Source organism: Nocardioides lijunqiniae (assembly GCF_015024225.1).
Taxonomy (GTDB): domain Bacteria; phylum Actinomycetota; class Actinomycetes; order Propionibacteriales; family Nocardioidaceae; genus Nocardioides; species Nocardioides lijunqiniae.
Genome location: NZ_JACJGM010000039.1, coordinates 1 through 43,959, shown reverse-complemented (window position 1 = coordinate 43,959; position 43,959 = coordinate 1). Strand labels below are relative to the sequence as shown.

The following is a 43,959-nucleotide window of genomic DNA, read 5'->3' as shown; positions in this document are numbered from 1 at the left end:
AGCCCTTGTGGACAAGGCCTTCTGAGGCCCTTCACTGTCGGTGGCGAGTGCTTGAGTAGACCCATGACCAGCTCCGCCGCCGACCTCCTCGAGGTCATGCGCACCACCACCCGGACCGCCACCGCGGCCGAGGTGGAGCGCCTGGGCGCGGTCATCGACTGGTGCACCCTGCACGCCACCACCGACGAGGGCGAGGCCTCCTTCGGCGACCACGGCATCCCCCTCGCCGGGGACGGCGCACCCTGGGTGTCCGAGTTCGCGGTCATGGAGCTCGGGGCGGTGCTGGGCATGTCGACCGACGCCGCGAAGCGCTACGTCGGCGCGACCCTCGAGACCCGCTACCGCCTCCCGCGCATCTGGGCAAAGGTCGAGGCGATGGAGCTGCCGTTCTACAAGGCGCGCTGGATCGCCGAGCACACCATGAGCCTGTCTCCGCAGGCTGCGGCCTACGTCGATCAGGCGGTGGGTTTCTGTGCGCACTCGGTGTCCTACGCCGAGATCGAGCGACAGATCACCGCTGCCCAGGCCCGGTTCGACCCCGAGGCCGCGGAGAAGGCCCGCCGGCTCGCCGCCGACGGGCGGCGGCTCGAGGTCCACAAGGGTCAGGTCTCCATCAACGGGACCGTCGAGGTCACCGGGACCCTGGACTACGTCGACGCCCTCGACTTCGACACCGCACTCTCCCGGCGCGCCGCTGAGATCAAGGCCGCCGGCTCCGAGGAGTCCCTCGACGTACGGCGCTCCATCGCGGCGGGGGACCTCGCGCGCGGGTATGACTCGCTGCCCTTCGAGGACGACGGGGATGCTGCGGAGGGTGGTTTCGAGGCTCGCTCCGCTCGCACCTCAACCACCGGGGGCACCGAGGTGGTGGTCCACGTGCACGAGGACCTCGACGGGGTCGGACGACTCGGGAACACCCGGAGCCCGGTGCTGGCCGAGACGATCCGGACCTGGTGCGGCAACCATGGCACCCGCGTCATCGTCAAGCCCGTGCGCGACCTGGCCGACCACGTCCACGTCGCGGCCTACGAGGTCCCCGACCGGCTGCGCGAGCAGGGCGATCTCGTCGACCACACCTGTGTGTTCCCGTGGTGCACACGCCGTGCGGCCAGGTGCGACATCGACCACGCTATCCCCCACGCCGAGGGCGGGCCGACCTGCTCGTGCAACACCGCACCACTGTGCCGTGGGCACCACCGCCTCAAGACCCACGGCAGATGGACCTACGACGTGCTGGACCGCGGCACCTACCTGTGGCACTCGCCCTTCGGGCACGCCTACCGCCGCGACCACACCGGCACCACCCCACTCGAGCCCGAACGACGACCCTGACCGCCCCACACCCCGCCACCATCACCCCGGCGGGGACATCGGCACGTCCGACGACAGGACGCTGGCGACCGGCGACCGGCGAGAGGTCAGGTGGTCTCCCAGCGGAAGAGGCGCGCCGCGACGAAGGTGACGACGACGGCGAAGCCGCCGAGGATCGCGATCGGGAGGAGGGCCGCGGTCCAGCTCTCCCCGCGGACCATCACGTCGAGCATGCCGTCGTTGAGGTGCCGGAGCGGCAGCACGCTGCTCACCGCGCGCAGCCAGGCAGGGGCGGAGTCCAGGGGGAAGAAGGAGCCGCTGAGGAAGGCCATGGGGAGCACGAAGAAGTTGGCCATGTTGACCGCACCCTCGGTCGTCTTGGCGATCGCGCCGGCGAGCAGGCCGATCGACATGAAGCACAGGGTGCCCACGACGACGACGGGCACGGCCATCCACCACGCGCCCGTGAGGCTGAGGCCGAAGGCCGCGGAGCCCAGTCCCAGGAAGATCGCCATCTGCGTCAGCGCCACGATGACCGTGACCGCGATGCGGGCCGCGACCAGCGTGCCGGTGCGCACCGGCGACAGCTGCAGGCGTCGCAGCAGCTTCGACTGGCGCCAGCCCTGCAGGGTGGCGGCCGCACCGAAGCTGGCGCTCATCGCGACCGCCCACCCGAGCAGCCCCGGCGTGACGAACTGGATGGCGGTGAGCGAGTCGTCCTCGACGGCCACGGCCTCGAACGTGTACGTCGGCTCGGCGCCGGTCTGCGCGGCGAGCTCGGCGACGTTGGTGGCGTCGACGAACGCGCGCAGCGTGCCCTGCGTGATGGCGGCCTTGACCTGCTCGGTCTGGGTGTAGTGGGCGACGAGCTCGTCGCCGCGCTGCTCGAGGGCGACGTCGGCGTCGCCCTTGCGCACCTGCTCGAGGGCGTCGTCGAGGTCGTCGGAGGTGGTCACGTCGAAGGTGTCGGAGAACGCCTCGTCGGCACCCTCCGGGAGGTCGTCGACCAGCGCGACCTCGCCGACCTGGATCACCTCGACCTTGGGCTGGTCCTGGTCGGTGAAGATGCCGCCGAAGAGCACCAGGAACATCAGCGGGAAGACCAGCGAGAAGAACACCGCGCCCCGGTCGCGCAGGAAGCCCTTGAAGATGGCGGCCGACAGCGCGACGAAGGCGGAGCGCCCCGGTCCACGAGTGCTCATGCGCGGTAGGCCCGTCCGGTGAGGTCGAGGAAGACGTCCTCGAGGGTGCCCGCCTGCACGCGTACGCCGTCCAGCCGCTCGCGCTCCGCGAGCACCGCCAGCACCCGGCCCGGCGTCCGGGTGCTGAGCACGACGCCGTCGACCGACTCGTGCGCGTCGTCGACCCCCGCGATGCCCTGGGCCTCCTCCACCCCGACGGCACCCGGGGCGACGGTGATGCGGGCGGGCGCGTCGAGCGTGCGCACCAGCGCCGCCGGCGAGTCGACCCGGAGCACCCGACCTCCGTCCATGATGGCGACGCGGTCGCAGAGCACCTCGGCCTCGTCCATGTAGTGGGTCGTGAGGACGACGGTGCGTCCGGAGTCGTTGAGCCCGGACAGCAGGTCCCAGAGGTTGCGCCGCGCCTGCGGGTCCAGCGCCGCGGTCGGCTCGTCGAGGAAGACGACGTCGGGGTCGTGCACGAGCGCGCACGCGATCGACAGTCGCTGCCCCTGACCTCCGGAGAGGTCCTCGACCCGGGTGTCGGCCTTGTCGACCAGCCCCACCCGCTCGAGCCACTCGTCGGCGGCGGCGTGGGGCACGGAGTACAGCGAGGCGAAGGTGCGGATCTGCTCACGGGCGGTCAGCCGCTCGAAGAACGACGACGCCTGGAGCTGCACGCCGATCCGCGGCAGCAGCTCGGCGTTGCGGGGCCAGACAGGAAGGCCGAGCACCGTGGCGGTGCCGCGGTCCGGACGTCGCAGCCCCTCGACCATCTCGAGCAGGGTCGTCTTGCCGGCGCCGTTGGGGCCGAGGACGCCGAGGAACTCCCCCTCCGCCACCTCCAGGCTGACGCCGTCGACCGCGCTGAGATCGCCGTAGCTCTTCGCGAGGTCGTCGATCACGATGGCGGGCACGAGGAGGACCCTACCCAGCGGCGGGCGCCACCAGGTCCCACGGACGCACGCCCTCGAGCTGCGCCGAGAGGCTCAGCAGCGTGACCTCGTCGTCGGTGCGACCGACGAGCTGGACGCCGACCGGGAGGCCGTCCTCGGCCAGGCCGCACGGCACGGACGCCGCGGGGTTGCCGGCGACGTTCCAGAGGGCGACGTAGGCGATGGCGGGCATCGCCTTCAGGGCCGAGCCGACCGTGCCGCGTCCGTCGAGGACGCCGACGCGCGGCGGGCGGTGCGCGGTGGTCGGGGTGAGCAGCACGTCGACCTCCTGGAAGATCCGGTTGGCCGTGGCCGAGACCTTCTCGGAGGCGCCGATCGCCCACTCCGTCACCCGCGGCGACACCCAGGAGCCGAGCCGGTGGGTCTCGCGGGTGCGTCGCTCGAGCCGGTCGTAGTGCTCGACCTCGTCGGCCTCCGCACGCAGGCCCGCGAAGAACTGCGGCACGAACGCCGCCGTCGGGTCGGGGTAGTGCGGGTCCACCCGGCGTACGTCGTGACCCAGCTCGGCCAGCAGCCGCGCGGTCTCCTCCACGGCCCGCACGTGGATCGGGTCGGGCCGCACCCCCACGCTCACGGGTGCCGTGGACCAACCGATCCGCAGCCGCCCCGGCTCGCGGCCGGCGGCCTCGACGAACGACCCGGTCTCCCCCGCGCGGAACCGGTCGCCGGGCGCGCTCCCGCGGATCACGTCGTAGACGAGCGCGCTGTCGAGCACGGTGCGGCTGAGCGGGCCGACGGTGCCGAGCGCCCACCACAGGTGGGCGTGCGGCGACGTGGTCACCCGACCCCGCTGCGGCTTGAGCCCGAAGAGCCCGCACATCGCTGACGGGATGCGGATCGAGCCTCCGCCGTCACCGCCGATCCCGACCGGCACCATGCCGGAGGCCACCGCCGCGGCCGTGCCGCCGCTGCTGCCGCCCGGCGTGCGCGTGCGGTCCCACGGGTTGCGGGTGATCCCACGCGACGTGGACTCGGTGTAGGGCCAGGCCCCGAACTCGGGCATCGTCGTCTTGCCCACGACGACCGCGCCCGCCGCGCGCAGCCGGCGGACGACCTCGCCGTCCTCGGCGGAGGGGGTCGTGTTGGCCTCTCCCCCGAACGTCGTGACGCAGCCGGCGACGTCCAGCTCCTCCTTGATCGCGACCGGTACGCCGTGCAGCGGGCCGCGCTCGTCCGGCTGCTCGTCGCGGGCGTCGGCCTCGGCGCGCGCGGCGTCGCCGAGCACGACCGAGAAGGCGTTGAGCCCCGGGTCGGTCGCGGCGATCCGGGCGAGCGCGGCGTCGGCCACCTGCCGGGCGGTGAGGTCACCGGAGGTGACGAGGCGGGCGGTCTCGGCGGCGCCGGCGAGGCGGAGGTCGGTCACGGGGCCGAGCCTAGAGGTCAGGCGAGGGACTCGAGCCAGGCGTCGTTGAGGTCGGAGAAGCGGCCCTCGCCGCTCGCGACCAGCGACTCCGGCGACCCGTCCTCCACGACGCGGCCGTGCTCCATCACGATGACCCGGTCGGCGATCTCGACCGTCGACAACCGGTGGGCGATGATCAGCGCCGTCCGGCCGGCGAGCACGGTGCGCAGGGCGTGCTGGACCAGGCGCTCCGACGGCACGTCGAGCGAGGAGGTCGCCTCGTCGAGGATCAGCACCGCCGGGTCGGCGAGGAACGCCCGCGCGAACGCGACCAGCTGGCGCTGGCCGGCGCTGAGCCGCCCACCGCGGTTGGCGACGTGGGTGTCGTAGCCCTCGGGCAGCGCCTCGATGAAGTCGTGCGCGCCGAGCGCGCGGGTGGCCCGCTCGACCTCCTCCTGGGTGGCCTCGGGGCGGCCGAACCGGATGTTGTCGGCGATGGTGCCCGAGAACAGGTAGTTCTCCTGGGTGACCATGACGACGGCCTCACGCAGGTTGTCGGAGGTCAGGTCACGCAGGTCGACGCCGTCGAGCAGGATCCGGCCCTCGTCGGGATCGTAGAAGCGGGTGGCGAGCTTGGCCAGCGTGGTCTTGCCCGCGCCGGTCGTGCCGACCAGGGCGATGGTCTGCCCCGCCGGCACCGTGAGGTCGAGGCCCGGCAGCACCGGGCGGTCGTCGACGTAGGAGAAGCGGACGTCGTCGAAGCGGAGCTCGCCCTGCGCGTCGGTCAGCGTCGTCGGGTGCTCCGGCTCGGGCACGCTCGGCTCCTCGCGCAGCACGCCCGCCAGCTTGTCCAGCGCGGCCGAGGCCGACTGGAAGGTGTTGTAGAACTGCGAGATCTCCATCATCGGCTCGAAGAACTGGCGCAGGTAGAGCAGGAACGCCGCCAGGACGCCGACGGTGACCTCACCGTGGTAGGCGAGGTAGCCGCCGTAGAGGAGCACCACCGCGATGGTGATGTTGCCGATCAGGCGGATGCCGGGCATGAACCACGCGACGAGCCGGAACGCCACCAGGTTGGCGGCGCGGTACTGGTCGTTGACGTCGTCGAAGATCTCCTGGTTGCGGGGGCCGCGGCGGAAGGCCTGGACCGCGCGGATGCCGCCCATCGACTCCACGAAGTGGACGATGACCAGCGCGACCTTCTCGCGGGTCAGCTTGTAGGTGGCGGCCGAGGAGACGCGGAACCAGTTGGTCAGCCAGAAGAGGAACGGGCCGCAGAGCAGGGCCACGAGCCCGAGCTTGACGTCGAGGAAGAGCAGCAGCGCGGCCGTGCCGACGAGGGTGAGCGCAGCGGTGACCAGGCCGTCGAAGCCGGTCTCGAGCATCTCGTAGATCGCGTCGACGTCGGAGGTCTGGCGCGAGATGACGCGCCCCGAGGTGTAGCTGTCGTGGAAGGCCGGGCTCAGCACCTGGAAGTGGCGGAACACCCGCCGCCGGACCTGGAACAGCATGTCCTGGCCGATGCGTCCCGAGCGCACCAGGAAGATGTTGCGCGCCACCGCCTGCGTGAGCGTGGCGATCAGCACGATGCCGACGATGGTGAGCAGCGGACCCTTGTCGCCGTAGTCGGTGATCGGCGGGATGCCGGTGTCGATGCCCTCCTTGACGAGGTAGGGGATCGACAGCCGGGCGGCGTTCTCGACGAGGACGATCAGCAGCAGCAGCCGGATGGCGCCCTTGTAGGGCCGCAGCAGCTCGCGCAGGAGCTGCCCGGAGCCGCCGGTGAAGCGGGGTGCGTCGCGCTCGGCGGCCTCCTCGGCGTCGCTGTCGGCGACGCCGCGCCAGGTGGTCGTGGTGCTCATGGACGGGCCGCCTCGTGCTCGGAGTCGGCGGCGAGGAGCTCGCGGTAGGCCGGCACGGTGGCCAGCAGCTCGCGGTGGTCGCCGACGTGGCTGATGGTGCCGTCCTGGATCAGCGCGACCCGGTCGGCGAGCAGCACGGTGGACGCGCGGTGGGCGACGACGAGCCCGGTCGTCTCCGAGAGCACCCGGCGCAGCGCCTCCTCCACGAGCTTCTCGGTGTGCACGTCGAGGGCCGACAGGGTGTCGTCGAGGACCAGGACGCGCGGGCGCGCCAGCACGGCGCGGGCCAGGGCGAGCCGCTGCCGCTGGCCCCCCGACAGCGCCATGCCCTGCTCGCCGATGCGGGTGTCGAGGCCCCACGGCAGGTCGCGCGCGAAGCCGGCCTGCGCGATGTCGAGCGCCTCGTCGATGTCGGCGTCGCTGGCGTCGGCGCGACCGAGGGTGAGGTTCTCGCGGGCGCTCATCGAGAAGAGCGTGGGCTCCTCGAACGCCGTCGCCACCAGCGTGCGGAGGTGGTCCAGGTCGAGGTCGCGCACGTCGACGCCGTCGATGGTGATGCGTCCGCCGGTCACGTCGTAGAGCCGCGGCACCAGCGCGGTGAGGATCGTCTTGCCGGTCCCTGTGGCCCCGACGAGCGCGAGCGTCTCCCCCGGCGCCAGGTCGAGGTTGACGTCGCGCAGGACCGGCTCGTCGGGCGCGTCGGGGAACGCGAAGTCGACGTGCTCGAAGCGCAGGTGTCCCCGCGGCTGCTCGATCACCTGGTCACCGCCGACGATGTCGGGCTCGGTGTCGTAGATCTCCAGGATGCGGGCCGCCGAGGTCATCGCCTCCTGCGCCATCGCGAGGATCACGCCGAGCGAGGCCACCGGCCACACCAGGGAGAGCATCAGCGTGATGAAGGCGACCAGCTCGCCGTAGCTCAGCTTGCCCGTGCCGACGCCGATGGCGCCCAGCAGCAGGACGACGACGACGGCGAGGTTGGGGATGACCTCGAGAAAGGTCCAGAAGCGCGCGGACAGCCGGACCTTGTCCATGCTCGTGGCGTGCAGCGAGCGGGCGGCCGCCTCGTACTGGCGGGAGACGTGCTCGGTGCGGCCGAAGGACTTGATGACCCGGATCCCGACGGCGCCCTCCTCGGCCCGGGTGGCGAGGTCGCCCTGCTCGTCCTGGACCCGGCGGGACACGACGACGTAGCGCTTCTCGAACCGCATCGAGAGCCAGACGATGGGTGCGGCCGTGGCCGCCACGACCAGGCCCAGCGGCCAGTAGAGGTGGAGCAGCACCAGCGTCACGGCCGTGACCTGGACGATGTTGATGACGAGGAAGAGCAGCCCGAAGCCGCTGAACCGGCGGATCGCCGACATGTCGGTCGTGGCGCGCGAGAGCAGCTGACCGGACTGCCACTGGCTGTGGAAGCTCATCGGCAGCACCTGGAGCCGGGCGTAGAGGTCGCGCCGCATCGCGGTCTCCATGCCCAGGACCGCGTTGGACTGCACCCACCGGCGCCAGAAGACCAGCGCCGCCTCCAGCACGCCGAGCGCGAGGACGAGCAGGCCGAGGGGCAGCACCGGGCCCAGCTCGCCGTCGGTGATGGGGCCGTCGATGAGCGACTTGGTCACCAGCGGGATCGCGATCGAGACCGCGACGCCGCCCAGGGCGGTGCCGAGCATGACGGCGAGGGCGAGGCGGTGGGGGCGGAGGTAGCCCCGGAGCCGCCACAGGGAGTGGACCCCTGCGGGAGGCTCGGTGTCAGGGGTCGCGGTCATATGACGTTCAGCGTATGTCGGCCCACCGACAGGTCGCCAACCGGTTGCGGGCGTCGGGGCGCGGGTGCGGCAGACTGGTCCGATGCGCGCGCAGGTGGTCGTCCTCGCCGGTCCCTCCGGGGCCGGCAAGTCGCGGCTCGCCGAGCGCCTCGGGCTGCCGGTCCTGCGCCTCGACGACTTCTACAAGAGCGCCGGCGACCCGACCCTGCCGCTGATCGAGACGGGCGCCAACGCCGGCCTGGTCGACTGGGACCACCCCGACTCCTGGCTGCCCGACGACGCCGTGGCCGCCATCGAGGCGCTCTGCGAGACCGGGCGCGCCGAGGTGCCGATCTACGAGATCGCCCAGGACGGACGCTGCGGGTGGCAGACGCTCGAGCTCGGCCCGGAGCCGCTCTTCGTGGCCGAGGGGATCTTCGCCCAGGAGATCGTGCCGCGCTGCCGGGAGGACGGTCACCTGGCCGCGGCCTACTGCGTGCGCCAGCACGCGGCCGTGACGTTCTGGCGCCGGCTCACCCGCGACCTGCGCGAGCACCGCAAGCCGCCGCTGGTGCTGGTCCGCCGCGGCCTCGCGCTGCTGCGCGACCAGCGCCGCGTGGTCCAGCGCGCGGTCGACCTGGGCTGCGCCCCGGTCTCCCCGGACCAGGCCTGGACCGCGCTGCGGGCGCTGCGCGCGCGCTCGACGCCGCGATGAGCGACCCCGCCGCCCTCCTCGGCGGCGGCCTTCGCCAGCCCGACGCGCGCTCGTGCGGCGCCAGCGTCCTGGTCGCGGCTCGGATGCTCGCCGATCCCGGGTACGCCGCCGGGGTGACCCCCGAGGTGTTCGCCCGCGACGCGCTCGCCACGCACCGCCGCGTCACTGCCGTCCTCGGCCGCGGCCTGCAGGTCCCCTGGCCGCGGGCACTGGGCACCCCTCCGTGGGCCGTGGCCCGCGAGCTGTCGGCCCTCGCCTCCCCCGGCACGCCGGCCACCCGCTACGCCGCCTCCGTCGCCGTGCTGCGGCCCGGGCCCGCCTTCGACCGGGTGCGTACGGCGGTCGGGTCCGGGCGGCCGGCGGCGCTCTACGTCGGCAACCGCTGGAGTCCCCGCCACGTCGTCCTGGCGCTGCCGGCGTCGCCGAGCGGACCGGCCGTGCCGCAGCTGCGGGTCTACGAGCCGGCGTCCGGGCGCGTGGTCGACGTGCACCGCGACGCTGCCGCGGGGCACCGCCTCGCCCTCGCCGGGTGGCACCGGCTCTGGCTCGTCGTGGTGCCGGCGCGAGCCTGAGGCGAGCCCTCAGCCCAGCTCGGCGGGGTCGGTCTGGGAGATGGTGCCGCCGATGCCCACGACCTCGGCCGCGACCAAGCGGAACAGCGGGCCGTGATGGACCATCGTCACCGACGAGATGCCGTTGGACGCCTTGGCGAGCGAGTACTCCGTGACCGCACCGCGCTCCGCCTCCGGCTCGGCAGGGCTCTCGAGCGTGCAACGGCCGTCCCGCTCGGCCACCTCACCGGTCCCGGAGGACCCGAGCGCCTCGCAGCGCCTCTGCAGCGCCTCCTCCATCCGCGCGGTCACCGCGTCGAAGCTGTCCGCCGCGAGCGAGGACAACGAGAGCTCGAGCGTCACCGGAGCGCCCTGGGCGGTGCCGCTCATCGTGCACGTGGCCTCGTTCTCGTCGTCGGAATCGGTGGTGTCGTGGGCGTCCTCGACGAGCGCCCAACGCTCGACGACCTCAGCCGGCACGGCGGCGCAGAGGTTGTCCGGAAGCGACTTCGCCTCGACCGGCTCCGGAGCCTCCTCGTCCTCCCCGCAGGCCGCCAGGAGCGGCGAGAGGACGAGCAGGAGGGCGGCGAGGCTGGTGGCACGCATGCGCGCCAGTCTTCCCCGCGGGCGGCACCGGAAAACGTGCCGCGGTGGCGCAGGCGCCCGCGCGCCGGAGGTTCGCGCCGTGGGGTTTGGACGGGCGGCCGGGGTGGCAGAACTCACTCAACAGCTCGAAGGAGAACCACTGATGACCACTCTCGATCCTGCCGGCACGGCGCTGCTGCAGCGCCTGGCCGCCTCGGAGAAGCCGGGCCTGTTCGACGACGTCCCTCCGGCGACGGGCTCCGACCGCCACGACCGCGTGACGATCGTGCTGGACGCCGCACGCCGGGTCGTCAAGGTCACGGTCGCCGACCTGACCGCCGTACGCCGTCCCGACGACCTCGTGACCGCCGTCAAGGAGGCCTTCGCCACCGCCGACGGCAACCGCGCCCTCGCCTCGCTGGAGAAGCAGGGCCTCGCCGACGACTACCTCGCCCGCGCCGACGACCTCATGGCCGGACGTGCCCGGGCCGTCGCCCCGCCCCGGCCCGACCTCAGCCGGGAGGCGATCACCGCCCGGCGCGCGGCGCGCGGCGCCGCTCCCACGACGGCGCCTCCCCCGGCTCCCGTCACCGCGGAGAACGGCTACGTCACCGCCCTGCGCGGCGCGGACGGCCGCCTGATGCGCCTGGAGGTGGACGGCGAGTGGCTGTCCGCCGCCCGCCCCGAGCACCTCGAACGCGCCCTCGAGCAGGCGCTGCACTTCGGATCGGAGTCCTGACATGACACTGCAGGCGAGCATTGAAGACCTGTTGGAGGCCGCCGCCGGCTGGGACGGCGTGAGCGACGAGGTGAGCACCGCGTCGCTGGAGCTGTGGACCGGCAGCGGCCAGGGTCACCAGTTCGGCTGGTTCGCCCAGCGGGCCGGCATCGACAGCGAGCACAACCAGTTCATCACCAGCATGATCTCGGCGATGTCGAACGGGGTCTACCAGCTGCACTGCATGGCCGAGGCGCTGCGACACACGGCCAAGGACTTCGGCGCCACGGACGTCTCGGTCGCCGACGAGTTCCACAACCCCGACGGGACGCCGACATGACCAGCTACGACTACTACCAGGACTACAGCAACGACGTCGACACCAAGATCCAGGAGCTCAGCGACAAGATCGAGGAGGGCGTCCAGAAGGTCATCGACACCTTCAACGACACCATCGGCTCGAGCAACTGGGCCTGGATCTCGCCCGGGCTGAAGATCGCCTACAACATGGCGAAGGACAAGATCGAGGAGGAGATCGAGCACCTCTGGGACGAGTTCACGAAGTTCTGCGAGGAGATGTGGGCCAAGGTCGAGGAGATGACCGGCAACCCGTTCTACCTGATGGACATGAACGCCGCCTACCTCCAGGCCGCGAGCCGCGTGCGCGACGAGAAGATGGTCGTCGACAGCCTCCTGGCCGAGGTCACGAAGACCTGGTCGGGCGCCGCCTTCATCTCCTACCGCGACGCCTCCACCCGCCAGCGCAACGCCATCAACGCCGTCGACCAGGGCCTGGTGAAGGCCGCCACCGCCTGCGCGGAGGGCGCCAAGGAGCTGCGCGAGGTCTGGCGCATCATGGTCGACGTCCTGCTGGACGTCGTCAACGCGATCCTCGACGCGATCAAGGACGGCACCGACGCCGGGCAGTGGGTCACCTTCGACGCCGGCCCGGCGATCAAGGTCATCGGCAAGATCGTGACCTCGGCGCTGGACCTGTGGAACCGGCTCGACGCCTACTTCGACAGCAACGCGACGGTCAAGCTCAGCATGTGGCGCGACCTCAACGGCGGCCTCGACGGCCTGGACGCCAACAACGACTGGCCGGTGCTGTCGAGCAGGTACACCGACGAGATGAACGACAAGGGCAAGTGGACGCACGCCTGAGGCGCGCGCCCACCCACGCCGGCTACGCCGACCGGCCCGCCAGGGCGGCGTAGCCGGGCTTGATGACCTCGTCGATGATCGCGAGCCGCTCGTCGAAGGGGAGGAAGGCCGACTTCATCGCGTTGATGGTGAACCACCGCAGGTCGGTGAGCGTGTAGCCGAAGGCCTCCACCAGCGAGGTCATCTCGGCGGTCATCGACGTCTGGCTCATCAGCCGGTTGTCGGTGTTGACGGTGACCCGGAAGCGCAGGTCGGTCAGCAGCCCGATCGGGTGCTCCGCGATGGACGTGGCCGCCCCGGTCTGCACGTTCGAGGCGGGGCACATCTCCAGCGGGATGCGCATGTCCCGGACGTAGGCCGCCAGCCGGCCCAGCGTGACGGTGCCGTCGTCGGCGACGGTGATGTCGTCGACGATCCGCACGCCGTGACCCAGGCGGTCGGCGCCGCACCACTGGATCGCCTGCCAGATCGACGGCAGCCCGAAGGCCTCGCCCGCGTGGATGGTGAAGTGCGAGCTCTCGCGCTGGAGGTACTCGAAGGCGTCGAGATGGCGGGTCGGCGGGTAGCCGGCCTCCGCGCCCGCGATGTCGAAGCCGGCGACGCCCCGGTCGCGCCACGCGACGGACAGCTCGGCGATCTCCATGGAGCGCGCGCGGTGGCGCATGGCCGTCAGCAGCTGGCGCACGACGATCCGCCCGCCCGCTGCCTCGGTCGCCTGGTCGAAGCCCTCCTGCACCGCGGCGACGACCTCGTCCAGCGTCAGGCCCTGGGCGACGTGCTGCTCGGGGGCGTAGCGGACCTCGGCGTAGACGACACCGTCCTCGACGAGGTCCTCGACGCACTCCCGGGCCACGCGCGTCAGCGCGGGGCCGGTCTGCATCACGGCGACCGTGTGGTCGAAGGTCTCCAGGTAGCGCACCAGCGAGCCCGAGTCGGCCGCCTCGGCGAACCACCGCCCGAGGCTCTCGGGATCGTCCGCGGGCAGCTCGTGGTGGACCTCGCGCGCGAGCTCCAGGACGGTCGCCGGGCGCAGCCCGCCGTCGAGGTGGTCGTGCAGCAGGACCTTCGGAGCCTGGCGGACCTGATCGCGCGTGGGGACGGTAGGTTCCGGGTCGGTGACGCTCATCCGGTCATCCAACCACCACCCGTCGTACGACCCGGTCCGCAGGAGGTCCAGCATGCGCGTGTTCACCACCCTCGAGGAGATCGCCGCCGCGGCCGGCGAGGAACTCGGCACGAGCGAGTGGGTGACGATCGACCAGGAGCGCGTGGACCGGTTCGCGGAGGCGACCGGCGACCACCAGTGGATCCACGTCGACGTGGAGCGCGCCGCCGCCGGGCCGTTCGGTGGCACCGTGGCCCACGGCTACCTCACGCTCTCGCTGATCCCCTGGCTGGGCAGCCAGGTGTTCGGGCTGGACACGCCCGGCCCCAAGCTCAACTACGGCCTGAACAAGGTGCGCTTCCCGCACCCGGTGCTGGTCGGCCAGCGCGTCAGCCTGACGGTCACGCTGGGCGAGGTGACGGACCTGCCGGCCGGCAAGCAGCTCACGATGAAGCACGTCATCGCGATCGACGGGGTCGCCAAGCCGGCCTGCGTGGCCGAGTCGATCGTGCTGCTGCTCAGCTGATCCGGTCGATGACCAGCGGCGTCGCGTCGTACGTCGACGCGTCGCCGATGTCGTAGCCGCCCTCCAGCGAGGCGAGCGCGCGGTCGAAGCGCTGGGGCTCGTCGGTGAGCAGCGTGAACAGCGGCTCGCCGGCGGTGACGTCGTCACCCGGGCGGGCGTGCCACACGACGCCGGCCCCGGCCTGCACCGGGTCCTCCTTGCGCGCGCGGCCCGCGCCGAGCCGCCACGCGGCCAGGCCGACGGCCATCGCGTCGAGGCGGGTGAGCGTCCCGGACGACGGCGCGGTCACGACGTGGGACTCGCGGGCGACGGGCAGGGCCGCGTCGGGGTCGCCGTCCTGGGCGCGGATCATCGCCTTCCAGGCGTCCATCGCGGACCCGTCGGCCAGCCGGTCGGCCGGGTCGACGTCGTCGCGCCCGGCGCCGGCGAGCATCTCGCGGGCCAGGGCCAGGGTCAGCTCGACGACGTCGGCGGGGCCACCGCCGGCCAGGACCTCGACCGACTCGGCCACCTCGATCGCGTTGCCCGCGGTGAGCCCGAGCGGGGTGCTCATGTCGGTCAGCAACGCGACGGTGCGCACCCCGGCGTCCGTGCCGAGGCCCACCATGACCTCGGCCAGCTCCCGGGCCTTGTCGAGGTCCTTCATGAAGGCGCCGGTGCCGACCTTGACGTCCAGGACGAGGGCACCGGTGCCCTCGGCGATCTTCTTGCTCATGATCGAGGACGCGATCAGCGGGATCGCCTCGACCGTGCCGGTGACGTCGCGCAGCGCGTAGAGCTTCTTGTCGGCGGGGGCCAGCCCGTCGCCGGCGGCGCAGATGACCGCGCCCACCGACTCGAGCTGGGCGAACATCTCCTCGTTGGAGAGGGCCGCGCGCCAGCCCGGGATCGACTCCAGCTTGTCGAGGGTGCCGCCGGTGTGGCCCAGCCCGCGACCCGACAGCTGCGGCACCGCGACGCCGCAGGCCGCGACCAGGGGCGCGAGCGGCAGGGTGATCTTGTCGCCCACCCCGCCCGTGGAGTGCTTGTCGGCGGTCGGGCGCGAGAGCGAGGAGAAGTCCATCCGCTCCCCCGACGCGATCATCGCGGCGGTCCAGCGGGCGATCTCGCGCCGCTCCATGCCGTTGAGCAGGATCGCCATGGCCAGCGAGGACATCTGCTCGTCGGCCACCGCCCCGCGCGTGTAGGCGTCGATCACCCAGTCGATCTGGCTGTCGCTCAGCTCACCGTGGTCCCGCTTGGCGAGGATCACCTCGACCGCGTCGTGCTCGCTCATGTCGTACCTCCGACCTGCACCCTATGGAAGCCCCGCAGGACGAAGGTGCCCCGGCTCTCCGGTTCGCCCACCAGGCGCAGGTCGGGGTGGGTCTCCCACAGCGCCGCGACGGACTCCGCGAGCTCCATGCGCGCCAGCGGGGCGCCGAGGCAGAAGTGGACGCCGACGCCGAACGCCAGGTGCGGGTTGCGCTCCCGGTCGACGTCGAACTCGTCGGCGCGCTCGAAGACGACCGGGTCGCGGTTGGCCGCGCCGAGCAGGGCGGCGATCCGCTGGCCCTTCTCCACGACCACGTCGCCGACCTGCACGTCCTCGGTGGCGGTGCGCTCGAAGAGCTGCAGGGCGGAGTCGAAGCGCAGCATCTCCTCCACCGTCGCCGGCACGTCGGCGCCGGGGCGCAGGCCGCGGCCCAGCATCGCCACCAGTCCGTTGCCGAAGACGTTGACCGAGGCCTCGTGGCCGGCGTTGAGCAGCAGCACGACGGCCGCGACGACCTCGTCCTCGGTCAGCTCGGTGGCGGCGAGGTCGGTGATCAGGTCGTCGGCCGGGTGCTCCCGGCGGTGGGCGACCAGGTCGCGCACCAGCGCCGCGAAGTCGCTCGCCGCCGCGACGGCGGCGGCGACGACCTCGTCGGACGGGCTGGCCTCGTACATGCGCACGATCGCCTGCGACCAGTCGCGCAGCTCGTGGACGTGCGACGCGGGGACGCCGAGGAGCTCGCAGATCACCAGGACGGGCAGCGGCTCGGCGTACTGGCCGATGACGTCGAAGGGCCCGTCGTGGGTCTCGGCGAGCAGCGTGGCGGCCAGCTCGCGCACGCGCGGACGCAGCCGCTCGACGTGGCCGCGGGCGAACGCCGACGCGACCGGCCGGCGCAGCCGGGTGTGGTCGGGCGGCTCGTTCTCCATCATCTGGTTGCGGTGCAGGAGGTTGAACGGCTCGAGGTAGTCGAGCGGCTCCTTGTCCTGCCACAGCCGGCCCAGGCGCCGGTCGCGCTGCACGGCGCCCACCGTCGCGTGGGCGAAGGTGAGGTAGCGCTGGGTGCCCTCGTGCCAGGCGACGCCGTGGCGCGCCCGCTCCTCGGCGAAGAACGGGTACGGGTCGGCGACGACCTCGGGGGCGCTCAGGTCAAGCGAGGTCGTCGGGACCGAACGCATCCGGCAGCACCTCGTCCATCCCCTTGATCCCGGACACCGTCCAGCACAGCAGCGACGCGCCGCCGTTCTCCCACAGGAGCTGGCGGCAGCGGCCACACGGCATGATCACCTCGCCGTCGCGGTTGACGCACACGAAGTGCGTCAGCCTCCCGCCACCGGTGAGGTGCAGCTGCGAGACCAGACCGCACTCGGCGCACAGCGCCACGCCGTAGGCGGCGTTCTCGACGTTGCACCCCACGACCGTGCGGCCGTCGTCGACGCGCGCCGCGGCCCCCACCTGGTAGTCGGAGTACGGCGCGTAGGCGTGCCCCATCGCCTCGACGGCCAGGGCCCGCAGGCCCTCCCAGTCGAAGCCCGGGTCGCGCTCGGAGCCTTCCACCGACGCCACTAGCCCGCGCTCCCCTTGCGATAGATCTGGCCGTCCGCTGCCGGCATCCGCAACCGTTGGGAGGCGAACGCGAGCACGAGCAGCGTGATGACGTACGGCGTGAGGGCGGTGAAGTCGCCCGGCACGGTGTCGATCGCGAAGTACAGCGCCCCGACCAGGGCGCCGACGCCGACGATGACCGCGCCGCTCACGGCCAGGCCCTGGCGGACCTGCCAGATGCCGAGGAACAGCGCCAGCACGGCGAGGGCGAGCAGCAGCGCGTGCACCGAGGTGCCACCCTGCCGCAGGCCGAGGGTCTCGGTGTAGCCGAACAGGCCGGAGCCGGCCAGCAGCCCGCTGGGCCGCCAGTTGCCAAAGATCATCGCGGCGAGGCCGATGTAGCCACGCCCACCGGTCTGGCCGTCGCGGTAGTTGCTGGAGGCGACCATCGCCAGGACCCCGCCGGCGAGACCCGCCAGGGCGCCGGAGACGAGCACCGCCGAGAACTTGTAGCGCAGCACCTTGACGCCCAGCGACTCCGCGGCGGCCGGGCTCTCGCCGACCGAGCGCAGGCGCAGGCCGAAGGAGGTGCGCCACAGGACGTACCAGGTGACGAAGACCAGGAAGAAGGACAGCACCACCAGCAGCGACAGGTTGGTGCACAGGGCGCGCAGCACGGCCGCGAGGTCGGAGACGAAGAAGACGTGCTTGTCCTCCACCTCCTTCAACGCATCGCTCAGTGGCCCGATGGTGATCGTCTGGACGTCGGGGATCTTGGGCGACTGCGTCTGACCTCCGCCCTTGAGCCCGACGAACGTCAGCGAGGCGAGGTACTGCACGGCGCCGAGCGCGATGATGTTGATCGCGACGCCGGAGATGATGTGGTCGACGCCGAAGATGACCGTGGCCACCGCGTGCACGAGACCGCCGAGCATGCCCATGAGGATCGCGCCGGCGACGCCGGCCCAGGCGCCGTAGTGGTAGCCGAAGTAGCCGGCTCCCCACGTGCCGAGGATCATCATCCCCTCGAGACCGATGTTGACCACGCCGGCCCGCTCGGACCACAGGCCCCCGAGGCCGGCGAGCATGATGGGGACGATCGCGATCAGCGTGGCGACGATGGTGCCCGAGGACGTGAGGTCGTTGGCGCCGGTGATGACGCGCAGCAGCGAGAGCAGCAGCAGGGCGCCGAGCAGGACGAGCAGCACCCAGTAGCGCGGCAGCTTGCGGCGCGGCTTGGTCACCGCGGGCTCGACCGCGCCGGTCGCGGTGGCGGGGACGCTCATGCGGAGACCTCCTTCTGGGGGGTGGCGGGCTGGTCGGCCAGGACCCGCGCCACCTCACGCTGCTCGAGCCGGATGCCGTAGCGGCGCACGAGCTCGTAGGACACGACCACGGTCAGGACGATCACGCCCTGGGTGATGGCGACGATGTCGGGCGAGACGCCGACCAGGATCTGCAGCGGGTTGGACTGCTCGTCGAGGAAGGCGAACAGCAGCGCGCCGATCGCGATGCCGATCGGGTTGTTGCGGCCCAGCAGCGCGATGGCGATGCCCGCGAAGCCCAGGCCGGACTGGAACGTCGAGCCGTAGGCGTAGGCGGAGCCGAAGAGGATCGGCAGGCCGACCAGGCCGGCGACGCCGCCCGAGATCAGCATGGCGACGATCGTCATCTTCTTGACGCTGATGCCGCTGGCGACCGCGGCCGTCGTGGACTGGCCCGTGGCGCGCAGGTCGAAGCCGAAGCGCGTCTTGTTGAGCACGAACCAGAACAGGAGGCCGGCGAGCGCGGCGATCACGATGAAGCCGTAGATCTCCGAGGTCGGGCCCTCCCCGATCGAGATGTTCGGGATCCGGCTGCCCTCAGGGATCTGCTTGGTGCCGATGTCGTTGCTGCCTGCCTCGCGGACCGCGACCTTGCGGAGCAGGTAGGCGACCAGCCCGGTGGCGATCGCGTTGAGCATGATCGTGGAGATCACCTCGCTCACGCCGCGGGTCGCGCGCAGCACGCCGGCGATGCCGGCCCACATCGCGCCGACCGCCATGGCGCAGACGATGGCGAAGGCGGTGTTGAGGTAGCCCGGGAGCCACGCCTCGCCGGCCACCACGGCGGCGGTGAACGCCGCCACGCGGTACTGGCCGTCGACGCCGATGTTGAAGAGGTTCATCCGGAAGCCGAAGGCCACGGCCAGGCCGGAGAGGTAGAGCACCGTGGCGTTCTTGATGATGTTGGCGAGGTTGCGCTCCTCGGGCCACGACAGGATCGTGCTCCAGACGTCGCCGGCGGGGTCGCCCGCGACGACCAGCACCAGGCTGGTGATCGCGAAGGCGGCGACCAGGGCCAGGACGGGAGCCGCGAGGCCGAGCAGGAAGCGGATGACGCGGGCGTTGGTCATGCGTCGGGTCCCGCCCCGGTCATGGCCGAGCCGAGCTGCTGCGGCGTCACCGACGCGGGGTCGAAGGTGCCGACCATGCGGCCGCGCAGGATCACCTCGATGCGGTCGGAGAGCCCGATCAGCTCGTCGAGGTCGGCGGAGATCAGCAGCACCGCGAGTCCTTCCCGTCGGGCGTTCTTGATGTGGGTCCAGATGGCCGCCTGGGCGCCGACGTCGACGCCGCGCGTCGGGTGCGCGGCGATCAGGAGCACCGGCTCGCTGCTCATCTCGCGCCCGACGATCAGCTTCTGCTGGTTGCCGCCGGACAGGGCGCGCGCGAGCACGTCGGGGCCGGGCGTGCGGACGTCGTACTCGGCGATGATGCGCTCGGTGTCGGCGCGGGCGGCGCGCTTGTCGATGAGCCCCCGTCGGCTGCTGGGCGGGCGACCCTGGTGACCCAGGACGCGGTTCTCCCAGAGCGGCGAGTCGAGCAGCAGGCCGTGGCGGTGCCGGTCCTCGGGGATGTAGCCCACGCCGCCCTCGCGGCGCTCGCGGGTGGACTCGTGGGTGATGTCGCGCCCGGCCAGGGAGATCGTGCCGGTGGCGCCGGGGCGCATGCCCATGATCGCCTCGACGAGCTCGGCCTGGCCGTTGCCCTCGACGCCGGCGATGCCGAGCACCTCACCGCGGTGGATGTCGAAGGTGATGTCGTCCAGCAGGGCCCGGCCGCTGGGGACCGGCAGCCCGAGGTGCTGGACCGAGAGCAGGACCTGGTCGGTGACGGTCGACGTCTCGGTGCTGGGCGAGGGCAGCTCGGAGCCGACCATCAGCTCGGCCAGCTCACGGGCGGTCACGCCCTCCGGGTCCACGGTCGCGACCGTGGTGCCGCGGCGGATGACGGTGATCTCGTCGGCGACCGAGAGCACCTCGTCGAGCTTGTGGGAGATGAAGATGACGCACAGGCCCTCGGCCTTGAGCTCGCGCAGGTTTCCGAAGAGCTCGTCGACCTCGTGCGGCACGAGGACGGCGGTCGGCTCGTCCAGGATGACGATCTGGGCGCCGCGGTAGAGGACCTTGAGGATCTCGACGCGCTGGCGGGCGCCGACGCCGAGGTCCTCGACGAGCCGGTCGGGGTCGATGTCGAGGCCGTACTGCTCGGAGATCCGCCGGATCTCGGCGCGCGCGCCGGCGCCGATGCCGTGCAGGCGCTCGGCGCCGAGCACGGTGTTCTCCAGGACGGTGAGGTTGTCGGCCAGCATGAAGTGCTGGAAGACCATGCCGACGCCGTGCCGGATCGCGTCGGCCGGCGAGCCGAGGCTCACCTGCTCGCCGCCGATCTCGATCGTGCCGGAGTCGGGGGCCTGCACGCCGTAGAGGATCTTCATCAGCGTGGACTTGCCCGCGCCGTTCTCGCCGACGATCGCGTGGATGGTGCCGCGCCGCACGTCGACGTTGATGTCGTCGTTGGCGATGACGCCGGGGAACCGCTTGCCGATGCCCCTCAGGCGGACCGCGGGAGGAGCGTCGCCGTTCGGGGGTGTTTCCAGGGACGGAGCTGGGCTGGACACGCGGCGTGACCTCCTCGGGTCGAACTGCGGGAGAGGCTACCGGGTGGCCTCGGGACGTGAAATGACGAGGCCGCAGGCGCACTAGGCGCCTGCGGCCCCGTCGAGGGTGTCACCTCATCGACATGAGGTCGACCGGGGACCGATCACGGAGTGGTCGGAACCTCGATCTCGCCGTCGATGATCTGCTGCTTGTAGCCGTCGAGCTGCTCGGCGATGTCGTCGACCTGGCCACCGCTGGTGGAGTAGCCCACGCCGTCGGCCTCGAGGTCGTAGCGGGTCACACCGGCCGGCACGTCGCCGTCGACGACGCCCGCGAGGTACTCGTGCACCGCGACGTTCACGTTCTTGAGCATCGAGGTGATGATGACGTCCTGCACCGACGGGTCGGCGGTGTTGTACTGGTCGGAGTCGACGCCGATCGCCATCGCCTTCGCCTCGGCAGCGGCCTCGAAGACACCGCCACCGGAGCCACCGGCGGCGTGGTAGACGACGTCCGCGCCGTTGTCGAACATGCCCTGGGCGGCGGTCTTGCCCTTGGCGGGGTCGGCGAAGCCGGAGAAGTCCGGGATCTGCGTCAGGTAGGTCGACTCGACCTTGATGCCGGGCTTGGCCGCCTCGGCACCGGCCTTGTAGCCGGCCTCGAACTTCTGGATCAGCGGGGTCTCGACGCCGCCGATGAAGCCGACCGTGCCGGACTTGCTCTTGAGCGCGGCGGCCGCGCCGACGAGGAAGGAGCCCTGCTCCTCGCTGAAGACCAGGCTGGCGACGTTCGGGACGTCGGCCAGGCTCTCGTCGTCGATGATCGCGAAGTTGACCTCGGGGTACTCGGCGGCGACCTTGCCGACCGACGCGGCGTAGGCGAAGCCGACCGCGATGACGGGGTTGTAGCCGGCGTCGGCGAAGGTGCGCAGGCGCTCCTCGCGGGCCGTCTCGGCCTCGCCGTCCTCGGCCTCCGACTCCTGGGAGTCGATGCCGAACTCCTCGACGGCCTGGTCGAGACCGGCGGCAGCGGAGTCGTTGAACGACTGGTCGCCTCGGCCACCCACGTCGTAGGCCATGCCGACCTTCACGTCGGACTTGGGGGCGTCGCCTCCGCCGTTGTCATCTGCATCGCTGTCGCTGTCCCCGCCACAAGCCGCGAGGGTCAGGATGCCGGCGGTCAGAACTGCCGCGAGCTTCATGCTGCGTCGCAAGACGCCTCCTTGATGTTCAGTGATTGCCCGGAAGATCGGGCGTGGAACCAGAGCAGCACCTTAGGCCCTCCAGTCGTCGCCGGTGCCAGCGTGACGAAGTTGTTACCTACCTGCGACGCCGAGGGCGTGCAGCGCCGTTCCGGCGAGCAGCCGGGCGCCGATCCCGACCGCGCGCTCGTCGACGCGCAGGTTGCCCTGGTGCAGGTCGTACGTCGCCCCGCCCGGGGTCCGCGTGCCCAGGCGCATCATCGCGCCCGGGACCCGGTCGAGGTACCAGCCGAAGTCCTCGCCGCCGAGGCTCTGGGGCACGCCGACGCGGGCTCCCGGGCCGAGCACGTCGTGCACGGCGGCGGCGATGATCTCGTTGGACCGGGCCTCGTTGACGACGGGCGGCACGCCCTGCTGGTAGTCGAGGGTGGCCGTCACGCCGTAGGGCCGGACGATGTCGATCACGGCCTCGCGGATGATCGTCTCGCACTCGCTCCAGGCCACGGCGTCGAGGATCCGCACGGTGCCGCCCACGATGCCGTGGTCGGGGATGACGTTGGGGGCCGAGCCGGCCTGCACGACGCCCCAGACGACGCTGACGCCGGCCCGGGGGTCCATCCGGCGGCTCAGCACCGCCGGCAGCTCGGTGGTGACCTTGGCCAGCGCGAAGGTCAGGTCGCCGGTGAGGTGAGGGCGCGAGGTGTGCCCGCCGGTGCCCTGCAGGCGGACCTCGAGCCGGTCTGCGGCGCTGGTCAGCGGCCCGGTGCGCAGGCCCACCTGCCCGACGTCGACGCCGGGGTCGCAGTGCAGCGCGAAGACCCGCTCCACCCCCGAGATCGCGCCCTGGGCGATCAGGTCGATGGCGCCGCCGGGCATGACCTCCTCGGCGGGCTGGAACAGCAGCCGCACGCGGCCCGGGAGCGCGCCGCGGTCGGCGACCTCCGCGAGCGCGAGCGCGGCGCCGGTCAGCGCGATCGTGTGCACGTCGTGGCCGCAGGCGTGGGCGACCCCGGGGACGGTGCTCGCCCACGGGTCGCCGGTGACGTCCTTGACGGGGAGCGCGTCCATGTCGGCGCGCAGCCCGACCACGCGCTCGCCGTGGCCGATCTCGGCGACGAGCCCGGTGCGCTCGAGCCGCGTCACGCGCCAGCCGGCCGCCTCGATCGTCGCCGCGACGATGTCCGTGGTGCGGGTCTCGGCCCAGGACAGCTCGGGGTGGGCGTGCAGGTCGCGGCGCATCTCGACCAGCTCGGCGTCGTACTTGTCGACGACGGTCGCGATCAGGGTCGAGGGCTCGAGTGACATAGGAGTACGAATCTACCCGTCTCTAGAGTGGGGGCGATGTCCGAGTCCAGCGAGAGCACGAACCGGCGGCTGCTCCGCGCCCGGGACCTGGTGGACCGCACCTACGCCGCCCCGCTCGACGTGCCGCGACTGGCGCAGACCGCGGTGATGTCCCCGGCGCACTTCGCCCGCGAGTTCCGGCGTGTCTTCGGCGAGACCCCGCACCGCTACCTCCAGCGCCGGCGGATCGAGCGCGCGATGTTCCTGCTCCGCACGGGCGACCGCCCCGTCAGCGAGATCTGCCACGCCGTCGGCTGGTCCAGCATCGGCACCTTCGGCCGGGTGTTCCGCGACGTCGTGGGGTGCTCTCCCTCCGCGTTCCGCGAGCGCAGCCGTGGTCGCGAGCAGGTCGGCCCGACGTCGTTCGCCATGCGCTGGCAGCGACCGGTGACATCGAGCAGTTTCGGAGAAGCGCTCGACGGCGCGGGTTCCTAGGCTCGGGTCACCCCTACCACCCCCAGGAGCGTCCCGTGCTGACTCGCAACAACCTCTCCTCGATCTTCGTCCTCGACCAGGCCCAGGCACTCGACTTCTACGTCGGCGTCCTGGGGCTCGAGGTCAGCGCCGACCAGGACTTCGGGGCGATGCGGTGGCTGAGCGTCCGGGTCCCCGGAGACCGCAAGGAGATCCTGCTGGAGCGCCCGGGCTCGCCGGCCCTCGACGAGGCCACGGCCCAGCAGGTCCGGGACCTGGTGACCAAGGGCGCCGGTGGTGGCTGGCTGGCCTTCACCACCGACGACGTCGTCGGCACCTACGAGCGGCTGCGCGACGCGGGGGTCGACATCACCCAGGAGCCCACCGAGCAGCCCTACGGCACCGACTTCGCGATCCGCGACCCCTTCGGCAACCACATCCGGATCGGCGACCTCCGCGAGTGACGCTGCGCTGACGGCCTACGCGTCGCGGTCGTACGCCGCCAGGAGCCGGTCGGCCGCCACCGTGGCGGGCACCTCCCCGGCCAGGACGGCCGCACTGACCTCCTCGCGGATCGCGCGGACGCCCGGCGAGTGGCGCAGGCGCTGGTCGAGCTCGTCGCGCACCAGGGCCCACGTGAAGTCGAGCTGCTGGCGGGCGCGCTTGGCTGCCAGCCCGTCGTCGCCGAGGTGCTCGCGGTGGGCGAGGACGCGCTCCCACAGGTCGTCGACGCCGACGTCGGTGAGGGCGGAGACGGTGACCACGGGCGGCGCCCACTCGTCCTTGCCGCGGACCAGCCTGAGGGCGCCGGCGAGCTCGCGGGCCGCCGCGCGGGCCTCCTGCTCCCGGTCGCCGTCGGCCTTGTTGACCGCGATCACGTCGGCGATCTCGAGGATCCCCTTCTTGATGCCCTGGAGCTGGTCGCCGGTGCGCGCCAGCGTGAGGAAGAGGAACGTGTCCACCATGCCGGCCACGGTCACCTCGGACTGGCCGACGCCGACGGTCTCCACCAGCACCACGTCGTACGCCGCCGCCTCCAGCACCGCCATGGCCTGCACGGTCGCCCGGGCCACTCCCCCGAGCGTGCCGGCCGACGGCGAGGGCCGGATGAACGCGGCCGGGTCGGCCGAGAGCCGCGCCATCCGGGTCTTGTCCCCCAGCACCGAGCCCCCGGTGCGCACCGAGCTCGGGTCGACCGCGAGGACGCCCACGCGGTGGCCCGCGGCCGTCAGCCGCGTGCCGAGCGCCTCGATGAAGGTGGACTTGCCGACGCCGGGGACCCCCGAGATCCCGACCCGGACCGCGGGTCGCGCGGGCTGCGCCAGCGCGGACAGCAGCTCGCGGGCCTGCTCGCGGTGGCGCGAGGTGGTCGACTCGACCAGGGTGATGGCCCGCGACACGGCCGCGCGACGGCCCTCGGCGACTCCCTCGAGGAGCTCGGGCACGGTGGCGGCAGGCACGGGTCGCAGGCTACAAGGACGGCGCAGGCGCCCCGGCCGCACGTGCGGCCGGGGCGCCTGGTGACCAGCGAGGTCGGCGGTGGGTCAGCGCGCGACCCGCACGGGCCTGCTGGTCACCGTGGTGGGCGTCCAGTCGGCGTAGCTCCCGGTGACCCGCACGGTGACGCGGGTGCCGGCGAGGCGGCCGGTGAGCCGCAGCCGCGCGCCCTTGCCGACGACCTTGCCGCCGGACATCCACCGGTAGGTGAAGCGGGTGCCCGGGCTCCACGATCCCCGGTGCAGGTTGACCGACAGGGTCCGCCCGACCTTCGCCTTGCCCTTGACCTGCACGGCGTGCGCGGCGACCCTCGGGCGCGACGGCGTCCGCACGGTCCCGGTGGCCGCGGTGCTGCCGCCCACCGGAGCCACGCTCACCTGGTACGTCGTACGTGCGGCGAGGCCGGTGAAGGTGACGCCCGCGGCGTCCGACCAGGCCTGCCGCGTGCCCACCACGCGACCGCCCTGGCGCAGGACCGCCTGCAGCACGAAGCGCTGCGACCCGGCGGCCGTCCACCGCACGGCGACCCGCGACCACGACGGCGCGGTGGCCGCGACCCTCGTGACCGTCGGCGGTTGCAGCACCGTGACCGTCGCGGAGTCCCGCGACAGCGACGAGCGCCCGTTGACGTTCACCGCGGCGACGGTGGCCGTGTAGTCACCCGCGGCCAGGCCGGTGAAGGTGTGCTCGGTGCGCGTGGCTGCGACCTCCGCCTCGGTGCCGTCGGAGAGCCGCACGACGTAGCCGGTGATCGGGGCGCCGCCGTCGTCCGGCGCCGACCAGGTCACCGTGACCGCCTGCCCCACGGCCGAGATCCCGGGCTTCGCCGGCGCGGTCGGCACCAGGCTCGCGATCGGGACGTAGGCCGTGTAGGCGCTCGCCGGGGAGACCCCGAGCGCGTTGACCGCCTTCACGGTGGCGCGGTACTCCCGACCTCGGGTCAGGCCGCCGAACGTGTGCGACGTGGCGCCGGGGCCGACCTCGACCGGCTCGCCGCCCTCGAGCTGCACGACGTAGCCGGTGAGCGGCGAGTTGCCGTCCCGCGTCGGCGCCGCCCAGGCGACGGTGAGGTTGCGACCCGACGCCGTCGCCGAGACGGCGCTCGGCGCGTCGGGCACCGTGGCCGCCTCGAGGTCCAGCTCCCGCACGGCGCCCTCGAGGGCCTCCGCCTGGGCGAGGTACTCCTCGTCGGTCGCGCTCCCGGCCGTGAGCATCGCCTCGGACTCGGTGAGCGACGCCGCGACGACGTCGGCCGACTCCTGCGTGTAGCGGCTGAGGTCGAGCTCCTTGGTCTCGGAGACCGCGACCTGCAGCGACCGCAGCGCGCGGGGGGCCAGCTGACCGACGGCCAGGCGCAGGTCCCGCGCCGCGCCGCTCACGTCGGAGGCGACGGCGGTCTCGTCGGCCAGCACCTCGGCCGCCGTGTCCATCGCGCGGGCGAACGTCGCGAAGTCGACGTCCACGTAGCGCGCGCCGTCGTCGAGCAGCGGCTCGTGCTCGCTGCGCAGGTCGCGCAGCCCCGACTTGTCGACCCCGTAGTTGAACGTGAACGAGTCCAGGTTGGCCACGAAGGGGTGGTTGGCGTCGGGCACGGTGGTGCGCAGGACCAGGATCACGTCGTGCGTCCCGCGCACGGCGGTCGGCAGCGGCACCGTGGTCGTGCCCGCGGCGCTCCAGCTCGAGCCGGTCACCGGCAGCGGCACGGTCACCAGCGGTGCCCCCTCGCGCGAGTCGAGGTAGACCTCGATCCGGGAGTCGAGGCCGCAGCGCGACGAGTTGTTGACGTAGTGGACCGACAGCGAGGTCGCCGTCCTGCCGAACGTCAGGCCGTCGTACTCCAGCACGTCGCCGTCGTGGGTGCCGCCGACGTTGACCCCGGACGTGCCGTCGGACCAGCCGCTGAACGACTCGGTCTTGAGCGCGGTGCCGGTCCACGCCGTCCGGCTCTCGAACTCGACGAGACGGCCGTCGGAGGTGTCCACCGGAGCGTCGGGGGCGACCAGCCTCACGTGGTCGAAGTTGCCGGCGTAGGGGTGGGCGCTGTCGGTGGTCGCGTGGAGCACGAGGTAGACGTCGTGCGTCCCGCTGATGGCGCTGGGCAGCGTCACCCTCGCCGTCCCGGCCTGGTCCCAGGCCGAGCCGGTGACCGGCAGCGGGACGGTGACGACCGGCGCGCTCGTCCGGGAGTCGAGGTGCACGTCCATGCTGACGTTGGAGCCCACCCGGTTGGAGTTGTTGACGTAGTGCACCTCGACCGACGTCGCGGCGGCCTCGATGTCCACGTCGGCGAAGCGGAGCCAGTCGCCGTCGTGGGTGTTGGCCACCGCGGTGCCGGACGTGCCGTCGTTCCAGGTGAACGACTCGGTCTTCATGGTGCCGCCGCCCGAGGCGGTGTCACCGCCCCACTCGGTGCGGTCCTTGAGCTTGAGCGTCGTGTCGTTGTCGACGGGCTCCTCGTCGGTCGCCCCCGAGTCGGCGAACTGCATCCGGTCGAAGTTGCCGACCCAGTGACGCGAGCCGTCGGCGGCCGAGCCGCGGAAGACGAAGTAGACGGTCGCCGGGCTCGCGGCCAGCAGCTCGGCCACGCCGGTCAGGTCGGCGGTGGCCGTGGCGTAGGTGCCGAAGCCCTTCGCCGTCGGCGGGGTCGCCACCGTCGCGAGCAGGGGCCCGTCGACGGCGCCCAGGCGCACCTCGACCGCGGCGTCGGCGTAGCCGTCGTCGGAGGCGCCGGAGTAGCGCACCTGCACCTGGTCGGGGACCTGGTCCTCGGCGAAGCTGACGCCGTTGAAGGCGATCCAGGCCCCGGGGCGCACGCCGCCGATGCCGTTGGGCTCGTCGTGCAGGTCGGGCCCGCCCGACCACGAGTCGTGCTCCTCGGCCTCGAGCCTGCGGAAGCCGCCCTGGCTGAGCGTCAGCCCGTCGAGGGCCGCCTCGAGCCGTGCCTGCGCGTCGTTGAGCTGCTCGTCGGTGGCGGTCGTGTCGGCCAGCGCCGTCCGCGCGGCGGCACGGGCCTGCGCCATCGCGGCGTACGTCGAGCCCTCGTAGTTGCCCTGGACGACCAGCCGGGCCTCGGCGTACGTCGCCCGGAGCTCGGCGCGCCAGTGGTCGGTGACCCGGATGACGAAGGGGTCGCGCGTCGACAGGCCGCGGCCGGTGACGGCGGCCTCGTCGGCGTCGCCGGCGAGTGCGCCGTCACGCAGGAGCACCGCGAACTGCGCCTTGGCGAGCGTCGGGAGCGTGCCTCGGACCCGGACCGACAGCGTGGTGCCGCCCGTGCGGGTGACCGTGGCGGTCACGCCCTCCGGCAGTCCGGCGACCCGCACGAGCCCGGAGGCCGTCAGGTCGTCCCCGTCGGACCCGGCGAACGTCGCGCCCGCGAGGGCCATTGTGATGGTGCCGTCGACGGCGCCGTCGGCGCCGGCCGTCAGGGACGTGCGGTCCGAGGTGATGCTCGCGGCCGACGTCGGCGGAGCCACCGCGGTGCTGAGCGAGAACGCCGGCTTCGTGCCGGTGCCCCACTGCGAGGGCTCGGAGCCCATCGTGACGTCGAACGCGCCGTCGCCGACGATGTCGCCGTAGTCGAGCCAGGTGTCACCGTGCGGCTTGCCGTCCAGGCGCGCGTCCTGGATGTAGAAGCGGTCCGCGGAGACGCCCTCGGCCGTGACGCTGAACGTCGTGCCGTCGGCGTGCGAGATGTCGACGCGGGGGAAGAACGGCGACCCGACCTGGTACTGCGAGGAGCCGGCCGTCACCGGGTAGAGACCGACGGCGGCCGCGACGAACGTCGCCGACATCGCGCCGGTGTCGTCGTCCATCGTGGGCAGGAAGCCCTGCGGCTCGTTCTTGAAGACCTTCGTCCGGATCGGCGGGGTGAGGCGGCCGCCGCTCGAGGGCGGGTTGTTGCCGTCGGTCTGCCCCGTCGCGATGTAGCTCTGCCAGGTCTCCTTCGTGTACAGGTCCCGGACCCACTTCTGGGTCTTGGCGGGCTGGCCGAGGTAGTTGAAGAGGTACGGCGTGTGCAGGTCGACCTCGTTGGCGTTCGACTTCAGCATCCGGGTGCCGTCGTCGGGCGCCTCCTCGCCGAAGTAGTGGGACAGGGCGCCGCGCACGGCGTTCGTGCCGCCCATGGTCGCGACGAGTCCGGCGACGTCCTGGGCGGGGTACCAGTGGTACTGCCACAGCGAGCCCTGGTAGGGGTTCGAGCCCTCGAAGCGCTCGGGGTCGGCGTTGCTGAAGGCACCGTCGGCGGCCCGGAAGCCGAGGACCCCGACCGGGGTCCCGCCCGGGGTCGTCCAGGTGCCGGGCCTGATCGAGTTGCGGTAGTTCAGCGCGCGCTTGGCGTAGCGCTCGGCGTCGGCGTCCTTGCCGAGCGAGCGGGCGATGACCGACAGCGCGTAGTCGTCGTAGGAGTTGCCCACGGTGGTGCCGGGCTCGCCGGGCACGTAGCCGCGGGCCTCGTCGGCGGCGCTGTAGGTGCCGGCGTTGGCCACGACGGCCGGGTAGGCGCGGTCGAGCCGGTCGAGGCTGACGCCCTTGGCCACGGCGTCGGCGATCACGACGGACGCGCGCTCGAAGCGGACCGTGGGCACCGCCATGGTGCGGGTGTTGAGCGGCGGGCTGCCCACCGCGGCGTCGTCGGCGAAGATGTCGACCAGCGACTGCACGACGTCGGCGTAGACGTCGGGGTAGAGCGAGGCCAGCACGGGGTACTTGCGGAAGTCGTCCCAGGTGCCCCAGCCGTCGTAGTGCGTGTAGCCGTCGGCGCGGTGCACCGCACCGTCCACGCCACGGTAGGTGCCGTCGGTGCTGGTGGCGTTGGTCGGCGTGGCCAGCATCCGGTACAGGCTCGTGTAGAAGATCGTCTCGAGGTCGCCGCCGGGGTCGGCGGTCTCGTCGCTGGTGACCGCCACCTTGCCCAGCGTGTCGCGCCAGTCGTCGTGGGCGGCCTGGCGGACGTCCTCGAAGGTCCGGTCGCCCACCTCGGCCAGTCGGTCCTTGCGCGCCTGCGCGACGCTGATCGGCGAGAGCGTCGTGGTCAGCTGCACGGCCTCTCCGGCGTCGACGTCGAAGGTGAGGACGGCGCCGGTGTCGGTGCCGGTGCGGCGCTTGACGGCGCCGTACGCGCCGCCCTCGCCCCAGGTCTTGACGCTCGTCACCGGGACGTCGGTGACCGCGTCGTAGAAGAGCCGGTAGTCGTAGCCGTTGAAGGTGCCGCTGATGCTGCCCGACAGCTCGGCGCGGCCGTCGGCGAGCGTCGTCGCCGTCAGCTCGGAGGCGGTGCGGCCGGTGAAGTTGTTCTGCAGGTCGAAGACCACGGAGGCCGCGCCGGGCTTGGGGAAGGTGAACCTCTCCAGGCCGCTGCGCACCGTCGCCGTGAGCTCGGCGTCGATCGTGCCCTCGGCGGCCTGCAGGCCGACCTGGTAGTAGCCGGGCTCGGCCGTCTCGTCGTCGTGGGAGAACGGCAGGGCGTAGGTGCTGGCCGCGGGCCGCGCGGTGTAGGTGCGGTAGGTCGGGACCACGAGCACGTCGCCGCCGGCGCCGGAGCCGCCGACGCCGTCGAGGTTGGTGAGCGTGAAGCCCTTGATGCTCGACTGGGCGTAGTCGTAGCCGGAGTGGGTGCGACCCGGCGCCGTCATCGGGTTGGGCTTGGCCAATCCGTGCGGGACCTGCGCGCCGGGGAGGTTCTGGCCGTGGTCGCCCTGCGTGGACATGAACGGGTTCACGTGCTCGGTGTGGTCGACCGCCTCGGCGGCGGGAGCGCCGGCGGCGGTGGCGCTGACCGGGGCGGTCACGGCCAGGCCGGCCGCCGTCAGGGCGGTGGCGACGACCGAGGTGAGGACTCGCGAGGTGCGCGAGCCGCGCGAAACGGAGGTGGACATGCGTCAGTGGGTTCCTTGCGTCAGGGGTGCGGCGACGTGCCGCGGTGACGCTAGGGACCGCTGGTGAACCGGAGGCGGACGGTGGGCGCTGCCAGAGACGCTGCAAGACGTCGAGTCGCCGACCGCCAGGTGAACGACCTCAGTCGGCGAGCTGCTCCCGGAGCCGGGCGAGCAGGTCGAGGGCCGACTCGGCGATGACCGTGCCCGGCAGGAACACCGCAGCCGCACCCATCTCCTTCAGCGTGGGCACGTCGTCGGGCGGGATCACGCCGCCGATCGTCACCATGATGTCGGGACGGCCCTGCTCGGCCAGCGCGGCCTTCAGCGCGGGCAGCAGCGTCAGGTGGCCCGCCGCGAGCGACGAGACGCCCACGACGTGCACGTCGGCGTCGACCGCCTGCTGCGCCACCTCCTCCGGGGTGGAGAAGAGCGGGCCCACGTCGACGTCGAAGCCCATGTCGGCGAAGGCCGAGACGATGACCTTCTGGCCGCGGTCGTGGCCGTCCTGGCCCATCTTGGCCACCAGGATGCGCGGGCGGCGGCCCTCGGCCTCCTCGAACTCCGCGGTGGCGTCGAGGACCTGCTGCACGAGCGTGCCGCCCTGCCCGCCGCCGGCCGACTCGTCCCTGAACACGCCGCTGATCGTACGGATCACCGCCTGGTGGCGGCCGTAGACCTTCTCGAGCGCGTCGGAGATCTCCCCGACCGTGGCCTTGGCGCGGGCCGCGTCGACGGCCAGCGCGAGCAGGTTGCCGTCGAGCGAGCCCTCGGTCGCCCCGCGCTCGGCGCTGTTGGTGAGCGCCTCCAGCGAGCGGCGTACGGCGTCGTCGTCGCGCTCGGCGCGCAGCCGCTCGAGCTTGGCGATCTGCTGGCGGTAGACGTCGTCGTTGTCGACGCGCAGCACGTCCAGCTTGTCCTCCGCCGCGAGGCGGTAGGTGTTGACGCCGATGACCTTCTGCGTGCCGGCGTCGATCCGGGCCTGGGTGCGCGCCGCGGCCTCCTCGATGCGCATCTTGGGGATGCCCTGCTCGATCGCCTTGGCCATGCCGCCGGCGGCCTCGGCCTCCTGGATGTGCGCCCAGGCCCGCTCGGCGAGGTCGTGGGTGAGGCGCTCGACGTAGTAGCTGCCGGCCCAGGGGTCGATCGTGCCGGTCGTGCCGCTCTCCTGCTGGAGCAGCAGCTGGGTGTTGCGGGCGATGCGCGCCGAGAAGTCCGTGGGCAGCGCGATCGCCTCGTCGAGGGCGTTGGTGTGCAGCGACTGGGTGTGACCCTGCGTCGCGGCCATGGCCTCGATGGCCGTGCGCCCGACGTTGTTGAAGACGTCCTGCGCGGTCAGCGACCAGCCGCTGGTCTGGCTGTGCGTGCGCAGGCTGAGCGACTTGGGGTTCTGCGGCGCGAAGTCGCGCACCAGTCGCGCCCACAGCGCCCGGGCCGCGCGCATCTTCGCGATCTCCATGTAGAAGTTCATGCCGATCGCCCAGAAGAACGACAGCCGTGGCGCGAACTGGTCGATCGTCATCCCGGTCCCGAGGCCCGCGCGGATGTACTCGACACCGTCGGCCAGCGTGTAGGCCAGCTCGAGGTCGGCCGTGGCCCCGGCCTCCTGGATGTGGTAGCCGGAGATCGAGATGGAGTTGAAGCGCGGCATCTTCGCGGCGGTGTAGCTGAAGATGTCGGAGATGATCCGCATCGAGGGCGCCGGCGGGTAGATGTAGGTGTTGCGGACCATGAACTCCTTGAGGATGTCGTTCTGGATCGTCCCCGCGAGCTGCTCCGGCCTCACCCCCTGCTCCTCGGCCGCGGCGATGTAGAGCGCGAGCACGGGCAGGACGGCGCCGTTCATCGTCATCGACACCGACATCTCGTCGAGCGGGATGCCGTCGAAGAGCGTGCGGGTGTCGTAGATCGAGTCGATCGCCACGCCGGCCATGCCGACGTCGCCGCGCACCCGCGGGTGGTCGGAGTCGTAGCCACGGTGGGTGGCCAGGTCGAAGGCGACGCTGAGCCCCTTCTGGCCGGCCGCGAGGTTGCGCCGGTAGAACGCGTTGGACTCCTCGGCGGTCGAGAAGCCGGCGTACTGCCGGATCGTCCACGGCTGGGTCGTGTACATCGTGGGGTACGGCCCGCGCAGGAACGGGCTCAGCCCGGGGAGGGTGTCGAGCGCGTCGAGGCCCTCGAGGTGCTCGGGCCCGTAGACCGGAAGCACGTCGATCCCCTCCGGGCTCGTCCACGGCGCACCATCGGTGGTCGAGGAGGGACGAAGTCCCGTCTCGAGACCACCATCGTCACCACTCAGCGGCAGCCCCGCGAAGCTCTTCGGAACGCTCATGCCAGCTTCTCCCTCGTCCGGGTCACGAAGTCCAGGGCGTCGACGCCCATCGCGCACGAGTCGTCGACGTAGTCGACCGGCTTGCCCGCGATGACGACGTGCGTCGCACCCGCCTCGCGCAGCGCGGCGGCGGCCTCGCTCCCCCAGTCGGCGTAGGTCGCGTCGCTGCCGGCGAGGCACACGACCGGCTGCCCGGCGTAGGCCGCCAGCAGGTCCTCGACGCCGGCGGTCGCGCCGGCGACCTCGGTGGCGACCCCGCCGGCGGCGAGCAGGTTGGCCGCGAACGTCGCGCGCGCCGTGTGGGAGGCGATCGTTCCCAGGGTGGCGAGGAAGACCGGCGTCGCCGCCGGGTCGTCGCGCAGCGCCTCGAAGGCGGCGCCGTAGGCGCGGACGCCGTCGAAGAAGCCGTCGGGCTCGCGCTCGGGAAGGGTCTCCGCGAGGTTCGGGAACTCGGTGAGCCCGGTGATCGGCCGCGTGCGCCGAGCCACCTCGACGTCGCGGCGGGCGACGGTCTCCGCGATGCGCTCGTCGAGCGCCGCGAGACCGTCCTCCTCGACGCGGCCGAGCTCGGCCCAGCCCGCGGCGGCGAGGTCGTCGGTGAGCTTCTCGACGGCGTAGGAGCCACCCGCCGGGTCGGCGACCTTGGCGACGTGGGACTCCCACATCAGCAGCGCCGAGGTGTTGCGCGCGATGCGGCGGCCGAGGACGTCGGGGCGGCCGAGCGGCGCGTCGAAGGGCAGCACGGTCACGGCGTCGGCTCCGCCGACCCCCGCGGCGAAGGCGGCGACCGTCGTGCGCAGCATGTTCACGTAGGGGTCGTAGCGGCTCATCATCGGCTTGCTGGTCACGACGTGCTGGCGCTGCGGCACGGACGCGTCGCCACCGCTGAGCTCGACCACGCGCGCCCAGAGCCGCCGTGCGGCGCGCAGCTTGGCGATCGTCGGGAACTGCTCGTCGGTGGCGGCGTAGCGGAACTCCATCAGCCCGACCGTCTCGTCGATGCCCAGGCCGGCCTCGGTGAGCCGCCGCAGGGCGGAGGCCGCCACGGCCATGGAGTAGCCGAGCTCCTGCGCGTCCGACGCGCCACGGTCGTGCACGACCGTCGCGTCGACGACCACGCCCAGGACACCGCGCTCCTGCGCGAGCATGGCCACGTCGACCAGCTCGTCGCCCGAGCCGCCGAGGTTGGTGCCGGGGGCCGGGGTCGTCTCGCCGAGGGCGTCGAGGAAAGCGCGGGCGACGGCGACCTGGCCGCCGGCGGGCGCGTCAAGCACGACCGGCGCCAGGTCGAGCAGCACGCCCTTCAGCAGCGAGGCCAGGTCGGCGTCCGGACCGGTCTGCAGCCACAGCGACGTCACGCCGCCGTCGAGGTCGACGAGCGCGGTCTCGTTGAGTGCCGCGGCGTCGTCGCCCCGCAGGTGCGAGCGGATGTCCCAGTCGCCGGTCCGGGTCGGGCGCCCGGCGGTGGCGAGGCCGTCGAGCAGGTCGGCCGTGCCCAGGGGCGTGACGGGGATGTCGTCCAGGGTGGTGCGGGACAGCTTCTCCCACACCCGCGAGTCCGGGTCGTCGTCGGTGAGCCGGCGCGCCTTGCGCAGCACGGCGGCGGCCGCCGCCTCCCAGTCGGCGACGGTGTGCCGGTCGTCCTCCGCGGCGAGCGCGAGCGTGCCCTGCTCGGGCTCGAGCTCCTCGGGCTCGTCGAGCCCGCCGGCCACGGCGCCCGGGGCACTCCCCTCAACAGTCATGGTGCGAACCATAGGAGCGTCCGAGAACAGGTTCCACCCAGTGTGACGTTTCCGTCTCTAGTCTGTCCGCGTGAAGGTCCAGGACCCGACAGGGCAGACGTGGCGCGTGACCCGCCGCTGGGTGCCGTGGCGACGCCGGCTCAAGGGGGTCATGGCCAACATGCCGTCGGGCCCCGGCCTCGGCGACGACCCGGTCAGCGCGGTCATCGGCCTGATCTTCCTGGTCATCCTGCTGCCGTTCCTGGTCCTGGCGCTCGTCGCCGCCCTCGAGCTCCTGCTCCTGCTCCTCGTCGTCCCCTTCGCCCTCCTCGCCCGCGTCGTCCTCGGCCGGCACTGGACCGTGGAGGCCCGCCGCGGCTTCACGATCTGGTACGACGAGCCCGCCGGCGACTGGCAGTCCAGCGGCCTGCGCATCCACTCCCTGGCCGATGCCCTTCGCCGCGGCGACATCCCCACCCCCAACGTCACCGACCTCGCCGACTGACGCCGCCCGGTGGTCGACCAGCGAGCGCAGCGAGCCTCGAACCCACCCCACCGGTGGTCGAGCAGCGAGGAGCGCCAGCGACGAGCGCCCGTCGAGACCCCGTGAGCCGACTGCGGACCGACCCCACGGTGGTTGAGGTGCGAGCGCAGCGAGCCTCGAAACCACCCGCCGCACCCGACCGGTGGTCGAGCAGCGAGCGCAGCGAGCGCCCGTCGAGACCCCCGCACCTCTGACTGTCTCCTCGGGGCCGGACTGGGGTGCCGCGCGCGTAGCCGGTCGCGTCTCCGCCTCAAGGAGCTTCGCCCGCTTCGCGGCGCCCTTCGGGCGTCCTTGACCCAGAGCCTCTCTCGACCGGCTTGACGGCGCACGGGGCGACACGGGCTTCGCCCGCGCCGCCCGCGCAATGCGCGGCACCCCCCGACCGATGAGGCTTCTGGGGCTGGTGTGACTGGTGGTGCGACGACCGACACTCAGCGTCGGCAGTTGGTCACCGCATGAGGCCGGCCAAGCGTGGAGACGTCGGCGTCAGGCGCGAACTGCCGACATAGGCGACCGATAGGCAGGGCCCGCGCTGTTTGCGGGCGGCGCGGCGAAGCCGCCGCCGCCCGTGCGCCGTCCCAGCAGCCCGGGAGAGGCTCGGAGTCAAGGACGGCCGCAGGCCGCCGCGAAGCGGGCGAAGCTCCTTGACGCCGAGACCCGGGCTGCTACGCGCGCGGGCCACCCCAGCCCCGCACACATCAGGTGGTTTCGAGGCTCGCTTCGCTCGCACCTCAACCACCGGACGCGGGCGTTCGGCTCACGGGGTCTCGACGGGCGCTCGTCGCTGACGCTCCTCACTGCTCGACCACCGGGAGTGTGGTTTCGAGGCTCGCTGGCGCTCGCACCTCAACCACCGTGGGTCGCCGCTGGGCGCTTGACTCACGCGGTCTCGACGGGCGCTCGTCGCTGACGCTCCTCACTGCTCGACCACCGTCGTGGCTAGGGCTCGGTGCGGCCGTCGTTGTCCTTGGTGCGGAGGCCGATCTTGTTGCCCAGCCAGACGAGCGGGTCGTACTTGCGGTCGACGACGCGCTCCTTCATGGGGATGATCGCGTTGTCGGTGATCTTGATGCCCTCGGGGCAGACCTCGGTGCAGCACTTGGTGATGTTGCACATCCCGAGGCCGGCGGCGCCCTGGGCGAGCTCGCGCCGGTCGTGGGTGTCGAGGGGGTGCATGTCGAGCTCGGCGTAGCGCAGGAAGAAGCGCGGGCCCGCGAAGGCAGGCTTGTTCTCCTCGTGGTCGCGCACCACGTGGCAGACGTTCTGGCACAGGAAGCACTCGATGCACTTGCGGAACTCCTGCCCTCGCTCGACGTCGACCTGGGCCATGCGGCGCTTGTTGTCGGCGTCGCGGGGCGGCGGCGCGAACGACGGCAGCTCGCGCGCCTTCTCGTAGTTGAAGGACACGTCGGTGACCAGGTCGCGGATCACCGGGAACGTCCGCAGCGGGGTGACGGTGATCGTCTCGGTCTCGTCGAAGTCCGAGAGCCGGGTCATGCACAGCAGCCGGGGCCGGCCGTTGATCTCGGCGCTGCAGGAGCCGCACTTGCCGGCCTTGCAGTTCCACCGGATCGCCAGGTCGCCGGCCTGGGTGGCCTGCACCCGGTGCAGCGCGTCCAGGACGACCTCGCCCTCGGACACCTCGACCGTGTAGTCGCCCAGGTCGCCGCCCGACTGGTCGCCGCGCCACACCCGCATCTTCAGCTGGTATCCCATACCTACTTCCCTTCCTTGCTCTCGGCAGGGGGCTCGGCGGCTGCCGGCTCGAAGTACTTCCTGAGCTCCTCGGGCATCTCCGGCAACGGCTTCTCGTGCAGGTCGATGCCGGTGCCGTCGGCACTGAGGTCGACCACGAGGTTCTTGGTCGCCCACTCCTCGCTCGGTCCCGGGAAGTCGTCGCGGGTGTGCCCGCCGCGCGACTCCTCTCGCGCGAGCGCCGCCTTCGCGATCGCCTCGCTGACGACCAGCATGTTGCGCAGGTCCAGCGCGAGGTGCCAGCCGGGGTTGTACTGCCGGTGGCCCTCCACCTTCATCGACGCCGCGCGCACCTTGAACGCCTCGATCTCGCTCAGCGACCGCTCCAGCTCGGGTGCCGTGCGGATGATGCCGACCAGGTCGTTCATCGACTGCTGGAGGTCGGACTGGATCGTGTACGGGTTCTCCCCGCCCTCCACCTCGAACGGCGCGAGCGCGCTGCGCTCGGCCGCCTTCACGTCGGCCTCGTCGACCTTCGGGCGGTCGTCGTCCCGCGACCTGGCGTACGCCGTCGCGGCCTCGCCGGCGCGCTTGCCGAAGACCAGCAGGTCCCCCAGCGAGTTGCCGCCCAGCCGGTTGGAGCCGTGCATCCCGCCGCTGCACTCGCCGACGGCGTACAGGCCGGTCACGGCGCTCTGCTGGGTGTCGGCGTCGACCTCGACCCCGCCCATCACGTAGTGGCAGGTGGGGCCGATCTCCATGGGCTCGGCGGTGATGTCGACGTCGGCCAGCTCCTTGAACTGGTGGTACATCGAGGGCAGCCGCTTGCGGATGAACTCCGGGGAGCGGCGCGAGGCGATGTCGAGGTAGATGCCGCCGTGGGGGGTGCCGCGGCCGGCCTTGATCTCGGAGTTGATGGCCCGGGCGACCTCGTCGCGCGGCAGCAGCTCGGGTGGCCGCCGGTTGCTCTTCTTGTCGTCGTACCAGGCGTCGGCCTCCTCCACGGTGTCGGCCGTCTCGCTCTTGAAGTACTCCGGGATGTAGTCGAACATGAACCGCTCGCCCTCGGAGTTCTTCAGGATGCCGCCGTCGCCGCGCACCGACTCCGTGACCAGCAGCCCCTTCACCGAGGGTGGCCAGACCATGCCCGTCGGGTGGAACTGCACGAACTCCATGTTGATCAGCGAGGCGCCCGCGCGCATCGCGAGCGCGTGGCCGTCGCCGGTGTACTCCCAGGAGTTGGAGGTCACCTTGAACGACTTGCCGATGCCGCCGGTGGCGAGGACGACGCTGGGCGTCTCGAACAGCACGAAGCGACCCGTCTCGCGCCAGTAGCCGAAGGCGCCCGACACCGCGCCGCCGTCGTCCTTGTCCAGCATGACGTCGGTGACCGTGCACTCCATGAAGACGTCGATGCCCAGGGAGACCGCGCGCTGCTGGAGGGTGCGGATCATCTCCAGGCCGGTGCGGTCGCCGACGTGGGCCAGCCGGGCGTACTTGTGGCCGCCGAAGTCGCGCTGGGAGATCAGCCCGTCGTCGGTGCGGTCGAAGAGCGCACCCCAGTCCTCGAGCTCCATCACCCGCTCGGGCGCCTCCTGGGCGTGGAGCTGGGCCATGCGCCAGTTGTTGAGCATCTTCCCGCCGCGCATGGTGTCGCGGAAGTGGACCTCCCAGTTGTCCTCCGGCCAGCGGTTGCCCATGGCGGCCGCGATGCCGCCCTCGGCCATCACCGTGTGGGCCTTGCCGAGCAGGGACTTGCAGACGATCGCCGTGCGAGCGCCGGCGTCGTGGGCCGCGATCGCGGCCCGCAGACCAGCTCCCCCGGCGCCGACCACGACGACGTCGTACTGGTGGCGCTCCATGCCGCCCGCCGCGTCTCCGGACATCTCGTTGCCGGTCATCGGGTGCCGGTCGTTGACCGGGTGGGTGCCGCTCATCAGAAGAACCTCACGTCCTCGATCGTGCCGTTGGCGATCAGGAAGATGTAGAGGTCGACCAGGGCGACGGAGAACAGCGAGTACCACGCGTAGCGGCCGTGGTCCTGGTTGAGCCGGGAGACCCAGGTCCAGAGCTTGTAGCGCACGGGGTGCTTCGAGAAGTGCCGCAGCCGGCCGCCGACGGTGTGGCGGCACGAGTGGCACGAGAGCGTGTAGAGCCAGATCAGGACGACGTTGACGAGCATGAGGAGCGTGCCGAGGCCCATGTGGCCCCACTCGTGGTCCTCGTTGCGGAAGGCCAGCACCACGTCGAAGCTCAGCACCAGGCCGACCAGCACGGCGGCGTACCAGAAGTAGCGGTGGACGTTCTGCAGCAGCAGCGGGAAGCGCGTCTCGCCGGTGTACGTCGTCTTCGGCTCGGCGACCGCGCAGGCGGGCGGCGAGAGCCAGAACGCCCGGTAGTAGGCCTTGCGGTAGTAGTAGCAGGTCATCCGGAAGCCGAGCGGGAAGATCAGGATGAGCAGCGCCGCGGACAGCGGCCAGGCACGGAACGGCTGACCGAAGTCCGAGGCGCCCTCGACGCAGTCACCCAGGCACGGGGAGTAGAACGGCGAGAGGTAGGGCGAGGCGTAGTAGTCGCTGCCCATGAACGCCCGCACCGTCGCGTAGACGACGAAGGCGCTGAACACCACGAACGTCGTCAGCGGCGGCAGCCACCAGCGGTCCGGCCGCAGGGTCTTCTCGTCGATCGCAGCCCTGGTCGGCCCGTGCACGCCAGTCGTCATGCCCACCTCCGGAGGAGTCCGGGGCTGAGTCTGCACAGAAACCGACCGATGTGAAAGGGGTCACACCGAACGAGCCGGCGAGGTCACCTCCAGCCGAGGCCCGGGGCGAGCTCCTTCAGCACCGTCTCCAACACGTGGGCGTTGTAGTCGACGCCCAGCTGGTTGGGGATGGTGAGCAGCAGCGTGTCCGCCGCGGCGACGGCCTCGTCGCGGGCCAGCTCCTCGATGAGCCGCTCGGGCGAGCCGGCGTAGGTCTTGCCGAAGCGGGCCTTGCCGCCGTCGATGTAGCCCACCTGGTCGCCACCGCCGCCCTCGCGACCGAAGTAGGCGCGGTCGAGGTCGCTGACGATCGGGAAGATGCTGCGGCTGACCGAGACCCGCGGGGTGCGGGTGTGACCGGCCTCGGCCCAGGCGGTGCGGAAGCGCTCGATCTGCTCGGCCTGGAGCTGGTGGAAGGGCACGCCGGTGTCCTCGCCCAGCAGCGTCGAGCTCATCAGGTTCATGCCCTGCTGGGCGGTCCACTCGGCGGTCTGCCGGGTGCCGGCGCCCCACCAGATCCGGTCGCGCAGGCCCGGCGCGTGCGGCTCGATGCGCAGCAGACCCGGCGGGTTGGGGAACATCGGGCGCGGGTTGGGCTCGGCGAAGCCGTTGCCCTCGAGCACCTCGAGGAACACCCGGGTGTGCTCGCGCGCCATGTCGGCGTGGTCGGTGCCCTCGGCAGGGGCGTAGCCGAAGTAGCGGTAGCCGTCGATGACCTGCTCCGGTGACCCGCGGCTCACGCCGAGCTGCAGCCTGCCGTCGGAGATGAGGTCCGCCGCGCCGGCGTCCTCCGCCATGTAGAGCGGGTTCTCGTAGCGCATGTCGATGACGCCGGTGCCGATCTCGATGCGGCTCGTGCGCGCACCGACCGCGGCGAGCAGTGGGAACGGCGACGCCAGCTGCTGGGCGAAGTGGTGCACCCGGAAGTAGGCGCCGTCGACGCCCAGCTCCTCGGCGGCCACGGCGAGGTCGATGGACTGGTGCAGCACGTCCGAGGCCGAGCGCGTCTGGGACTGCGGGGAGGCCGACCAGTGGCCGAAGGACAGGAACCCGATCTTCTTCATACCGGCCCAACACTGGTTGAACCTTCAAACTTCCCGGCGGTCCTGGCGGGCCACTGTTCACCGCGCGGACACCCGTAGGCCGTGGCCAGGACGCGACGGCGGGTCACGCTCGTGGCATGCGGATCGCTCTGGTGACCGAGACGTTCTTCCCCGCCGTGGACGGCACGACGACCACGCTCAAGGCCGTGGCCGACCGCCTCGTCGACCGCGGGCACTCGGTCCGGATCATCGCTCCGGCTCCCGGGCTGACCTCCTACCGCGGCTGTGACGTGGTCCGGGTCCGCCCGCTCGAGCCGGTCGGCGCGCAGGTGCGCGCCGCGATCGACGGCCACGCCCCGGACCTGGTCCACGTCACCTCTCCGGGGACCCTCGGCCGCAAGGCGCTGAAGCACGCCCAGCGCACCGGGACCGCCTCGCTCGTGGTCGAGCAGTCGGCGGTCCTCGACCTGACCGCGGACTACTGGCGCGGCACGGTGACCCGCGCCGACCGGGTCCTGGTCACCTCGTCCTGGATGGTGGAGCGCGCGGCCGAGCTCGGGGTCGAGGCCGCGCTGTGGCGCCCGGGCGTGGACTCCGCCGCCTTCACCCCCGCCCTGCGCGACTCCTGGCTGCACGACTCGTGGGCCCGGGCCCGCTCCCGCGAGACGCCGCTGGTGGTCGTCGGGTACGTCGGCAGCCTCCACAAGCGCCACGGCGTACGCCGCCTGGCCGAGCTCGCCGACCTCCCGGGCATCCGCCTCGTGGTGATCGGCGACGGCCCCCAGCGGTCGTGGCTGGCCCAGCGGCTCCCCGGCGCCAAGCTCACGGGCGCCCTCACCACCGGCGACCTGACCGTCGCCCTGCCGTCCCTGGACGTGCTCGTGCACCCGGGCGCGCACGAGACCTGCTGCCACCAGCTGCGCGAGGCGAGCGCGTCGGGGGTGCCCGTGGTCGCGGCCCGCTCGGGCGGCGCGACCGACGTCGTCCGCAGCCTCGAGAACGGCCTGCTCTTCGACCCGTCCAGCAGCCGCTCCTTCCGGGACCAGGTGTCCGCGGTCGTGGCGGACCGGCGACGCACGCTGCTGGGAGCGCGGGGCCGCGAGCTGGCGCTGGAGCGCCCCTGGACGGACGCGGTCGACGAGCTGGAGAGCACGATGTCGGCGATGTCCGGGGCCAAGGTCGGGTAAAGAGCGCGTTCGCGCGCATATGATCCGCCTGTGCGTGAGATCGCGCCCGGGGTCCAGCTCCTCAGGGGACGCCCGCCCCACATGGTCAACTGCTACCTCGTCGGCGACGTCCTCGTCGACGCGGGCACTCCCGGCGCGCGCAAGCGGCTCCTGCGCGAGCTGTCCGGGCACCCGGTCACGGCGCACGCCGTGACCCACGCCCACCCCGACCACTTCGGCTCCAGCAGGGCGGTGTGCGAGGCCATGGACCTGCCGCTGTGGTGCGGTGCGGCGGACGCCGAGGCGATCGAGACGGCGACGCCGGCGATCGGCCCCGGGCTGGTGCCGCGGCTGATGTCCCACCTGCCCAAGGTGCCGTCGTACGCCGTGTCGCGCGGGCTGGTCGAGGGCGACGCCGTGGCCGGCTTCGAGGTGCTCGAGGTGCCGGGCCACTCCCCCGGACACATCGCGCTGTGGCGCGAGTCCGACCGGGTGCTGATCGCCGGCGACGTGTTCTTCCACCTCGGGCGGGTCACCGCGCCGTGGTCGTTCCTCACCGCCGACGTGGCGGTCAACCGGGCGTCGATGCGCCGGCTGGCCGCGCTGCGCCCGGCGCTGGCGCTCTTCGGCCACGGGCCGCCGCTGCGCGACCCCGACGTCCTCGAGCGGGTGGCCGCCCGGTGAGTCCCCCGTGAGCTCGGCCTCGCAGATCCTGGAGCGCGAGTCCGAGCTGGTCCGCATCGCGACCGCGCTCGACGAGGCGGCGGCCGGCTCGGGACGCGTGATCGTCATCGAGGGCGCCGCCGGGATCGGCAAGACCGCGCTGGTGCGGGAGGCCCGCGAGCTCGCGCGGCGCCGCGGCTACGGCCGGCTCCAGGCGATCGGCGACGAGACCGAGACGCCGCTGGCGTGGGGTGTCGTGCGGCAGATGGTGGAGCGCTCGATCTCGCGCTACAGCGGCGAGGTCCGCGACGCGATCCTCGCCGGTCCGGCCGGTCGGGCGCTGCAGGCGCTCGACGTGGCCCCTGCCTCGGGGGCGAGCGACGCCGAGGTCGCCCGCACGCTGCACGCCCTGTGGTGGGTCGCGATCGACCTGTCCTCGACCCGACCGCTCCTGATCACCGTCGACGACGCCCAGTGGTCCGACCAGCCGTCGCTGCGCTTCCTCGGCTACCTCGCCCGGCGCATCGCCGACCTGCCCATCGCGCTCGTGGTGGCCACCCGACCGCCGTCGGGCGGCAGCGGCCCGCTCACGGAGCTGACGGTCTCGCCCTACGTCGAGCGCCTGCTGCCCGAGCCGCTGTCGCCCGTGGCGGTGGCCGCCTTCCACACCCCCGACGGCGTGGTGCCCTGCGCGGCGGTGGTCGAGGCCATGCACGCCGCCTGTGGTGGCAACCCGTTCCTCACCGGGGCCCTGCTCGACGAGCTGGGCAGCGCCGGGCACGACGTCTCGCACCCCGCGACCGCCGAGGCCATCTCCGGGCTGGGCCCGGCCACCATCTCGCGCGCGATGCTCAGCCGGCTCTCCCCCGAGGCGCTCGCGCTGGCCGGCGCCGCCGCCGTGCTGGGGTTCGAGGCCAGCCCCTGGCTGGCCGGGCGGGTGGCCGAGGTCCCGCCCGACGCCCTGCCCGAGGCGGTCGCCTCGCTCGTGCGGGCCAACGTCCTCGTCGGCGGCGTCGACGGCCTGACGTTCGTGCACCCGGTGATCCGCGAGGCCACGGTCTCGGCGCTCGGGCCGCTGCAGTGCTCGGCCATGCACGCCCGCACGGTGCGCGAGCTCCACGCCCGCGAGGTGCCGGCCGCGCAGCTCGCCCCCCACCTGCTCGCCGCCCCCGTCGGCACGCTGGCCGACGCGGCCGACCTGCTCGCGCGGGCGGCCGCG

At 72.4% G+C, this 43,959-nt stretch carries 36 protein-coding genes; 13 read left to right on the top strand and 23 right to left on the bottom strand.

Features of this window, described 5'->3' with window-relative positions; genetic code table 11:
- The first annotated feature begins 63 nt into the window (after positions 1-63).
- A complete protein-coding gene (locus IRQ30_RS19955; RefSeq protein ID WP_193614654.1) occupies positions 64-1,332 on the top strand; it encodes an HNH endonuclease signature motif containing protein in 1,269 nt (422 codons plus the stop codon).
- An 86-nt stretch (positions 1,333-1,418) separates the two neighbouring features.
- On the opposite strand, the gene IRQ30_RS19950 is transcribed toward IRQ30_RS19955, so the two are convergent.
- Genes IRQ30_RS19950 through IRQ30_RS19930 form a run of 5 tightly spaced genes read right to left on the bottom strand, consistent with a single transcriptional unit; the run spans position 1,419 to position 8,418 of the window.
- The gene (locus IRQ30_RS19950) at positions 1,419-2,513 is read right to left on the bottom strand and encodes an ABC transporter permease (protein ID WP_193614653.1); all 1,095 of its coding nucleotides are present in this window, start codon (positions 2,511-2,513) and stop codon (positions 1,419-1,421) included.
- The gene (locus IRQ30_RS19945; RefSeq protein WP_338089801.1) at positions 2,510-3,409 is read right to left on the bottom strand and encodes an ABC transporter ATP-binding protein; all 900 of its coding nucleotides are present in this window, start codon (positions 3,407-3,409) and stop codon (positions 2,510-2,512) included. Before IRQ30_RS19945 ends, IRQ30_RS19950 begins: the two co-directional genes overlap by 4 nt.
- A gap of 10 nt (positions 3,410-3,419) precedes the next feature.
- Complete coding sequence (locus tag IRQ30_RS19940) at positions 3,420-4,811, bottom strand: amidase (protein WP_193614652.1); 1,392 nt, start codon at positions 4,809-4,811, stop codon at positions 3,420-3,422.
- 17 nt (positions 4,812-4,828) lie between these two features.
- Positions 4,829-6,652 carry an ABC transporter ATP-binding protein gene (locus IRQ30_RS19935; RefSeq protein ID WP_193614651.1) on the bottom strand — a complete coding sequence of 608 codons (1,824 nt, stop codon included), beginning with the start codon at positions 6,650-6,652 and terminating at the stop codon, positions 4,829-4,831.
- On the bottom strand, positions 6,649-8,418 hold the full coding sequence (locus IRQ30_RS19930) for an ABC transporter ATP-binding protein (RefSeq protein WP_193614650.1): 1,770 nt from the start codon (positions 8,416-8,418) through the stop codon (positions 6,649-6,651). The genes IRQ30_RS19935 and IRQ30_RS19930 overlap by 4 nt, the downstream gene beginning before the upstream one ends.
- 82 nt (positions 8,419-8,500) lie before the next feature.
- On the opposite strand from IRQ30_RS19930, the gene IRQ30_RS19925 reads away from it, so the two are divergent.
- Together IRQ30_RS19925 and IRQ30_RS19920 are read left to right on the top strand one after the other, a co-directional pair.
- On the top strand, positions 8,501-9,112 hold the full coding sequence (locus tag IRQ30_RS19925; protein ID WP_193614649.1) for an ATP-binding protein: 612 nt from the start codon (positions 8,501-8,503) through the stop codon (positions 9,110-9,112).
- Positions 9,109-9,684, top strand: coding sequence for a hypothetical protein (locus tag IRQ30_RS19920; RefSeq protein WP_193614648.1), 576 nt, complete (start codon positions 9,109-9,111; stop codon positions 9,682-9,684). The genes IRQ30_RS19925 and IRQ30_RS19920 overlap by 4 nt, the downstream gene beginning before the upstream one ends.
- 9 nt (positions 9,685-9,693) lie before the next feature.
- Here IRQ30_RS19920 and IRQ30_RS19915 read toward each other — a convergent pair whose 3' ends face one another.
- Positions 9,694-10,269 carry a hypothetical protein gene (locus tag IRQ30_RS19915; protein WP_193614647.1) on the bottom strand — a complete coding sequence of 192 codons (576 nt, stop codon included), beginning with the start codon at positions 10,267-10,269 and terminating at the stop codon, positions 9,694-9,696.
- Between the two features lie 142 nt (positions 10,270-10,411).
- On the opposite strand from IRQ30_RS19915, the gene IRQ30_RS19910 reads away from it, so the two are divergent.
- Genes IRQ30_RS19910 through IRQ30_RS19900 form a run of 3 tightly spaced genes read left to right on the top strand, consistent with a single transcriptional unit; the run spans position 10,412 to position 12,130 of the window.
- Positions 10,412-10,987 carry a hypothetical protein gene (locus tag IRQ30_RS19910; RefSeq protein ID WP_193614646.1) on the top strand — a complete coding sequence of 192 codons (576 nt, stop codon included), beginning with the start codon at positions 10,412-10,414 and terminating at the stop codon, positions 10,985-10,987.
- A gap of 1 nt (position 10,988) precedes the next feature.
- The gene (locus IRQ30_RS19905; protein ID WP_193610611.1) at positions 10,989-11,306 is read left to right on the top strand and encodes a hypothetical protein; all 318 of its coding nucleotides are present in this window, start codon (positions 10,989-10,991) and stop codon (positions 11,304-11,306) included.
- Positions 11,303-12,130, top strand: a complete 828-nt coding sequence (locus IRQ30_RS19900) for a WXG100 family type VII secretion target (protein ID WP_193610610.1) — start codon at positions 11,303-11,305, stop codon at positions 12,128-12,130. The genes IRQ30_RS19905 and IRQ30_RS19900 overlap by 4 nt, the downstream gene beginning before the upstream one ends.
- 22 nt (positions 12,131-12,152) lie before the next feature.
- Here IRQ30_RS19900 and IRQ30_RS19895 read toward each other — a convergent pair whose 3' ends face one another.
- Entirely contained in the window at positions 12,153-13,256 is a 1,104-nt protein-coding gene (locus tag IRQ30_RS19895; protein WP_193614645.1) for an adenosine deaminase, read from the bottom strand.
- Positions 13,257-13,308: 52 nt separating this feature from the next.
- Between IRQ30_RS19895 and IRQ30_RS19890 the strand changes: the two genes are divergently transcribed.
- Complete coding sequence (locus tag IRQ30_RS19890) at positions 13,309-13,761, top strand: MaoC family dehydratase (protein WP_193614644.1); 453 nt, start codon at positions 13,309-13,311, stop codon at positions 13,759-13,761.
- Here the strand turns inward: IRQ30_RS19890 and IRQ30_RS19885 are convergent.
- The 8 genes from IRQ30_RS19885 to IRQ30_RS19855 form a co-directional block, all read right to left on the bottom strand.
- Complete coding sequence (locus tag IRQ30_RS19885; RefSeq protein WP_193610607.1) at positions 13,754-15,037, bottom strand: thymidine phosphorylase; 1,284 nt, start codon at positions 15,035-15,037, stop codon at positions 13,754-13,756. The two genes, IRQ30_RS19890 and IRQ30_RS19885, sit on opposite strands and share 8 nt — an antisense overlap.
- Positions 15,034-16,194: a cytochrome P450 gene (locus IRQ30_RS19880; protein WP_193614643.1), complete on the bottom strand. Its 1,161-nt coding sequence runs from the start codon at positions 16,192-16,194 to the stop codon at positions 15,034-15,036. The genes IRQ30_RS19885 and IRQ30_RS19880 overlap by 4 nt, the downstream gene beginning before the upstream one ends.
- Positions 16,166-16,573, bottom strand: a complete 408-nt coding sequence (locus IRQ30_RS23585; RefSeq protein ID WP_338089800.1) for a cytidine deaminase — start codon at positions 16,571-16,573, stop codon at positions 16,166-16,168. Before IRQ30_RS23585 ends, IRQ30_RS19880 begins: the two co-directional genes overlap by 29 nt.
- Positions 16,574-16,581: 8 nt before the next feature.
- Entirely contained in the window at positions 16,582-17,847 is a 1,266-nt protein-coding gene (locus tag IRQ30_RS23580) for an ABC transporter permease (protein ID WP_193610605.1), read from the bottom strand.
- A complete protein-coding gene (locus IRQ30_RS19870; protein WP_193614642.1) occupies positions 17,844-18,956 on the bottom strand; it encodes an ABC transporter permease in 1,113 nt (370 codons plus the stop codon). Before IRQ30_RS19870 ends, IRQ30_RS23580 begins: the two co-directional genes overlap by 4 nt.
- A complete protein-coding gene (locus IRQ30_RS19865; RefSeq protein WP_338089799.1) occupies positions 18,953-20,503 on the bottom strand; it encodes an ABC transporter ATP-binding protein in 1,551 nt (516 codons plus the stop codon). Before IRQ30_RS19865 ends, IRQ30_RS19870 begins: the two co-directional genes overlap by 4 nt.
- Positions 20,504-20,646: 143 nt before the next feature.
- Entirely contained in the window at positions 20,647-21,696 is a 1,050-nt protein-coding gene (locus IRQ30_RS19860; RefSeq protein WP_193614641.1) for a BMP family lipoprotein, read from the bottom strand.
- A gap of 102 nt (positions 21,697-21,798) precedes the next feature.
- Positions 21,799-22,989, bottom strand: coding sequence for an amidohydrolase (locus tag IRQ30_RS19855; protein ID WP_193614640.1), 1,191 nt, complete (start codon positions 22,987-22,989; stop codon positions 21,799-21,801).
- A gap of 36 nt (positions 22,990-23,025) precedes the next feature.
- Here IRQ30_RS19855 and IRQ30_RS19850 point away from each other — a divergent pair, with 36 nt between their 5' ends.
- Positions 23,026-23,463 carry a helix-turn-helix domain-containing protein gene (locus IRQ30_RS19850; protein WP_193614639.1) on the top strand — a complete coding sequence of 146 codons (438 nt, stop codon included), beginning with the start codon at positions 23,026-23,028 and terminating at the stop codon, positions 23,461-23,463.
- Positions 23,464-23,498: 35 nt separating this feature from the next.
- Positions 23,499-23,906 (top strand): VOC family protein, encoded by a 408-nt coding sequence (locus IRQ30_RS19845; RefSeq protein WP_338089798.1) that lies wholly within the window; start codon positions 23,499-23,501, stop codon positions 23,904-23,906.
- A gap of 15 nt (positions 23,907-23,921) precedes the next feature.
- On the opposite strand, the gene meaB is transcribed toward IRQ30_RS19845, so the two are convergent.
- The 4 genes from meaB to IRQ30_RS19825 all read right to left on the bottom strand — a co-directional run bounded on the left by meaB (position 23,922) and on the right by IRQ30_RS19825 (position 34,889).
- Positions 23,922-24,902: a methylmalonyl Co-A mutase-associated GTPase MeaB gene (gene meaB, locus IRQ30_RS19840; RefSeq protein WP_193614638.1), complete on the bottom strand. Its 981-nt coding sequence runs from the start codon at positions 24,900-24,902 to the stop codon at positions 23,922-23,924.
- Positions 24,903-24,986: 84 nt separating this feature from the next.
- Positions 24,987-30,818 (bottom strand): GH92 family glycosyl hydrolase, encoded by a 5,832-nt coding sequence (locus IRQ30_RS19835; protein WP_193614637.1) that lies wholly within the window; start codon positions 30,816-30,818, stop codon positions 24,987-24,989.
- A gap of 139 nt (positions 30,819-30,957) precedes the next feature.
- Positions 30,958-33,147 (bottom strand): methylmalonyl-CoA mutase, encoded by a 2,190-nt coding sequence (gene scpA, locus IRQ30_RS19830; protein ID WP_193614636.1) that lies wholly within the window; start codon positions 33,145-33,147, stop codon positions 30,958-30,960.
- A complete protein-coding gene (locus IRQ30_RS19825) occupies positions 33,144-34,889 on the bottom strand; it encodes a methylmalonyl-CoA mutase family protein (RefSeq protein ID WP_193614635.1) in 1,746 nt (581 codons plus the stop codon). The genes scpA and IRQ30_RS19825 overlap by 4 nt, the downstream gene beginning before the upstream one ends.
- A 70-nt stretch (positions 34,890-34,959) precedes the next feature.
- Between IRQ30_RS19825 and IRQ30_RS19820 the strand changes: the two genes are divergently transcribed.
- Positions 34,960-35,373, top strand: a complete 414-nt coding sequence (locus tag IRQ30_RS19820) for a hypothetical protein (protein ID WP_193614634.1) — start codon at positions 34,960-34,962, stop codon at positions 35,371-35,373.
- 978 nt (positions 35,374-36,351) lie between these two features.
- On the opposite strand, the gene IRQ30_RS19815 is transcribed toward IRQ30_RS19820, so the two are convergent.
- The 4 genes from IRQ30_RS19815 to IRQ30_RS19800 all read right to left on the bottom strand — a co-directional run bounded on the left by IRQ30_RS19815 (position 36,352) and on the right by IRQ30_RS19800 (position 40,932).
- Positions 36,352-37,128, bottom strand: a complete 777-nt coding sequence (locus IRQ30_RS19815; protein WP_193614633.1) for a succinate dehydrogenase/fumarate reductase iron-sulfur subunit — start codon at positions 37,126-37,128, stop codon at positions 36,352-36,354.
- 2 nt (positions 37,129-37,130) lie between these two features.
- Entirely contained in the window at positions 37,131-39,044 is a 1,914-nt protein-coding gene (locus tag IRQ30_RS19810; RefSeq protein ID WP_227467864.1) for a fumarate reductase/succinate dehydrogenase flavoprotein subunit, read from the bottom strand.
- Complete coding sequence (locus tag IRQ30_RS19805) at positions 39,044-39,829, bottom strand: hypothetical protein (protein ID WP_193614632.1); 786 nt, start codon at positions 39,827-39,829, stop codon at positions 39,044-39,046. Before IRQ30_RS19805 ends, IRQ30_RS19810 begins: the two co-directional genes overlap by 1 nt.
- An 83-nt stretch (positions 39,830-39,912) precedes the next feature.
- Positions 39,913-40,932 carry an LLM class flavin-dependent oxidoreductase gene (locus tag IRQ30_RS19800; protein ID WP_193614631.1) on the bottom strand — a complete coding sequence of 340 codons (1,020 nt, stop codon included), beginning with the start codon at positions 40,930-40,932 and terminating at the stop codon, positions 39,913-39,915.
- 116 nt (positions 40,933-41,048) lie between these two features.
- Here IRQ30_RS19800 and IRQ30_RS19795 point away from each other — a divergent pair, with 116 nt between their 5' ends.
- The 3 genes from IRQ30_RS19795 to IRQ30_RS19785 all read left to right on the top strand — a co-directional run.
- The gene (locus tag IRQ30_RS19795; RefSeq protein WP_193614630.1) at positions 41,049-42,098 is read left to right on the top strand and encodes a glycosyltransferase; all 1,050 of its coding nucleotides are present in this window, start codon (positions 41,049-41,051) and stop codon (positions 42,096-42,098) included.
- A 30-nt stretch (positions 42,099-42,128) separates the two neighbouring features.
- On the top strand, positions 42,129-42,761 hold the full coding sequence (locus tag IRQ30_RS19790) for an MBL fold metallo-hydrolase (protein ID WP_193614629.1): 633 nt from the start codon (positions 42,129-42,131) through the stop codon (positions 42,759-42,761).
- 7 nt (positions 42,762-42,768) lie between these two features.
- Positions 42,769-43,959 (top strand): AAA family ATPase (locus IRQ30_RS19785; RefSeq protein WP_338089797.1); only part of this gene is annotated, 1,191 nt, incomplete at its 3' end.

Coding starts and splice junctions, on each gene's coding strand:
- IRQ30_RS19935 (WP_193614651.1), bottom strand. CDS start 6,652: ATGAGCACCACGACCACCTGGCGCGGCGTCGCCGACAGCGACGCCGAG.
- IRQ30_RS19880 (WP_193614643.1), bottom strand. CDS start 16,194: ATGCGTTCGGTCCCGACGACCTCGCTTGACCTGAGCGCCCCCGAGGTC.
- IRQ30_RS19885 (WP_193610607.1), bottom strand. CDS start 15,037: ATGAGCGAGCACGACGCGGTCGAGGTGATCCTCGCCAAGCGGGACCAC.
- IRQ30_RS19905 (WP_193610611.1), top strand. CDS start 10,989: ATGACACTGCAGGCGAGCATTGAAGACCTGTTGGAGGCCGCCGCCGGC.
- scpA (WP_193614636.1), bottom strand. CDS start 33,147: ATGAGCGTTCCGAAGAGCTTCGCGGGGCTGCCGCTGAGTGGTGACGAT.
- IRQ30_RS19825 (WP_193614635.1), bottom strand. CDS start 34,889: ATGACTGTTGAGGGGAGTGCCCCGGGCGCCGTGGCCGGCGGGCTCGAC.
- IRQ30_RS19800 (WP_193614631.1), bottom strand. CDS start 40,932: ATGAAGAAGATCGGGTTCCTGTCCTTCGGCCACTGGTCGGCCTCCCCG.
- IRQ30_RS19805 (WP_193614632.1), bottom strand. CDS start 39,829: ATGACGACTGGCGTGCACGGGCCGACCAGGGCTGCGATCGACGAGAAG.
- IRQ30_RS19925 (WP_193614649.1), top strand. CDS start 8,501: ATGCGCGCGCAGGTGGTCGTCCTCGCCGGTCCCTCCGGGGCCGGCAAG.
- IRQ30_RS19890 (WP_193614644.1), top strand. CDS start 13,309: ATGCGCGTGTTCACCACCCTCGAGGAGATCGCCGCCGCGGCCGGCGAG.
- IRQ30_RS19895 (WP_193614645.1), bottom strand. CDS start 13,256: ATGAGCGTCACCGACCCGGAACCTACCGTCCCCACGCGCGATCAGGTC.
- IRQ30_RS19930 (WP_193614650.1), bottom strand. CDS start 8,418: ATGACCGCGACCCCTGACACCGAGCCTCCCGCAGGGGTCCACTCCCTG.
- IRQ30_RS19910 (WP_193614646.1), top strand. CDS start 10,412: ATGACCACTCTCGATCCTGCCGGCACGGCGCTGCTGCAGCGCCTGGCC.
- IRQ30_RS19920 (WP_193614648.1), top strand. CDS start 9,109: ATGAGCGACCCCGCCGCCCTCCTCGGCGGCGGCCTTCGCCAGCCCGAC.
- IRQ30_RS19850 (WP_193614639.1), top strand. CDS start 23,026: ATGTCCGAGTCCAGCGAGAGCACGAACCGGCGGCTGCTCCGCGCCCGG.
- IRQ30_RS19810 (WP_227467864.1), bottom strand. CDS start 39,044: ATGAGCGGCACCCACCCGGTCAACGACCGGCACCCGATGACCGGCAAC.
- IRQ30_RS19950 (WP_193614653.1), bottom strand. CDS start 2,513: ATGAGCACTCGTGGACCGGGGCGCTCCGCCTTCGTCGCGCTGTCGGCC.
- IRQ30_RS19870 (WP_193614642.1), bottom strand. CDS start 18,956: ATGACCAACGCCCGCGTCATCCGCTTCCTGCTCGGCCTCGCGGCTCCC.
- IRQ30_RS19835 (WP_193614637.1), bottom strand. CDS start 30,818: ATGTCCACCTCCGTTTCGCGCGGCTCGCGCACCTCGCGAGTCCTCACC.
- IRQ30_RS19900 (WP_193610610.1), top strand. CDS start 11,303: ATGACCAGCTACGACTACTACCAGGACTACAGCAACGACGTCGACACC.
- IRQ30_RS19815 (WP_193614633.1), bottom strand. CDS start 37,128: ATGGGATACCAGCTGAAGATGCGGGTGTGGCGCGGCGACCAGTCGGGC.
- IRQ30_RS23580 (WP_193610605.1), bottom strand. CDS start 17,847: ATGAGCGTCCCCGCCACCGCGACCGGCGCGGTCGAGCCCGCGGTGACC.
- IRQ30_RS19855 (WP_193614640.1), bottom strand. CDS start 22,989: ATGTCACTCGAGCCCTCGACCCTGATCGCGACCGTCGTCGACAAGTAC.
- IRQ30_RS19915 (WP_193614647.1), bottom strand. CDS start 10,269: ATGCGTGCCACCAGCCTCGCCGCCCTCCTGCTCGTCCTCTCGCCGCTC.
- IRQ30_RS19955 (WP_193614654.1), top strand. CDS start 64: ATGACCAGCTCCGCCGCCGACCTCCTCGAGGTCATGCGCACCACCACC.
- IRQ30_RS19795 (WP_193614630.1), top strand. CDS start 41,049: ATGCGGATCGCTCTGGTGACCGAGACGTTCTTCCCCGCCGTGGACGGC.